The sequence below is a fragment of the Amycolatopsis sp. cmx-11-32 genome, assembly GCF_047608695.1.
Taxonomy (GTDB): Bacteria; Actinomycetota; Actinomycetes; order Mycobacteriales; family Pseudonocardiaceae; genus Amycolatopsis.
In genome coordinates this window covers 734,781-776,057 of the sequence record NZ_JADNQN010000003.1, presented here as the reverse complement: position 1 = coordinate 776,057, position 41,277 = coordinate 734,781, and the positions used below count along the sequence as shown (strand labels likewise).

Genomic DNA, 41,277 nt, shown 5'->3' with positions numbered 1-41,277 from the left:
GCTCGCCGAAGGAACGCCGGGACTGCTTGTCAGAAGGTGTGGACACATGCATAAGGATCTCCAATCCCGCCCTCGGTCAGGAACCCCCACTCACACGGGGTGTCTCACACCAGTCTGACCAAGAGGGATCTGGCGAGGAAGGGGCTCGTTAACACGGCATGCCGTTTTGTCCTCGCGCTCGCCGTGGCTAGAGGGGTTCGTGCCCTGATCGTGTGGCTCGCGGCCACGACGAGCGGGACACCATCTGCACGTCTCCGTGTCCCATTTTCTCGACATCCATCTGGTATGGATCATACTGTCGTTAAGTGGTGAGGTGGCCGGTCGTGCGCCACCCCACCAGCAGCTCTAGCTGATCAATTCCTGAATTCGGTTAGCCACCCAGAGGTGTACCTCGGGTGGCAAACTCCACCAGAACCCGACGATCGCAGCGCACCAGCGGGCCAGCAGCGATAGACGCTGCAAGGCGCTACTGGTACCGTGAGATCGAGTCTTACGTGCTTGAGGGCACTGGACGTGACGAGGAGTCCCCGCCGGGTGGCAGCCCGGCGAAGCGGGGCTCCTTCGTCGTAGTAGGGGCCGGTAGATTCCTGATCTACACGGCTTTCTTCCGCTCCTGCGCCGTGCTTTTGCCACGGCGGTCCTCCTGTCCCCGCACCGCCACGGTGCGGCGGCCGTGATCGTTGCCCGACTGGCGACGATCGTCGTGAGTGGATCCGCCGACCGCGTCCGGCGATGGCGCGTAGCCAGGCACGGTGGTGCCGGTGGCGTTGGCCGAGAGGGTTTCCACCGGGTAGGTGTAGAGGCCCCTGTGTTCGCGGACCAGTTGCCCACGGTCTACCTGGTAGCCAAGGGCATTGCTGACCTTGGCCGAGTCGGCAGTCACGCCCAGCTTTGCGAGGCGGTTGACCACCTCCGTCACAGTGAAGGTCTCCCCTGGAGCGATCACCTGCAGCAGCAGGCGCCTCAGAGGTAACTCCTGTAGCGCCTTGTCCGCGACCGACATTTGCGAGTTGACGCTGGACGGGGGACGCGGACTGCTCGCGGGCGAGCTCTCGACCTCATGCAGAACCTCACGACATACTTGCACCAGCTGCGGCGGAAGCTGCACGACTGCTCCTGCTTGACGCAACGTCTGCGTCAAGCCCAGGAACTTCCGGATGCCCTCGACCAAAACGTCCACGTTCGGCGGGGGTGACCCGTCGTCAGCGTGTTGCGTCCCGACCACGCACACCACCTCCGTCGCGTTCGTGCACGATCTACTCGTTGGCAAACTCTACACACTTGGAATCCAACTTTCGAGTTTGGGTTAGGGCTCGCGTGTCGCCTGTAACGCAATAGGCCCGGTCAAGTCCTTTGTGTCAGTCGAGTGCGACATACGCATCAGCGAGTCCAAGGATGTTGCGAAACAATGATGACAGGGGCCAACGAGCCTCGGCGTTTCCATCGCGCACCGCGCAGCGTGTCGATCGGGGCCCGACTGGCGCGACTCTCCCTCTATCCGCTATAACTTCACGCAAGTTGGAATCACGTGATTGTGCAGTGCGGCCGTTCGAGGGGTCTTGTACGGCCGAATGGGTAGTGCGGCGGCGCGGTGAACCTGCACCGCTCCGCTTCTCGTGCAGGGTTTTCGAGACAGCGGCCCACGGCTGCGTCGTCGAACGCCTGCGGCTATGGCCGCGGAGGAAGGAGCACCCATGGCGCGGGTGCTGCGTGTCCTGAATCTCAAGATCAGGACTACACGCGGGTGGCAGGCCCACGAGTACGACCTGGACGCCCAGGTCGTAGTCATCTATGGCCCGGCGGACACCGGCAAGAGCTCGATCCCCGACGCGATTGGCTTCGCGATGGGCCTTGAGAACGTACATTTCCGTGGCGCTGTGGACCTGCATCTCCTGGAGGTCGTGCTCACCATCAGGCTGGGCAACCGCACCTACACGCTGCGGCGGCTGCGTTCGTCCAGCTCGCGGGTGGAGGTGACCGACGAGGTCGGCGACCTGGTGGGGCGTTTTCCAGTAAAGCAGCGCAGCGGGGAAACGACGATGTCGGACTGGCTGTTCGAGGAGCTCGGCATGGCTGAGGAGTTCGCCGTGCTCGGCTCCAAGCCGACGTTCCATTCTGCAGTGTGGCCCTACCTGCACCGCAGCCAGTTCGACATCGACCGGCACATTGTGCTGCCGTCCTCCTCCGACCGGCTTCGCCTGGACGCGCTGCAGATCATGACCGGTATCACCGACACCGAGTTGGCCAGGCGCCGGGCCGAGCTGGAAAGGATCGACCGCGAAATCAATCAGCGGCACCGCAAGTGTTCCGGCATCGCGGAGTTCCTGGCGTCCTCCCAGGCGACCGACCCGCCGGCGGTGCGCGCGGCTCTGACCGATCTGTCCGCGGACGAAACGGCATCTGCGGCCCGCTTGGCCGTGCTGCGCAAGTCCGCCAACGCTGCCCTGGACAGTGCTGAACAGTGGCACAAACGCCGTCGTGCCGCCTACGACGCAGTCAACGTGGCCGAGCAGAAACTGCTGCTCGCGCGTCGTGATCTCGGCGAGGCCGAGGCTGACCTGGAAGAGGTCGACAAGTCGATGCACGTGCTAGGACAGCTGGAGGCCGCCGACCCCGCCGACCGGGTCACCCTTGAGCTGATCTCGGAGAGGACGTGCCCCGAGTGCGAGGCGAACCTGCTGGAGTACGTGCCACCACCTGGACACTGCAACCTCTGCTGCCGGCCGTTGCGTGGCCAGCAGAACCTTGCGACCCGAATCGCGTTGCAGAAGCAGCGCCAGATGATCGAGCAGAACCTGACCAAACTGCGCGAGACCGACGAGCTGACGCAGAAGGCAGTCGAGGCCGCCCGCGCCGACCTTGCCACGCAACTGGCCGCCCACCACGCACAGACTGAACACGCGGTCGCCCCGCACGTGGACGCCATCGCGGCCGCCACTGCCGAACTGGCCGCGCTGCGGCAACGCCTGACCGATCTGCGGCAGGTCGACGCAGCGCTGCGCCGCCTAGAGGAGGAACGACGCGCGATCGACGAGCTGAAGGCGCAACAGCGACAGCGCCACGAGGAGCTGCGCGTCGCTGAGTCCGACCGCGAACATCGCGAATATGTCGCCGAGACATTGACCGACATCTTCCGGAGCACCATCGCTGACATCGGGTTGCCCAACGCCACTGGCCGGGCACGCATCGACGCGGACACCCTGTTGCCGTTGGTGGACGAACAGCCCTTCGAAGGGCGCGGCGGAGGTGCTCGGGTGGCTGTCTCGGTCGCCTACAGCCTGACTCTGCTCAGTTACACCCTGGAGATGGACAAGTCGAGCCTTCCGGGCCTGCTGATCATCGACTCGCCGCAGAAGAACCTCGGGACCAACACCGCCGACCGGGAACTGGCGCGCCGGGTGTACCAGAAGTTTCTCGACGCCCTGCAGATTCGCGGCACTATCGGGGACGGCCGCTATGAACGCCCCTTCCAGCTGATCATCATCGACAACGACCGACCAAAGGTTAAAGGCGTAAGCAGGACGCACAAGCTTGACTACGGCGACGGATTCATCAAGGACCTGGACTCGCCACACGGCATCCCCGAAGGTGACGGGTCGTTGCCATTCCAGGACGACCCCGGCGAGTAGCAGCGGTTCCGGCGACCGGCGACTTCCCGCCGACGATCGAGTCCTTGCAGCCCCGCGGCCTCGGGGGCGGAGGGCGTGTCGTGGTCGCACGCGATCAGCTCGCCTGCACGACGCAGCGGACGAGTTCATTGAGCTCGACCCGTACTTTCGACGACTTGACGCAGTCAAGAAGATCAACTTCACGCTCAGAGGGCAGCACCGTTCCTCCGGTGCGCGATGGAGGTCAACACCCGCTGGTTCGGTCGCGGGCGCCGGAGAGGTCGTGGACGTCGGACGCGCCGGCAGTTCCACCGACGATGCTGCGGTCGATCGCACCGACCCCGGTAGATGCGGCGCCGCCGACGTGTGACGAGGCGGCGGTGGAGCCGCCCAAGTACGGCAGTCCGCCGGATTGGCCAGGCTAACCGTGGCTAGTGTGCCTTCGCGCGTGGACCGCCAAGGTTGAGCTGTTGCTTGATGCCACTGTCAAGTTTGAGCTGGTCAGGGGTGCCGGTGAAGCCGCGGACGGCATCAAGAAGCCTCAGATCACTGCGGCCGGTGAGCTTCGGCGCGATGAGGTCGATGAGTTCAGCCCACTTGGTGCGCGGCAGATCGTGCTGAAGCCGGCTGGCGATCTTGCTTTCGGCGAAGAGGCGAAGCGCGATCTCGGCCTGGCTTGGATCGAACTTGCCGATCAGCTCCCTGTAGATGGGATCGGCGCTCAAGGCAGTGCCGTGGCCGTTGGTGAGGAAGACGTAGACAAGTTGGCGAACATAGGTCGAGTTGACGCGCGCTGGGACCTGACCGTGTTTGCCGACGAGGTTCAACAGGCGTTGCGCGACGGGTGTCTCCTCGTAGGAGTTGTTCCAGCCTTCATGGGCATTGGTGAGCTCCTCGACGGCCTGGGCGAGCTCGGCCTCTCGATCGGACTCGGGCAGGTAGGCGGTCCCTCCGACGAGGTCGAGTAGGTCCCGGGCGCGTTGGGCCCGGTCAGCGTCGCCGTTGGCGCGGAACCTCGCGAGCTTGAGCCCGCATTCGTTGCGCTGGTCTTCGCCGACGTAAGGCCAAAGTTCCGGCCAGAGGTTGCGGACATTGTCCTGAGTGTCCGGGGTCGCGTCGGGCGGGTTGAAGATGCCGAACAGACCAGCGGCGAGGTTGTCGGCTTGGTCTGGCGGGAGGTTGTCGAAGAACGCCGCGGCATTGGTCAGCTCGGTCTTCGTGAGGCGCTGTTTCCTGACGTTGCTCAGAAGCTGGCTGATCGCGGCGGCGACGTGGGTCCTTGGGAAGGGTGATGACCTCGCGGATGCAGGTTTCCAACCATTCGGCGAGCTTCAGGCCGGTGAGCGCGACCTGATTGGGGTGCGCGGCGCTGGCGTTATTGCGCATATAGCGGATGTGGTCCAGCTGCTTGTAGCCGATGTCGCTGATCAGCTTGATGCGGTTGGCCGCTGCCATCAGCTTGGCGTCGTCGATCTTGGCCAGGTCGTCCGCGGTGCGCAGGTCGTTGCGGCGGGTAGAGTCGGGTTCGGCGATCTCGAAGAAGTAGGCGACGTCGAACGAGGCGACCCGGGCGCGCAGCTCGTTGATTGTCTCGTTCCAGAGGTAGTTCAACGCGGCGTCGAACAGCCCCACTGACGCGGCAAGGATCATCTTCGCGACGTAGGAGGCACGCGCTCGCTGGGTGTCGTCGAGTCCTTCGAGAGCGTCGGGCGTGTTCCGGAGCAGCTTTTCCCGCTCCCGGACGTTGATGATGATGTCCTCGGTGGGCAGGCCCCACTGCTCGATCATGGTGAGCATGAGGTCCTCGAATGCCTGCAGGTCCTTGCCTGCTGCTTCGACTTGAGCCCGTGGGTCTGCTCGGATGACCAGCCCGGTAACGGCCTGGCCGACGTCACTGACAGTGCCCTCGCTCATGGTGGTGTCTCCCTCGTCCGTGCTGCCCACCAGAATCAGTCGCTTCTAACCAGGTAGTTCGTTAACGACTCCCTAGCAGAGGACGAGGATCGTGATCTCACCGTGCCATGCGGATCGAGGCGTCCATCCCATAGCCGCGCCTGCCGCTGAACTGGGGGAAGAAGACCGAACCAGTACCCGGAGTTGCGCTTCTCACCGACTACCCGGAACCCTGCGCGCGGAGGCGATCAGTCACACCGCCAGGAGAATGCCACCGCCCTGCCGCGGGCTGTGTCGGCGGTTCGTGAAGACTGACCCCCAGGCGACCTCTGAAAATTGACCCCCTCCGATGCTAGGAGGGTGCTGAACGTGGAGGACTGGGCTGAGATCCGCCGTCTGCATCGTGCGGAGGGTGTGCCCATCAAGGGGATCGCCAGGCGGCTGGGCGTGGCCCGCAACACCGTGCGGGCGGCGTTGAGTTCGGATCGGCCGCCGAAGTACCAGCGAGCCGCTCGGGGTTCGGTGGCGGATGCGTTCGAGCCGCAGATCCGGGCGTTGCTGGTGGAGTGGCCGAAGATGCCCGCTCCGGTCACCGCGCAGAAGATCGGCTGGCCGCACTCGATGTCGCCGTTGGAGAAACGGCTGGCAGCGATCCGGCCGGAGTATGTCGGCATCGACCCGGTCGACCGGGTGGTCTACGAACCGGGGCAGATCACCCAATGCGACCTGTGGTTCCCGGAACCGAGAATCCCGGTCGCAGCGGGCCAGGATCGGATACTGCCGGTGCTGGTGATGACGCTGGGGTTCTCGCGGTTCCTGTCCGCCACGATGATCCCGTCGCGCCAGGCCGGGGACATCTTGTCGGGCATGTGGGAGCTGATCAACGGGATCGGGCGGGTCAGCGCCCCGGCGGCGGCGTTCGCCGGAACGCTGGCGACGAAGATCCCGCTGGCGCCACCGCGGGATGCGGAGTTCAAAGGCATGGTGGAGCGCAACAATCAGTTCCTGGAAACGTCGTTTCTGCCTGGCCGGATCTTCACCTCGCCGGCCGACTTCAACACCCAGCTCGGCGACTGGCTGGGCCGCGCCAACGCCCGCACGGTCCGCTCCCTCCAGGGGCGGCCGGTGGATCTGCTGGAGACCGGCTACCTCGCGATGCTTCCGTTGCCACCGGTGGCACCGCCGATCGGGCTGAATAACCGGATCCGGCTGGGACGAGACTACTACGTCCGTGCCGACACCGTCGACTATTCGGTCGACCCGCGGGTGATCGGCAAGTTCGTCGACGTCACCGCCTCCGCGCGAGAGGTGACGGTGTTCTGCAACGGCGACGTTGTCGCACAACACGAACGGTCGTGGGCCAAGCACGGCGTGGTCACCGATCCCGCCCACCAGGCCATCGCGGCGAACCTGCGTAAAGCCTTTGCCGCAGAAAGGAAACAACGCACCGAAGCAGACCGCCAGCACGCCGACGGACACGTCGTCGCACTGCGGGCCCTGCCTGACTATGACGCGCTGTTCGGCGTCGATTTCACCGCCCCTGCAACGAAAGCGAGCAACACGTGAGCGCCACCAAGACGAAACCTGCGACTTCCGCGACGTCGCCGAAAGATGGTCTGCCATCGATGATTGCCTATCTGACTCGTGTCCTGAAAACCCCGACGATCGGCACGTTCTGGGAACAACTGGCCGAGCAGGCACGCGACGAGAACTGGTCGCACGAGGAGTATCTGGCCGCGCTGCCGCAACGCCAGGTCGCCGATCGTGAGTCCAAGGGCACAGTGATGCGGATCCGCACCGCGCACTTCCCAGCGGTCAAGACGTTGGAGGACTTCAACCTCGACCACTTACCTTCACTACGCCGGGATCTGTTGGCGCACTTGGCAACGAGCACGTTCGTCGCGAAGGCGGAGAACGTGATCCTGCTCGGCCCGCCTGACCTCGGCAAGACACACCTCGCGATCGCACTGGGGGTCAAAGCGACCCAGGCCGGCCATTCGGTGCTGTTCGACACCGCCAGCAACTGGATCGCCCGCCTCGCCGCCGCACACCAGGCCAACAGGCTGGAGGCGGAGTTGAAGAAGATCCGCCGCTACAAGCTGATCATCATCGACGAGGTCGGCTACATCCCGTTCGACCAGGACGCGGCGAACCTGTTCTTCCAGCTCGTCGCCTCCCGCTACGAACAGGGCTCGATCATGGTCACCTCGAACCTGCCCTTCGGACGCTGGGGAGAGACCTTCTCCGACGACGTCGTCGCCGCGGCCATGATCGACCGGCTCGTCCACCACGCCGAAGTCCTCACCCTCACCGGCGACTCCTACCGGACCCGCCAACGCCGCAACCTGCTGACCAAAGACCAGCAAAACGCCCTCAGCCAGGACTGACCCAACCCCAAGGGGTCAAATTTCGGAGACCCGCTGGGGGTCAAATTTGAAGAAGCGTTGACAAGCGGCGCGGGTTCTCGAGGCGTCACTACGGCCGCTGGCCAGCCGGTGCAGCGTGTCCCCAGGAGCCGCCGACCCGTCGAGGAGCCGTTTGCCCTGCTTCGGTGGCACGGTCGCATCGGGATTGGCGCGGGCCTCCTCGACGTGGACGGCGTGCCCGGCCACCGCCTGGTCGCTCTTGGAGTAGGACATGCCCGGCACGGCGCGGTCGAAGATGCTGCCCTGCTTGTCCCGCAGGTAGAACGCGCTGTCGAACCGCAGCCCGCCCTCGGGGCTGACCGACGTCAGGTCGATGTCGCGTTTCGGGGTGAACTCGTACTCGTGACGGCGCTAAGCGGAACTCCCCCGTGTTGGCACGCATCCTTCGCATGGAGACGATCATCGTCATCGGTTGCGGCGGTTCCACCTGCCTGGCCGGTCGCCGCCATACTTGACCTGCCGCCAACGAGACACCAGGCCCCAGAATGCACCCACTGTCCCGCAAAAGAGACAGCGAGTCGAATTGCAACATCAGCAAGCTGGACACGGCTCGTGCCGATATAAAGTACCGGGCCACGACGCCTGACGCGGTGAAGGGCGAGTGGGATTTCGCGTGAGTGCGGACAATTCTTGTCGAACTCTCACCGCCGGATCGGCGGGTACTGAGCCGCACTCCGGTGGGCGACGGTGCCAGCCACCGGACAAGACGAGGAGACCGAGCACCGCGCGTCTGCTTGCCGCGGAGATCTCACCGGTGATCGGCAACGGTCAGGCCCCGATGACGACCAGTCCGGATTCCAGTCGCGGTTCAACCTGCGTCCAGTTCGCCAGACGACTGTGTGTTCTGCTCACATCCAACCCATCGGAGGTATTCCACATGAGGGTTCGACACCGGCGACTGGTGGCAACACTGGCGACAGCGCTGACAACGGCCGCTGTCGCCGCGCTCACGATGGCCCCGCCTGCGACCGCAGACACCTCGGCGCCCGCTGCCGTGGTATCCGCCGCCCAGGCACGCGCCGCGCTGCCCTACGCCAGCCTGATCAGGTCCGGCAACGACCCGATCGTCTTCACCAAGGCCAACGGCTTGGGCACCATGAACGTGATCACCTGCACCGCAGAAACGGCCTACCCGCACAACTCTATCGGTACCCCGAGCGCTGTCACAGGCAAGTCGCGCAGCTCCTGCACCGCGCCGATCACCCAGATTCGCGCACAAGCCGAACTGTGGCGGTACCTGGAGGGCTACGGCTACACCCAGACCGGTATCGGCTCGCTCGCCGTCAACTTCAACGTCGCGGGCCCCCTGACATCAACCGCCTACGATATCTGCCAGGGTCGTCTCGCGTACTGGAAGGCCGTTGGGCGGCACACCTTCTACGCGCCGCCAGGGTACTCGCCACCCTCGGTCTCGTTGAAGACCGAGACGCCCCCGATCGGCGTGAACTGCTAAACCAGTGACGCACAGGACCCGCGGTCGCGGGTGAACTCCGCGGCGACCAGACCGGGAGAATCAAGAACGTGGTGGCTACGTGGACCGACGTGCTGGAACGCGGGGCGGGGTCCAGCGATCCCGTGGAGGCCAGACGTGCCGCGTGGGTCCTGGATGAATTGACCAGGAACGACGTGCCGCAAGCTCGGTTCGAGGTCCGTGGTCTCGTCCGACCCGAGTCCGGTCGCCTTCCCGCGGGTGGTGGCAAGGATCGGCCTTCGAGGTGGGGCCCTCCCGCTGTTCGGGAGGGCCCCACCTCGACGGTGAGGGGCCTGGCCGCGACAGGCAGATCGTGCGGTCGGCCGAGGCGGTGGTGTGGTCAGCGCCGGAGCCTCTTGGCGGGTCAGTAGGCGGCGGCTTCCAGCCTTGATGTGCCTCCCTGCACGCGGTCGCGGAGTCCTTTGTGGAGGGCATGGTGAGTTGACAGGTGACCTGGTTTGGTTAGCCTGCTCCAGTCCTCGGCCAGACGACCTGCGGCTCGTCGTTCGCTGCAGCGGCCGCCTCGGCGCCAGGCGGCGCAGCCGGTCCCGGTCGGTCTGCGTGCCCGTCGCCGCAGCGCGTGCGAGTTCGGTCGCGTCCAGCAAAATCGTGACCCCGGTCGTGAGCAATTGGCCGGGCCGGTCCATGTCGAGCATCGGGGTCGCCTGTCCCCGCCGGGTGCGGGTGGTCGCGATGTACTCGCGCGGGTGAGCTCGTGCACGCCTGCAGACACCGCAACTGGGGTGGGGACAGGCTGCGCCGCATCACCCGCCCTGGGCAGGCACTTTAGGGGACTTCGGCAGAGAAACTGGCGGTCTTCGTCAAGATCGGCTTGGCGGTTGATTATTCGTGTCAGTCGTTGACGGGTTGTCCGCCGTCGTCGCCCGCGCATCGGATAAGTCGTCCGCCGTCGATGTCGGTGGTGGTGTGGGCGTTTCGCAGGCGTTGGCCTTATCGTTTGACGGCCGCGTATGCGGCGTTAACGTAACAAGGGCAGAGCGAGGCGAGGCAGGCGACCGGCTGCCGCAGTGCAGGCCCGCAACCGCAGCGCGAACGAGCATGGAAGCAGCTTGGCCGCTCCTATAAGCTGAGCAGGGATGCCGTCCATGCCGCACCCCGCCAGGCCAGGCCACAACTGAGGCTGTCAACATCCCGATACTCGAAGTAGCCCCATCAGGCAATGATGAGAATCAGTCCGAGCGCAACACCAAGACCGAGGACAACGTCACCCCACTCGATCACCTTTAGCCCCGCACCAGCAGGAGCTGCGCTCGGAATTCGCCGTATCATCCAGCCGTGACAACAGACCACGGAGCGCCCGCTCATCGCTTTTGAGTTCCGCAAGATCTACTTTGAATTCCTCGAGCGGCTCGCCGCGCCGATCCCGATCCTCCATCTTGATCGAGATCTCCAATCCATAGCGGGAATTCGTCAACTCTCGCAGGTACTCGGAGATCGCACGGCGCACAGCCGTAGCCTCGGCTGGAGTCAGCGTGACGGACGCGTCCATACAAAAGTGGACGGCGAGAGCGGTCTTGCCGACCCCGGCTGTGCCGCACACAGCGATGACGGCCGTCGCGACAGGGTCACGCTCGGCGAGCAACCCGTCGAGGGCGGCCAGTTCCGTGGTACCAACGGCAAAACCGGGTGCGTTCGCGGGAAGCTGAGCCGGCGCGGGGCCAGCGCGGCGGGGTCTGCGGCTGGTCGGCGGCTCCCTGAGCAACGCCGCGTGCACGTCGGCCAGTTCAGCTCCCGGCCCGACCGCCAGTTCGTCCCGAAGCGCCCGCCGGGCGTTCTCGTACACGGCGAACGCGTCAGCCCGTCGACCAACAGCCGCGTACGCCCCAACGAGACGAGCCTGCACCGCCTCGTCCAACGAGTGGCCGGCCGCACTCTCGACGAGCAGCGGCAGCAGGTCCACCGCCCTGCCGGTCCCGATCATGACATCGGCATACGCCAACAGCGCGTTCCGCCGCTCGGCGAGCAGCGCGACGACCTTGGCGTGGACGGTGAGCTCAGGATAGTCGGCGAACGGCCGCCCCTGCCAGAGCCCGAGCGCCTCGCCAAGAAGTCCGGCGGCTTCCTCGTCCGCACTTGTCGCCCTAGCAGCCGACACCAGGGCGCGAAACCGCTCTACGTCGACCTGGCAGTCCGGCATCCGCAACGCGTAACCGTCACCGACGGTGGGGATGTTGGTGCTACGCGCGTAGCGGTCCCGTCCAGGTTCGAACAGCCGCCGCAGGTGCTTGATGTGGGTCTGGATAACGTTGGCCGCGCTCGGCGGCGGCCGCTCGTTCCACAGCGCGTCGACCATGTCCGCCCGCGGCACCGCCCGGCCACCGAACAGGACGAGCAGACCGAGCACCGCGCGTCTGCCTGCCGGACCGAGGTCGAGTTCCTGGCCGTCACGCCACGCCCGGATCGGACCGAGAATCTGGATGCGCAACCACCACCTCCATCTAACGGGTCTGTGGACAGCGTGGGCGCCCGGTTTCGTCCGTTCACACGGCGTTTTGCGAATCGGCTGTTCAGCGACCACCGCCATTAGCCGGCGGCCCGGCTATCGGCCGGTGTGGCACGCGTCTCGTGTGCCGAGTATGTGTGTCGGCTGGTGCCTGGGGTTGGCTGATCTGGATACGTCGCTGGGATCGGCGGCACGGCGGAACCAGGTACGACACGGCCCGGTCGCGGTTGTGGGCGGAGTTGTCCAAGCGAGAAGGGGATACGCGCGGATGGGTGCCGCTGGATGGTCGATGCCGGGACAAGCTGGTCGTAGAGGTGTGGCAGCAGCCTGGGCCGACCTGTTGTGCGTGGCCAGTCGCATACGACGACCTGGTCTACGGCATCAGCCCAACGAGCACCTGATCGATCGCCGCGGGGTGCGGGATGACGACTGCTTTCTTTCGTTCACAAGCGACCGCGGGCGTTGATCCGCAGCGACCGCACGGTCTCCCGGAGGGAGTGAGTGTTGGCGGGAAACGACCGCATCCTGAGAATCGATCGGGTGAGTCGGAGTCGGAAGGCGGTGTGTCCATACGGTCGGTTGACCGTGGGGCGTCGGCGCGATCAGTCCGCTTGTCCGGCGCCTCGCCCGGTTTCGGTCATGCCCGGTGTCCAGATCTAGTCCGGCGCCGGGGTCAGATTGTCGAGTTGTCGTTGTACCCGATCTGCGTCGATATCGCGGCCTTGCTCGCGGTATAGCTCGAGGGCTTCCCGCCAAGCGCTGCGAGCATGGTGGTGTCGACCCAGGGCGGCTTGCGGGTGGCCGACGTTGTCGAGGGTGTCGGCGGCTTCGGTGGTGTTACCGACGGCGCGGTACAGGGTGAGGGCTTGCTGGTAGTGGTCGATAGCTCGTTGGTGGTGCCCGGTGTGATGGTCGATGAAGCCCAGGCTGTCCAGGGCGTCCGCCTCGCCGTCGAGGTCCTCGTAGCGTCGGTGCAACGCAAGGGCGGCCTCGCAGTATTCGCGGGCGGTGTCGTACTTGCCGAGGCGGGCAGCGGACGAGCCCACCGCATTGAGCGCGACGGCTTCCCACACCGGTGAGTCGACGACCCGGAAGAGGCCCAGGGCGTGGCGGGCGTGCTCCAGCGCCCTCCGGTCGTCCCCCCGCTGCTCCCACGCCCACCCGAGGGCGTGGTGGGTGTGGGCCTGCTGGGTGGGCTCGTGGTGCAGTTCGGCCAGCCCGAGGGCTTCGTGCAGGTGGAGAATGGCCTGCTCGTGATGGTCCAGCTCGGCATGTGCGTGGCCGAGGAGCCGGTGAGCGAGGATGCGAGCGGTGGGGTCGGGTAGTTGGTCTGCGGCATCGGTGGCGACCTCCCACACGGCCAGGTCGTCGTGATGGCGGCCCCGCCGGCGGTGGAAGGTATTCAGGGCCCAGGCGATCCGCCACACGGTGCGATGGCGGCGGTGAGCGGCCGCGGTGTGCTGGGCGGCGAGCAGGTGCGGGTGGTGGGTGTCCAGCCACGCCCACGCGGCCGGTTGATCGGCCAGCGGCTGGGGGTGGACGCCGAGGCCGGGTGGGGCGAGCTGGATCGGCGGGCGATAGGGGTCCAGGAGACGTTCACCGGTGTAGGCGGTGTGCAGGTAGCAATCGACCACGCGTTCCAGTGCCGCCTGCCGCACGGGCTTTGGGAGGTGGTCGCGGGCGGCGGTGGTGGCATAGGCGCGGACCAGGTCGTGCATCGAGTAGCGCCCGTGCGGGTGCCGGTCGAGCAGGGAGTAATCCTCCAGTACTCGCAGGGCTTTGCGCGTCCGCGTCTCGGGCAGGGCGGTGAGGGACGTGGCGGCGGGCAGGTCGATGTCCGGGCCGGGGGCGATCCCGAGCAGCGCGAACACCGTGCGTTGCTGTTTGGTGAGGTGGTGCAGGGACCAGGACAGCACCGCGGGCAGGCTGGCGGTGGGATCGGTGTGGTGGTCCAGCATTTCCAGGCCCAGCTCGCGCAGCTCGGCGGCGAACTCCGCCAGCGGGATCGCGGGCCGGGTGGCGGCGTGCCGGGCGATGATCGCCAGTGCTAGCGGGTGGCGTCCGCACAGTTCGATCAGCTCGTCGGTCACCGCGGGTTCGGTATCGACGCGCTGGTCGCCCAGTCGCGCGGCCAGCAGGACACGGGCCTCGGCCCGGGTGAGGACGTCCAAGGGCAGATGACGGGCGCTGTATCGGTCGATCAGGGAAGCCAACCTGGCGCGGCTGGTGACCAGCACGGTGCAGGTCGGGCTGCCCGGCAGTAGCGGCACGACCTGCTCGGCGGTGGCGGCGTTGTCCAGCACGACCAGGATCCGTCGCCCGGCCACCAAGTCACGGTATTGCGCGGCCAGTGCGTCCAGGTCTGGCGGCAGTGTGTCCGGGTCTTCGCCGAGGGCGGTGAGGAACCCGCGCACCGCGTCGGCCGGCTCGGCCGACGGCCCGGTGGGACTGAAGCCGCGCAGGTCGACGAACAGTTGCCCGTCGGGAAACCGGTGCAGGTTGCGGTGCGCCCAGGCCAACGCCAGCCACGTCTTGCCGATCCCGCCCGCCCCACCGATCGCCGAGATCACCACCGTCCCTGCCGCTGGGGAGTTCCCGGGCACCGCGCCCGGCTGGATGCCGCAGACCTCGCCGTCCGGGACGGCGAGCGCTGGCGCGACGGTGGTCAGGGCGCGGTCCAGCTCGGCCAGTTCGGGGACACGGCCGGTGAACACCCCGGGCGCGGCGGGCAGTTGACGGGGCACCACCGGTGGCCTGGCCGCCCCTGCGCCGAGGTCGGCCAGGCCGGGGTCGGCGGTGAGGATCCGCTGGTGGAGCTGTTGCAGGTCCGGGCCGGGGTCGGTGCCCAGCTCGTCGGTCAGCCGGGTACGCACCTGCTGGTAGTGGTCCAAGGCGTCGGCCTGGCGGCCGGCGCGGTAGAGGGCGAGCATGAGCTGGGCGGCCACATGTTCGTCCAGCGGGTGCGCGGTGGCGCGGGCGGTCAGTTCGGGTAGCAGCGCGGCGTGCCTCCCGGCCCGCAACGCCAGGTCGAAGCGGTCGGTGTCGGCGGCGAACCGCTCCCGCTCCAGCCCTTGGCGCACCGTGGTGATCCACGGCGTGTCCAGACCGGCCAACGCCTCGCCCCGCCACAGTCCGCAGGCGTGGTTCAGCAGTTCCAGCGCGCGGGCCTGGTCGGTTTCGGCGCGGGCTTGGCCGACCAAGCAGCGGAACCGGTGCAGGTCCACGTACTCGGGGTCGACCAGCAGGACATAACCCCCGCCGCGACGCTGGATCACCATCTCGTCCACGCCGGCGTCGGCCAGCAGGTGGCGCAGGAGGGAGAGGTAGTTGCTGACCAACTGGCGGGCCCGTCGGGGCGGGTGCTCGCCCCAGATCCGGTCCACCACCTGATCGGTGGCGACCACCTGGTTGGCCTCGGCCACCAGCACCGCCAGTACGCACCGCTGCCGGGCGTGCCCGAGATCCACCCGTGTCCCGTCGGCCCAGACCTCGACATGGCCCAGCACCCGCAGCTCCACCGCCATCGCGCGGCCCCCTCCCGTGCCGTGGAGGAGTCCTGTCTATGCCCGCCGACCGGTGTCCGGCACCACTGAACAGGCGATTCGCAGAATGTCCTGCAGGCCCAAGGCGCCGGGCGCCCAGACTTCTCCGTGCGGCGGGGCAAATCACTGCACCCGTCCGCGGACCCGATGGAAGGAGTTCGTAGATGTCCGGAACGAGGACCAGGCGGCCCGCCGCCCTGCTGCTGGCGGTGGCCGCGGCGCTGACCGCGCTGGTGGCGGGTGGAACGCAGGCGGGGGCCGCGCCCGCGACCGGCGGGACCACGACCTTCACCCTGCACTTCCCGAGCGCGGACGGGGCGTCCGCGGCCGCGACGATCGTGTGCCAGGCCAAGACCACTGCCACGATCATCTACGGGCTCGACGACAGCGTCTACGGGACCGGGACGTCGAAGTGCCCGGTGGCGATGACCAACCTCGTGGCGCAGACGACCCTGTACCAGTGGTCGCCCGACCTGGGCCGGTGGGAGCCGGTGTCGTATGGCAAGTACGACAGCGGACCGGGGCAGAACAAGGAGTCGACGACGGGCGAGTACCTCTGCGCCGCGCCGCGCACCTACGTCGCGTCCACCTACCACTTCGCCCGCCTCGGCAACGCCACCGCCACCGCCGTCACGACCAGCCAGCAGCGGGTCTGCTAGGCCGGTCACGGCCGCCGCGAGGTCCGCTTGGTCGATGTCCCCTGCTTCGGCCAGCCGGTCGAGGTGGTCTGGCGCAAGCGGACCTGGCGGTGCGCGAATCCGGGCTGTGCGCCGGGTCGTTCACCGAGCAGCAGGAGAGCATTGTTGTGTGCGATGACCAGTCGCCGGACGACGGTGAGGCGGAAAGTCCGGCTCGGCGCCGCGTTCACGCTGTCGGAGCAGGACGCCGACGCGACCGAACTGAATATGGTCAACGCCGCCTTATACCTGCGGCGTCCATGTAGGGCGGGATGGTGCCGGCGAGCAGGCCGCGGATGCGGTTGCTGACCCCCGGTGGCTCGTTCCCCGTGGACCACCACAGCCCTCATCGGTGCTGGTCCTGGCCATGGGTTGGTCGGAATGAATACCGATGCTGTCCGGGCGCTGGCGTGCGCGTATGGGCAATAGCGCCGTTCGCTCAATGCACAAAGCGCACGCTCAGCTGGTGGCCTGGCCCTGTCGGAGAGTACCTTCGCTAGCGTTATGGTCTGCGAGTGACAGTGCTGCCGGCAGCCTCGGTCGTTGTCCGCACGTGGTTCGGTGATAACAGTGCGTGGGAGTCACTCGTCGTGGCGATTCAGACGCCCAGCGAAGACGGGTTTCTGGCGAATGTCGCTCTGGTGAACGATCCGATGTTCGAGGGCCTGAGCACCGAGGCGTTGAAGGTGAAGCAGACGGCTGGGCCGACTGTTTCCTTTCTGGTAGACGAGGTAACTCTCACTAATGTCGAGCAGCCCGTCTTGGCCGTCCGGCTTATCCCACTTTCGGACGGCGACGAACGCGATCATCGGCCGTTCCGGGTGCTGCCTGCCGAGCTGTGGAGTGTGGAGAACCTTAACCTGGCAAACATGGACCGGTCGGACTTTACAGACTCAGTATCCGAAGACGAGATCTTCCGCGGCTTCTGACGTACTTTCCGCCAAGGGCGGTGGACTGTCTCGCCGGCTTAGCGATCCGGGTGCTGGCTCCACCGCCGTGGAGCCAGCACCCGGGGGTGTTATGGGGTGGTGCTGATCTGGATGGGGGTCCAGCGTTGGTTGGGGTTGCCGAGGTCGGCTCCCTGGGTTACGAGGGTCGCGTTGGTTGTGCCGTTACCGAGGGTTTCGACGATTTTGGCGGAGTAGACGCTGCGCAGGGCGAGGGTGTTGTTGGCGGCGGTGGTGAATTCCCATTGCTGGTTGAGGTCACCGTGGCAGGGGTACTGGACGATTGATGTTCCGTTGTTGTAGTTGGTGGGCAGGTCGAGGCATTTGCCGGAGTTCTGGCTTTTGAGGGTGTATTTGTTGTTGCCGAGGTGGGTGAGTTTCCAGATCTGTTTGGCGCCGGCGACGCAGTCCCAGAGTTCGGTGGCGGCGCTGTCTCGCAGTGCGTCTTGGCCGACGCCGGCGACCTGGATGCACCGGCCGCCGTTGGCGTTTTTGAGTTCGATGGAGCCGGGTGTCATGGTGACGGTTTTGTAGTCGATGGTGCCGCCGCCGTCGTTGCTCCAGTCGATGCGCCCGTTTTGGAAGTTGCTGCGGCGTCCCTTGGGGAGGGCTTGTTCGTCGGTGGTGGGGTAGCCGAGGTAGGACTTTTCGGAGCCGAGGGCGTCCCATTTGCTGCGGATGTTGCCGTAGACGGGGTGGGCGCCGGTGGTGGGGTGCCAGTAGATCGCGACGCCGGTTTTGAATTTGATGTGTTTGCCGACGCCGTCGGAGGTGGGTGTTTCGTCGCTGATGGGGTAGGTGACGAATCCGGCTTCGTAGCCGAGTTCGGCGTATTTCTTGTGGATGTCGCCGGTGACGGCGCGGACCCCGTGGACGGTGGTGCGGTAGATGGATCCGGTGGAGAACCTCTGGAAGACGCCTCCTTCAACGGCGAAGCTGGTTTCCTGGCCGGTGGGGTAGCCCAAGGGGCCGTTTTCGTAGCCGAGGGCGGCGAACTTGGTGTGGATGTCGCCGGTGATGGTGCGGGCGCCGATGGCAGGCATCCAGTAGATGGATCCGCCGGTGAACCGGTTGTATTGGCCGCCTGCGGTGCCGAAGGCGGTTTCGTCGGTGGTGGGGTAGCCCAAAAGCCCGGTCACGCCACCGGATTTGCTCCAGGTGTCGCCGATGACGCCGTGGATTTCGTGGGCGCCGCTGGCGGGGCTCCAGATGATGGACAGGGGGTAGTAGCTTCCCTGGGCGTTGGTGATCTGGAGGATGTGGCCTTTGCCGTCAGGGGTGGTGGTCTGGTCGGTGAGCATCCCGCCGAGGGTGCCGGGGCCGCCGAGGGCGAGGAACTTGTCGAGGATGGGCCCGTTGTAGATGGGGTGGACCTGGGTGTTGGTGTAGCGGGTGAGGTAGAGGCGGCCTTTCTCGTAGACGCGGTAGCCGAGGTTGTTGGCGTCCAGGACCGGGTCTGCGATGGGTTTGCCGAGGTTGGCCCGGACCTTCTCGTCACGGCTGTAGCGCACGTCGAACGGCGTGGGCGGGGCCGGGGTGTCGATCTGCCAGGCCGCTCCGAGCGCGTTTTCCGGATACAGGGCGAGACCCGGGTTGCCCCTCGGCCTGAACGTGATGGTGGTGCCCTGGACGCACCAGGTGGCCTCGTCCCTGAACGCGGGCGTGCCGTCTGTGGGGGAGACGGTCACGTACGCCTCTGTGGGACCGCCTCCTCCTCTCCTGTCCTTGTCCCAGCGGAGGTAGTTGTTGGGGCGGGTGACCGACTGGAGGGAGAAGCAGGCGGGGTCGGCGAGCCCGGGTTCGATCTTCCAGGACTGCTCCGGGTGATTGCCCGGTTGCCACAGCGTGAGGGTCGCCTGCCCGCCGGAGTCGGTGAGGTAGCCCTCGTCCGCCTGGCGGGTGAGGGTCCGCAGCGACTGGGTCAGGTTCTCGTCCTGGCCGGTGCGCAGAAACCGTTCCCGGTCGGTCGGCGATCCGGCCAGCGCCGCGTCGGCGGCGGTGACCAATGCCGGGTGGACCCTGGTCTTGACGGCGCGGGTGCGGATTTCGGTGATTTGGCGGACGTATTCCTCGTCGCGTTTGCGGAGTTCGTTGTCGATGTCGCGCAGGTGGGCGTCTTTGGCGCCGCGGTCGATGAAGGCTTTCCAGTCGGCGGGGTTGCGGCTGCGGACGGCGGCTTCGGCGGCGCCGTGGACCTCGGTGTCACGCGGGGCGCGGCTCCAGATCTCGATGACGAAGTCCTGGTCGCTGAGGTTGATCAGGGCCTCGTCGCCGCGGATGCCGAGGGCGTGCCAGGCGGCGTTGGCTTTGGCCTCGCGGGCGAGCGCGGCAGCCTTCTCGGCTTCGGATTTGGCTTCGTCTTCGCGGATCAGCCGTTCGGTGTCTTTGCGGTGCTCGTCGTAGATCCCAACGGTGAGGAAGGTCCACTGTGCGTCGGCGGTGCCGCGCAGCGCGGTCCTGGCGGCGTCTTTGACCGCGGTGTCTTTGTGGTTGTCGGCGTTAAGGTCGAGGTGGACGATGAAGTCGTAGACCGATTTCGCCAGGTCGGTGTTGTCGGCCGGGACGCCGAGCAGCCCGGCGGCCTTGGCTTTGGCGGTGCGGTCTTCTTCCTGGCGGGCGCGGCGGTCGGCCACGATCGCCTGGTCCTGGGAATGGGCCGCGGCCATGCCGGTCTTGATGAACGTGGTGCAGGCGTCGTCGCTGTCGCCGAGCGCGGCGACGGCGGCGTCCTTGACCTTCCGGTGTTCGGGCTCGAGCGGGTGCTGCTTGTCCAGGTCGTCGGCCGCGTAGTACATGGCGGCGGTGAAGTTGCGGTCGGTGAGAATCATCAGCTCTGGCCCGGCGACGATGCCGAGAATGGCAGCGGCTTTGCCCTTTTCGGCATCGGTAGACTGCGCCAGCGTGGCCTTCGGCGCAGCCGGTGCCGGCTCCTCGGGAAGCTCCGGCGGCGTGCCGACGATCAGGGGAACCGGGGTCGGCAGTTGTACTGGCGCAGGCGTGGGGGAGTCGGGTACAGGCGCGCTGGGGGTCGGGCTGGGACTGGGGGACGGCGTGGCGGTGGCCGGTGCGGCGGCGAGCGCGCTGAACGCCATGACGGCCGCGGTGAACACCGCCGCCGTTCTTCTTGTGTGCGGTCGCGGCGGGCGGGATACCGCCGTCGATCTACCGGAAAGTCTCACAACTATTCCCCCTCTTGACGGAATGGCGATGGATCAAATGGCGTATTACCGCTCAGCGAGAACCGCCGTTGTGAAAGGCGGAGAAAACGGCGAGCCTGACGAGAACTAGCGCCATTGGCGAATTGCGGTCAACAGGTCTGGACAACCGAGACTCAGCTGTGATCAAGTACCGGAAATTACTGTGATCGGAGTCACCTTTCAGTGTGGGTCGTTCTCGATCATGTGCCATAGTTCGTCGGCTGCGTGATCACGCGGCTACTTGGGGGAGTGAGACCATGTCGAAAATCTCCGCTGTCTGCAGAGCGCTCGCAATCGGCCTAATCGTTACAATTTCCTTGGCCGGTAACGCATCCGCCAGCTCAGCCTCCTTGGTGGGGGAGCGGGTGGCGGGGATCGAGCAGTCGCCGTGGTATCCGATGGTGCGCCAGGTCGCTCTCTATCACGGGGAAACGCTGGTGCGTGCCGCGGCATGGCAGGCTATCTGGTCGGATGAAGGGGAATTCGCACTGCAGCGGTTCGCGTTATCCGGATATCGGGAAGCGCGAGAAAGGGCGCAGCAGAATTCCGCCCGCAACCGGGATTTCGTGCAACGCGTGCTGGGCGCCTATACTGCCGCGTATTCACCGCGTGTTCATGACGCCGCGAAGAAAGCTTCCCAAGGTAGTGACGCAGACCGCGACCGTTTCGTGCGTACCGGGTTTGCCGAAGCCAAAGCACTCGATACCGCGGCCAGGGAAGCCGACGAGCAGGAACGGCAGGTGATCGCCGAGACCGAGCGTGACTTTGTTCGGCTGCTGGCGGAGTCCGATCCTGGTGAACAGGTGCGGTTGGCCGCGCAGCACGCGCTGCGACCGGGCAGCACTGACACTGATGTGCGGGAGTTCTATGCCACCGCGTGGATGGCGGCGGCGGCCCTGGACGTGGAGATCTTCCGGCTCCGCACCCAGGACGCGGGGATCCGGTACCACGCACTGATCCCGCGGCTGGTGGCCGATGCCGAAGCGGCCGAGCTCGAAGCCCGCAACGCCGGTGAGGCCGCGGCGGAGCAAGCCCGTGCGGTCGCAGCCCGCGCCTGGACCACCACCCGGGAGAAGGCCGAGGAAGCACGCCAGGCGTGGGAGGCCGAGCGGCAACTCTGCCTCGAGCAGGCCCGCTACTGGCAGACGGTGAAAGACCGCGCGGCCGCCGAGACCGACCCGGTCTGGGCGGCGATCACGACGGGCGCGGAGAAACAGCGCGGCGGCTGGACGACGGAAACGACGTTCGCCGGCGACGAGGCCGGGCTGTGGGCAGGAGCCCGCGACCAGGCTCAGCTCGGCTACGACCGGATGACCACCCGCCCCTGACCCGGCGGACGCGCTTCGCCTGGCCGCGACCCGACCGTGACCAGGTGTTCTGACGGACTTTCTTCGATGGTGGGGGTGGATTGTGCGAATGCCGAGACGGATGCGCCGCGCGAGACAAGGGATCCTGGCCAGCCGGTGGTGCCGGCGAACCGTGGTGGTGGCCCTGGCCGCCGCCTTGGTGGCCGGGGGAGCAGGACCGGGCAGCTCTGTCGCCGCCCTCTCCGCGCCAGGCGCCCCCCATGCCCAGTGGCAGCCACCGACCAGCCCCGCCGCGACCACTGAACCGCCACCGCCCTCGGACGTTCCGGAGGATGATCCGGAGCGGGACGCCATCTTGCGGCAGATGCAGCTGGACCTGATGGCCGACATCGCCGCGTTCGACGAGGACGAAGAAGTCCGTGCCGCCGCGCGCGACGCGCTGCGGAAGACCGAAGCGGGTGACGAGAACGCCATCCCGGCGTTTTTCGACCATGGTCATCAGGCCGCGAAGGCGGCAGCGAAGAAACGTAAAGCCGAGGCTGACGCCCATAACCGTGCCTTGATCGAGCCGCTTGCGGGGACCGGCGGCCCGGTTTTCAACGCGGCCGTCGCCCGTGCGCTGGCAGGCAATGCCTACGACCGGGAGGACTTCCTGGCGTTCGGCCGTGACATCGCCGCGGAACAGGACCGCCGCGAGGGGGCCTATGACAAGGAACTGAAGAACCGGCGGCGTATGCACGTCCAGATCGCCGCCGACCGTGGCACCCCCGAGGTGTCCGCGGCGGCGAAGGCGGCGCTCGCCGCTGGGGACGCGGCGATCGCGGAGTTCCTCAAGACCGGGTATCTCGCCGCGGCCCAGCGCGACGCCGACGCCCGTGAACTTCATTTGGCCGAGCTTGAACGCAAACGCAAGGAAGCCGCCGCAGCATCGGATCTGGCGCAGCGGACCGCACGCGCGATGCGCGCCCGGACCAACCTGCTCGCCGCGCACGCCGACGGTGCCAGGGCTCTCGAACGTACCGCGAACGACATGACCTCCGCGGCGAACATCTCCCGCGAGACCGCCCGTCTGCTGGCCTCTGATCAGGCCGGGCACACCTATCACCCGGAGCTGTATCAGCGCGCGAAGGACGACGTCGCGCGTGAGGTCTCCCGTGCCGTGACCGATGCCCAAGCCGCGCAGAACGCCGCCGCTGGGGCGGGGGTGCAGGTCGACATCCTGCTGCAGAACGGGATGCCGCACGGCGCGCAGTGGGCGAAGGTCGTGCAAGGCATGGCCGCCGCGGCGGTCGCGGCGAAACGCGCCGCGCAGACCGCCGCGCACGCCATCGACGCGATCCACGCTGACGCGGCCGCCACCGACGCCGCCGAGAAGGCTGAAGCCCGTGAGGCGAACGCCCGCCAGTGGCGGCTCAACGCCGAATCCCACGCCGCCGCGGCCGCGCAGCTCGCCCAGGCCGCCCGCGATCAGGCCACCGCCGCCGCCGAGGCCGCCGAGCTGGCCCGCCGCGCCCGTGTCGACGCGGAAGCCGCGCTCAGCAACGCCCGGGTCCATGCCGCGAACGTCAAACAAGCCCGGGTGGACGCCGAACGCGAACGTGATGTCGCCGCCGCGAAACGGGAGGAAGCCGAGCAGTGGCGTCAGCAGGCCGCCGCGAAACGGCAGGAAGCCGAAGCCAAACAACGCGAAGCCGCCCAGCACCGCGACGCCGCGCAACGCGAAGCCGCCGTCGCCCACCAGAAACGCCTGGACGCCGAAGCCCAGCAACGGGTCGCCGCGGGGAAACGTGGTGACGCCCAAGCCCAGGAACAAATCGCCGCCGACGCCTCCCGCGACGCCCGCGCTCAGGAGAAGATCGCCCAAGAAGCCAACACCAGCGCACGCAACGAGGAAGCGAAAGCGTTCCAGGTTCGGGACGAGGCCGCGGCGATCGCCCAGTCCGCGGACACCGCGGACAAGAAAGCCATCGCTCTCGAAGGCCTGGCGCAGCGGATGCAGCAGTCCACCGAGGTCGCCCAGCAGGACAAGGACCAGGCGTGGGCCGCGGCCCGTGCAGCGCGAGCGGACGCCAACCGGGCCAGGGATGCGGCGCAGCTCGCCCGTGGCCACGCGGACGACGCTCAAGCAGCGGCGGGCCGGGCCCGTGGTGCCGCGATCGAGGCCGACGCCGCCGCCGGACGAGCCCGCGCCCATGCCGACGCCGCCCAAGCAGCCGCCGCGCAGGCCCGCGCCGCCGCACGCGAAGCCGAGGTCGCGGCCGAGAACGCCCGCACCGCCGCGAATGAGGCCCAGGCCGCCGCGGCACGCGCGAACGAAGCCGCGTCCCGCGCCGAACGAGAAGCCGCCGCGGTCCACGCCGAAGCTCTCCGCGCACGGGCCTCCGCCGAAGAGGCCACCGCTGCCGAGGCCCGTGCCGCGGAGCACGCGCGCAACGCCGCCAACCTCGCTCAGCAGGCAGCCGTGGAAGCAGCGATCACCCTGGACGCGGCGCATCGCACCCGGGACGAGGCCAACGCCGCCGGCGTCGAGGCAGCGACCGCGGCCATGCAGGCCGGGATCGCCGCCCGCGCCGCGACCGCGTCGGTGCAGTCGGCGTCCGGAATCGCCGCCCCGGCGGACCAGGCCATCGCGATCGTCAGCCCCTTCACCGGCGCGGACATCGACGCCGACTTCATCATCATGGTCGCCAACCGCGCCAAAGACGTCGGGGACACCCAAGTCAAGACCGCCCAGGCCGCCGCCGTGGACGCCGCTGCCCAAGCCCAGCGGGCCGCCGACGCCGCCCGCAACGCCGCCGCCGACGTCGCTCCCGCCTACCAGGCAGCAGCCCAGGCAGCCAGTTCCGCCGCGGCCGCCGCCCGCTCCGCCGCGGCGGCACAGCAGTCAGCGGCCGACGCCGCCATCCACGGAGCCGCCGCTCGCAAGGCCGCGGCGGACGCCGCGGTCGTCGACGCCGGCGCCCAAGCCGACGCCCAAGCGGCCCGCGCGGCAGCGAACCAGGCGGCTGCAGATGCCGCGCTCGCCGGACGCCTCGCTGACCAGGCTGAAGCCGATGCCCGCGCCGCACGCCAAGCCGCCGACAGTGCCACCCGGGCGGCGAACGAAGCCAGCGCCGCCGCCACCCGGGCCGAACAGGACGCTGCTGCCGCCCAGCAAGCAGCAGAACAAGCCCAGCGTGACGCCGACGCCGCCCGTACAGCCGCAAACCGGGCCGCGGAACACGCCCGCGACGCCGATCAAGCGGCGAGCAGAGCCGAGGACTACGCCAAAGACACAGAATCCCGAGCCAATAACGTCGCAGCCGTCTCGGCCGACATCCAGAAGCAGCTGGCCGAGCTCCAGGAGAAATTGCGCCTGGAGCATGAGGCACGGCAGCGAGCCGAAGTCGAACAGGCCATCACAGACGACAGCGAGATCCCTGAGTTGACGCAGGCAGAAGCCGATGCGCTGCGAACCGAGAAGGGGCAAGCCGCTGTCGACGACTACAACCGCGCTCGCGCCGAGGCCAACAAGCCGCTGCTCGACTTCATCGTCGCCGAGGGCGGACAGATCATCCTCGACATCGTCGGCTTCACCGACGCCAAACGGTGCTTCACCGAAGGCGACTTCATCGCCTGCGTCATGACCGTCATCAATGCCTTGCCCATCCTCAAGATCGCTTCAGTCCTCAGCAAGATCCCCGACGCGGTATCCGCTGTCGTCCGCATTGTCAAAGGCATCGGATCATTCAAGGACGCCGTGGTCACGGGGCGGCGGGTGGCCAAGGAACTGAAAGAGCTGGCCCAGCGCCTGATTAAGTGCCGGACCGTCGCGGCGAACAGTCTCGCCGGGCCTGCTTGTGAGGTGGCGACCAAACCCCCACGCGATCCCCACCGGCCGCCGGTGAACGATCCGCGGCGCGATCCCTACCCGTTCCCTGGCCCCCTGCCCCTTCCGAGCCCCGGGGAAGAAGACAAGAACAGGACTTGCCCCGACGGGACGGCGGGCTGGGTGATCAACGACCGCATGCAGAACTTCACCTATGGCAATGTTCCCGCGAGCCGTGCGACCGGCGGGACCGCGTGCATCATCCGCACGATGCCGCGAGAGGATGGAGAGCCGGACACGCCTGTCGGCCATGACCCGGAAACGATGCACAAGGGGCATCTCATCGCGTCGATGTTCGGTGGGCTGCACAACGTGCAGAACATCGTCCCGCTGTTCAAGAAGGCGAACAACCCCGTAATGCTATATGACATCGAAGAGCCGGTTGCGCGTGCCGTACGCGGCGGAGAAACGGTGTATTATCGAGTCAGTGCTTACTATGCAAATCCTGGCGATGCCGTGCCGAGCAGGTTGTACATCAAGGCATGGGGCATGAAGGGGACATTCCGTTGTCTCGCGATCCTGGAGAATGTTCCCAACCCGCCGCGTGCCGTATGTCAATGATCGAGACTGACGAGTGAAGTCGGGGTGTCACGCTGTCTCGATCTCATCGAGGCAGCGTGATATCGTCCAGTTAAGTGCCGTACCGTGTCGAAAGGTCTCATGTGCCGATGGCTGATTCTCGCGCCGTAGTGGACAGTATTGCGGCCGCTGTGGGGTGGACTGACACTGTTTCTGTGGCGCTTGACTGGAGCGTGGTCGAGCGCACTCTGGGTTTTTCGCTTCCTGGAGACTACAAGGAATTCATGGAACGGTTTCCGTCGGCCGCGTTTCGTGATGTTGTAACCTTCTGGAATCCGATCCAGGGCGTCGAGTCCCTTGCTCGGTTTAGGGAAGAGATCGACCGAATTCTCATCGGTGTAAGGATAGGTTGGGAACGGGAATATCACACCTTTCCGCCGTTTCCTGAACCCAAGGGAGCGATCCCCTTCGCATCCGATTCCGGCGGAGGGTCGCTGTTGTGGCTACCTTGGACAGACGACCCTGATGAGTGGCATGTCGTGTATCAAAGCCGACACAGCCCTGACGACTGGACCAGGACGAAACGGTCGATGACAGAAGTCATGCTCGAACTCGCGACCAGTCGAAGCAAGAGAAATATTCTCGGATGGGACATGGCCGCCAAAGAGCGATCACTGGAGCCTTTCGAAGTCGTTTCCTGAACCGAGAACCCAGTCGGACCAAACCCCGGGCACGAGCCAGCCATGCGACCTGCGATCAATCCATGACCGAGTTGTTGCAGGAAACAGTTCGGGGATTCTGCGGAGGACAGGCCTGGACGTTAGCGTGCAGAGGCTTGCCTCCTGCGTCAGCGCCAGGCGATCTCGCTGGCGCTGATGGCGGGATGCCGTTCGTGATAGGGAATTCACGGTCCTGGACGAGGTGCTGAGGAGCTCGGTCACGCTTGGCCTATGTAGACCGGTAGATCCCTTCACTGACGTGTCACTCCATGACGCACCAGGATGGGGTTGGACTTGTGCGGGATCTTCACAGGCAAACCGAGGCAGATTGGGCTGCGGGCGCGCTATCACCGCAGGTCAGCAGGGTGTGCTCCCCGCAGGTGCGGGGATGATCCGGGGTTGCGCGACGGCAGAGCGGACATGACCGCGTGCTCCCCACAGGTGCGGGATGATCCGGCGATGAGCCCGGAGGTATCGGCCGAGGTCATGTGCTCTCTGCAGGCGCGGGGATGATCTGGAGTACTGCACCGACTTGTCGTCGGCAACCGGGTGCTCCCGCAAACGCGGGAAGCACGGGTTCCCTGTTGCGGAGCGGGGGTGTCAGGGCCGGTTCTGAGCGTCGTGGAGACGCTTGCGGACATAGGCGGCATTGTGCGGGAGACCGTAGTCGTCGTGGATTGCAGCGGATTCCTTCCAACAGGCAATGGCCTCGCTGATGTGGCCGAGCTGGCGCAAGGAGGCTGCGAGGACATCCAGTGGCGTCGCGATGCTTTCGTCCCGGCTGACGCCGACACGGCGACCAATGGCTATCGCCTCCCGACACAGGGCGATGGCAGTCTCGTGGTGCCCCAGTCCCTACTGCGCTCGGGCTACGTCAGTTATCGCACCTGATTCACCGGCGCGGTCTCCTGCTTTCCGACGCAGACTCAGCCCGCGTTGACCGTGATCGAGGGCTTCCCGGTAGCGGCCGAGGCCAACGTACGCGGCGCTGAGATTGCCTTCGATTACGACTTCCCAGCGTCCCGTGTCAATGCCACGGCTGAGTGACAACGCTTCGTCGAGATACCGCAGAGCATTCTCGAATCGCCGCTGCTTCAGAAGAAGCAGCCCGCGATCATTGAGCACCCAAACTCTCAATTCGTCGTCGCCCAGATCTCGTGCCATCGCTTCCACCCGATCAAGATCGACGGCCGCTTGCTCCCACCTATGCAGATACGTCGCCGCGCTCCCACGATGCGCCAGCAGCTGCGCCTCCTGGATGTGGCCGCCGACCCTGCACGCAGCCATGAGCCCGACTGTCACAATGTCGATCCACGTTTGCCAGCTGACCGTTGTCGCGGTGAAGGCGCACGCGATGGTCAGCGAGACGGTGCGGCGATCCAGCCGATGCTCGGCGGCATAATGCAGCGCGGCAATCAGGTTGTCGCGTTCAGTGCTGAGCCAGGCCAGCGCGTGGTCGAAGTCGCCGATCGGGTACGGGCGGGCTGGCTCGGCCACGACGTCCCAAGGCCTCGTCTGTGCGGGGTAGAGCTTTCGGTCGGCTGCGTGGGCGGTGTGGATGTACCAGGTCAGCACAGCATCCAGCGCCTGGTCCCGGTCGTCGCCGGTGTCGTGGTGCAGGGCTTGGTCTGCGGCGTAGGTGCGTAGCAGGTCGTGGAACCGGTACCGGCCACCGGCGACGGGTTCAATCAGATGCGCGTCAGCCAGGGCGGCGAGTAGAGGACGAGCGTCGGCGGGGGACAGTCCGGCTAGCGCGGCCGCGGCCGGGAGCGACAGGTCAGGGCCGGGGTGCAGGCCGAGGCGGCGGAACAGCTGCGCCTGCTCGGGTGGGAGTCGCCGGTAGGACCAGTCGAACACCGCACGGACGGCGGCCCGCTCATCAGCGAACTCACTGAGAACGTCGAGCCGGGTGCGGTCGTCGGCCAACTCGGAGACGACCTCGGCGACCGTCAGATGAGAATGGACGGCGGCACGGCTTGCCGCGACCCGCAGCGCCAGCGGCAACCGCGTGCACAACCGGACCAGTTCATTGACCGCATCGCGTTCGGCGGCGGCCCGCTCGGCGCCGAGGATGCCGGTGATCAGATCGAGTGCTTCGGGCGGGGTGAGCAGGTCGAGGGTGAGGCGGTAGGCGGCGTCGGTGACGACAAGGCCAGTGAGGCTGTCGCGGCTGGTGATCACCACCATGCAGCCGGCGGTGCCAGGTAGGAGGGGCCGGACCTGCTCGACGCTGTAGGCGTTGTCCAATACCATCAGCACCCGCTTGTCCGCCAGCATCGACCGCAGTAGCCCCGCCTGCATTTCGACGTCGGCGGGGACCGCGCGGGCCGCGACCCCCAAGGCTCGCAGGAAACCACCGAGGGCTTCGGCGGCGGTAGCGGGTTCGCCGGGACCATAGCCGCGCAGGTTGACGTGCAGGGTGCCGTCGGGGAATCGGCGCTGGATCCGGTGGGCCCAGTGCAGCGCGAGGGCGGTCTTGCCCATCCCTCCCGCCCCGTCGACAGCGGTGATCACCACCGACTGCGGTCGCTCGTCGTCCTGGCCGGGGTCGGGCGGGATCAGCGCGTCGAGCGCGGCCAAGTGTTCCGCCCGGCCGGTGAAATCCCGCACCGACCCGGGAAGCTGCCGGGGTACCCCCCGTCCGCCCCCGTGGTGGATCTCCATCGGCCCGCTGGGGTCACGGCGCTTCATCCGTGTGCGGTTCACCGTCAGGTGGGTGATCGGTGCGCTACTGTCGGCGACAGGGCTTTCCTGCGGCCAGGATGGCGAGGGCGATGGACACGAGATGTCGGATGTCGGGCGCGTGGTTGAAGAAGGCGCGTGGGCGGAAGGGCTTGTCGCAGCTGGAGTTCGCCGAATTGATTGGCCGGTCGGAGAGCTGGGTGTCGAAGATCGAGACCAACTCGATCCGGTTGAAGGACCTGGACCTGGCGGAGCGGATCGCGGACGTGCTCGGCGTGCCTTTGGCGGGCGTGCTCGGTCTCGACACCTCGGTATCCGGTGGGGCGGCAGCGTCGGTGTCGGGTGGGCATACTCGCGTGCAGAGCGCAGTGCCGCAGGTGACCGACGCACGTGAGTGGGAGATGTGGGACAGCATGAAACGCCGATGGTTCCTGACGCAGGCAGCGCTGGCCGCACTCGCCGTGACGGAGGCGCTGCGGCCCGGCCCGAGTGATGCTGTTCTGGCAACGGTCTTCGAGCGGGATGGCGTCGATGAGCAGACCGTTGCCAGTCTGGAGCAGGTGGTTCTGGGGTGGCGCCAGGCGTATCGCACGGCCAGCGCGCAGACGTTGCTGGGGCCTGCCCACAGCACCCTGAATCTGCTGGTTGAGATGGCTCCGGACGCCGGTCCTCGTCAGGACCGTGTGGTGTCCCTGATTGGGCAGATGTCGGCGTTGGTGGGGACGATGCTGATGCTGGACATGGCGGATTTCGAGGGCGCCCGGCATTTTCTGACCGTCTCCGCCCGCGCGGGTCACCAATCCCGCGACGCTGAACTGACGGCTTTGGCGCTGGGCTGCAGGGCCTTCCACGCAGCTTACGGTCAGGAACCAGATCCGCGGGAAAGTTTGCGGTTCGCTGAGGGGGCGCTCGTGGCGGCGGAGACGGGTATTCATCCGCGCACGCATGCGTGGCTTCAGGCGGTGACCTCGGAAATGCGTGCCACTGCGGGCGAAGACTCCAGTTGCCGGCGTGCGCTCGACATCTCGGCCGCTTTGCTGGGGCAGCCGGAACGGGACAGGCCGTGGCTGGGGATCGGCGCGTTCGGCACGGCGAAGCTCACCGCGTACCGGGGTGGTGACCTGTCCCGCCTGGGTCAGCACAGCCAGGCGCAGGCCACCCTGATGGAGGCGCTGCACGCGCTCGACCCGAGCATGCGGAAGCATCGCTGTACGGCGTTCATCGATCTGGCAGAGTCCTTCGCCCGTTCCGGTGACATCGACGCGGCTTGTGAGCATGCCGGCAGCGCTCTGACCATCATCCAGAAGACGCGGCACGCCGACAGCTTGAAGCGGGTCGATGTGTTGCACCGCAAGGTCACGATGACCCGCGCGCCCGCGGCGCGCCGCTTGGGTGAGAAGCTGATCGGGTGCAAAGCCGTCGTCACGTGACCCACACTGGCCTGTTGCTGGACTTCGGCGGTGTCGTGACCACCGACTTCTACGGGGCTTTGCGAGCGTTTTGCCTGCGGGAACGGCTTCCGGAGAACGCGATCGAGACGGCCTTGGCCACTCCTGCCGGGCACGAGGCTCTCGCTGCGGTGGAGTCCGGTGTCCTGCCGCAGCGCGACTACGAGCAGACGTTGGCGCGCATGCTGGGCCTGGACGCGGACGGCCTGCTCGCGCGTGCGTTGGCGGATCTGCGACCGCGGACTGAGGTTTATACGCTGGTCGACCGGGCTCGTGCCGCGGGGATCACCGTGGGGGTGCTGTCGAATTCCTGGGGGACAGGGGCGTTCGATCCCTACGCCGGGTACGGCCTCGAGGAGCGGTTCGACGCGGTGGTGATCTCGGATCAGGTCGGGATGCGCAAACCTGACCCGGCCATCTACCGGCTGGCCGCTGACCAGATCGGTGTCCAGACCGGCGACTGTGTGTTCGTCGATGACACTCCCCGGAACCTGCCGCCGGCCAGTGAACTCGGCATGGTCACGGTGCTGTTTCCCGACACCCGCAGCGGTGTCGACGAGATCGAGCGCCTGCTGGGCCTGCATGACCAGTAACCGGGTTCCTACCCCGTAACCCGGTTACTGATCCAGCCCCGCCGATTCTCGTAGCGTTCGGGACGGGCCCGGTGCCACATCAGGTGGGGTCGGGCCGACGAGAGCCGCGGCGGGATGAGCCGGGCGGATGGCGCGGACACACGTACCGCAGCCCAGCCCGTCGCGGTCTCCCTCACTCATGGAGGCCGCCGGCATGGCAGGGGTACAGCGTTTCTCCGACCCGGCGGCCGATGTTGTACCGGGGACCGCAGCTGTCCGGCACCGGGTTGTCGTGCGGGTCTACAGCGGCGACGGACGCCGCCACGCCTACCTCGCCGTCGACCTGGTGCAGGAGGGCTACTACCAAGTCCACCCAGTGTGCAATCAGGTGTTCGGCTACCGCCTCGCCCACCTGGCGGAGCTAATCGGGCCCACCAGCTTCCGCAACCTCGAGAACCGATTCGAGGGCTGCGAATCGTGCGCGAACTCAACCACACGAAGTCCTCGTCGACAACGAAATCGTGGCGGTGCGCGGCACGCTGGACGTTCCTGGGAACGCACGACGACATCCGCGTCCCGCGTCGAAAGCGACTGTGGCCCTGGCCGCATGATCATGCCCCGCCCCTCAGCGTAGGAGGACTACCCAACATGTCCGATGCCGCCAGCGCGCTGCCGATCCCCGGCGCGTGGACGATCGAGACCCCTCGCCATGAGGACGGACGGGGGAGTTTCCACGAGTGGTACAGAGACGACACCGTGCGCGCCGCGACCGGCGAGAGCTGGCAGCCGCGGCAGGCCCACTGGTCGGTGTCCCGTAGGGGAGTGCTCGGCGGGATCAGCGTGGTCACCGGGGCGCCCGGGCAGGCGAAGTACGTGACGTGCGTGCGAGGGGCGGTGTTGGACATCGTGGTCGACGTGCGAGCGGGGTCCCCGACGTTCGGCCGCTGGCACCTGGAGCGCCTCGACGAGGACCACGACCTGTCGCTGTACCTCGCCGACGGTCTCGGGCACGCGTTCCTGTCTCTCGCCGAGAACTTGACTGTGATGTACCTGCTGTCCCAGCCGCACGATCCCGCCCGCGAACTCCGTGTCCAGGCACTCGACCCCGACCTCGGTATCACCTGGCCGCCCGAGGTCACCGTGAGCCAGTCGGCGAAGGATCTCGCGGCCCCCTCACTCGCCGAAGCCGAACGAGCCGGGCTGCTCCCCGCGTACACGCGTTGACGAACCAGAAATCAGTTGAGCACAGGTGTTTGCCCCCTCGATGGTGTCGAGACAGATTGGACTGATCATGCACAGAGTGCTCGTGACGGGCGGGGCCGGATTCATCGGCTCGCACCTGGTCGACCGTCTCATCCAGACAGACCAGGTCGACCAGGTGACCGTTCTGGACAGTCTCACCTACGCTGGCGACCGGCGGAATCTCGCGGCCGCCATGGATTCTCCGAAACTGACGTTCGTCGAAGGCGACATCCGCGACGCCGGCCTGGTCGGCGATCTCCTGCCCGGCCACTCCGCGGTCGTGCATCTGGCCGCCGAGTCCCATGTGGACCGTTCCCTGCGCGATGTCGGCAACTCGGTCAGCACCAACGTGACGGGCACACAGACACTGCTCGACGCCGCGATGCGCTGCGGTGTCCAGAAATTCGTGCACGTCTCCACCGACGAGGTCTACGGACCGATGCCGACCGGCTCGGCCCGCGAAGATGCTCCGTTGCGTCCCACGGTCTCGTACGCGGCGAGCAAGGCGGCGAGTGACCTGATGGTCAGCTCCTACTTCGTCAGTTTCGGCGTCCCGGTCTGCATCACCCGCAGCTCCAACAACTACGGTCCCCGCCAGCATCCGGAGAAGCTGATCCCGCTGTTCCTGCGCCGGCTCCTCACCGGCGAACCGGTCACTCTGCACGGGCACGGGCAGCATCTGCGGAACTGGCTGCACGTCGAGGACCACTGCCGGGCGATTGACCTGGTCCTGCGCCGCGGCGTCCCCGGCGAAATCTACAACGTCGGCGGCGGCACGGACCTCACCACCCTGGAGCTGACCGGCCGCCTCCTGCAACTGGTCGGGGCGGGCTGGGACGCGGTCACCACCGTCGCGGACCGCACGGCCAATGACATCCGCTACTCGATGGACTGGTCCAAGATCGCAGAACTCGGATTCCAGCCCCGCCGCGATCTGGCGTTCGGACTGGCCGAGACCGTCCACTGGTATCGCGGCAACGTCGATCGCTGGTCCGCAGCCGAGGCTGCGGGGATGTTGGTCGAGGCCGCGGAGCTGACGGCGGTGGGCGGATGACGGTCGTGACAGCGCCGAGCGGGCCTCGCGCCAACGCGCGGCCGTTCCTCTACGGCGACGAGATCACCGCCGTCGCCCGCGCGCTCGAGGGCGGCCAGTACGGGCACGGCGCCGAAACCGAGGCGTTCGAACGCGAGCTGGCCGTCTATCTGGGCACTCCGGACGTGGTCGCGGTCTCCACTGGCACCGCCGCGTTGCACCTGGCGCTCCTGGCCGCCGGTGTGGGGCCTGGTGATGAGGTGGTGGTGCCGTCGCTGACGTTCTGCGCGAGTGTCCAGGCCATCGTCGCGACCGGTGCCCGGCCCCGGTTTGTCGACGTCGACCCGGCCACCTTGTGCACCACCGTCGACCACGTCCGCGCCGCACTGACCCCGGCCACCCGCGCGGTCATGCCGGTCCTCTACGGCGGCCGCGCGGTCGACCTCACCGCCTTGCGCGAGTACCTCGCCGCTCAGGACATCGCGGTCGTCGAGGACGCCGCGCACGCGTTCGGCTCCTTCACCGGCCCGCGCCGTGTCGGCGCCACCGGCGACCTGACCTGTTTCAGCTTCGACGCGATCAAAGCACTCACCTGCGGAGACGGCGGAGCGATCGTCCCGCGCACTGCTGGTGAGGCCACGGCGCTGCGCCGGGCGCGTGCGCTGGGCATCACCAGCGGCCGGGCCCAGCGCGGCCATGCCGTCTCCTACTCCGTGGACGGCGTCGGGTTTCGCTACCACCTCTCCACCCTCCACGCCGCGATCGGCCGAGTCCAGCTCACCCATTTCCCGGAGATGGAAACGCGCCGACGCGGCCTCTGGAACGCCTACGCGGCCGCGCTGCAGGACATCACCGATGTCACCGTGGTCGACCTCGACGTCGCCAACACCGTGCCCTTCAACTGCACGATCCTCATCCCCGCCCCACTGCGGAACGAGGTCCACACGCGGCTGCGCGCCGGCGAGATCGCCGTGGGCGTGCACTATCCGCTCAACCACTACCAGCCCGCGTTCAGCCCGTGTGCCACTCCGCTACCGAGCTCGGAGTCGCTGTGGCAGCGGATCCTCAACCTGCCCTTCCACCCCGACATGACCGACAACGACGTGCACACCGTCGCCGCGGCCCTGCGCAGAGCACTCCGCCTCGCTAGCGGTCGGTCCCACGTCCGCGGGCCCGCGCCCGATCACGACCGGAACCAGGGGCCGCGACCCACGGAGGCAACCCGATGACCGTGCGCCGCGCTGCCGTGCTCGGGAAAGGCAGCCTCGCCGCTCACGCCTGCGAGGTGATCGCGGCGCTACCAGGCACGGTGTTGGACACCGTGATTCCCACCGCACCCGAACCCGACTGGGACATGCGGCTCTCCCGGTTCGTCGAACAGAACTGGCCGGAGACACGCGTGCTGCACGCCGGCGACTGGCGCGACCTCGAACCAGGACGGTGCGACCTCGTCTTCAGCGTGCTCTACGACAAGATCATCGGCCGCGGCCTGATCGAGGGCACCCGGCACATCATCAACTGCCACCCCGGACGCCTGCCCGCCTATCGCGGCGCCCGGCCGGTCAACTGGGCACTGCACAACCGCGACACACTGGCCGGTATCACCATCCACGTCATCGACGACGGCATCGACTCCGGCCCCGTCCTCGCCGAGGCGCTGTTCTCCATCTGGCCGGACGTCGACGAGGTCGCCGACGTCTGGGACCGGGCCATGGACCACGGGCGGCGGCTCATCTCCGACACCCTGCCCCGGCTCGACGCCATCACCCCACAACCCCAGGACGAGACCACGGCGACCATCCACTACCGACGAGACAGCCACCTGCTGGGCGATCGCGATGGCTGGACCAGAAACAGTGCTGGCACCGGCAACTGAGAGCACCGCACGCCCAGCGGAAGCGCCTATCGCTCGCCAGCCCCGTCAAGGACGACATCGACGAGCCGATCAGCGGCGTCCGGCCGCCCCAAGTCGCGCGCACGGGCAGCCATCGCGTGGCGCCGCTGCGGATCGTTCAGCAGCGGCGCCACCGCGTCCTGCAAGCCCGTCGCGGTGACGCTGTTGGCGAGCAGCGCGGCCGCGGCTCCCTGGTCGGCGAGGTGCCGCGCGTTGTGGGCTTGCTCGCCACCGGCGGAGGACGCCAGAGGAATGAGCACTGCCGCTTTCCCCAGCGCGGTCAACTCGGCGATCGTCCCGGCCCCGCTGCGGGAAATCACCACGTCGGCGAGTGCGAACAGATCAGGCAGCTCAGAGCCGACGAACCCGACAGGCAGATAGCGTGCTGAGAGTTCCGGTGGCAACGCGGCCGCGCGTTCCTGCTGCGTCTCCACGGAGGCAGGTCCGCATTGGTGTACGACGTTCGCCTGCTCGAGCAGCCACGGCAGGATCGCTGCGACCAGCTCGTTGATCTGGGTGGCACCTTGCGCGCCGCCGGTGACGTACAACGTCGGCAGCGCACGATCGAATCCCTGAACGCCGAGCGCCTCCACCGCCCGGTCAGCGTCGCCCGCGAGCAGTTCCGAGCGCACAGGGTTTCCCGTGGCGACGGCGCGCTTTTGCGTTGCGGGCGGCAGGTGCGACAGCGTCGATTCCGACGACACCGCCACCCTGGCCGCGAACCGGGCCAGCACGCGGTTCGCGAGGCCCAGCCGCAGTGTCTGCTCGTGGATGACCAACGGACGGTTACACACCCGGGCCGCCACGCCCACTGGCACGGCGACATACCCACCGGTCGCCAGCACCACATCGGGCTGGAACCGCGCGACAACCGACCGCGCCTGGAACACACCGAGCGGAACCCGGGCCATGTCGGCCAGATTGGCCCGCGACAGCATCTTCAACGGGTTGCGCGCACGTCGGATCTTGCCCGTGGCGACCGCCTGGAACGGAATCCCCTCCGCTGCGGTGACGCGAGCCTCCAAACCGGCCGCGGTACCAACCCAGAGGACTTCAACGGCCCGGCCCTCATCGGTCAACCTGGCCCGCAACGTACGAATGGCCGCCAGCGCCGGATAGGTATGCCCACCAGTCCCACCACCTGTGACGATCAACCGAAACGGCCGTTGGACCGACATCGTGCGGTGCCGAGCGTCGGCGTGAGCCGCGGCGTGCTTGTGCATTGTCAAAACCCGCAGTTTCTCAACCTGTCAAAGAGGACTCGACTGTGACCCGGCCTGGCGCCAGCTTTCGACGCTGATTGTTCCATAGTCGGCGATTCCGTTTCGGAGCCACTCACCGTATGCGGTGCAGTACCGCGCTAGGCGTCCAATATGGACACGACCGCGCCCTGGCGGGGTGTCCACTGACGTCGTCAGGGTTCCGGTCGCCTGACAGCTGCTACGGTGCTAATCACCTCGTCCACCCTGTGCAAGGAGGTCTGCCGGCGATGCCTGACTACCCCATCTCCGTCAAAGGCGTCGTCGTGCGCGCAGGCCGCGTACTGCTCCTGCACAACGAACGCGACGAATGGGAACTACCCGGCGGCCGCCTCGAACTCGGCGAAACCCCCGAAGAATGCGTCGCCCGCGAAATCCGTGAGGAGACACGGATCAGCGTCGACGTCGTGGAGATCCTCGATTCGTGGATGTACCAGATCACCGTGGCGAAGAAGAACGTGTTCATCGTGACCTACGGCTGCCGTGCCATCACCGACGCCGCACCTGTCCTGAGCCATGAACACAAACGCGTCGGCGAATTCACCGCCGACGAGATCCCGGACCTGGTCATGCCCGCGGGGCCTGGCCACTAGCGCCCCGGGTCTTGGTGGCCAGGCCCGTCGCGACCTTACCGTTCGGATTAGCGAAGCAGACGGGTTGAACTACTGCACCCACGCGACCGGAGTCGTGCTGGTCCGGGGCGATGCCAGCTGGCGTGGCGCGTGGATGGTCCAAGCACATGGGACCGCGGACGTCATCTTCCGCGACGACGCGGCCTGTGTCTTGCTCCTCGAAACCACCTACGGCGCCGAAACCCGGGAGATCCCCGGCGGCGGGAACGAAGCGAACGAGTCACCCTGGCAATGCGCACGCCAAGAGATACCGATGAGCTCGGGATCGAGGGTCTGCCCGGTCGGAGCCGGGCCGGGGCGTCGATCAACGGGATACATCACCCCGATCGGCGCCATTCTTCTCGCCGGCGCTCGGAGGCCGGGGGAGCAGTGCTCGGAGGGAGGCAGCCCAACGTCTGTCCTCGCGCAGCAGACCAGGCAATGCCTTGAGAATTGGGAGAGCAAGTTTCAAGACCCGCTCGTTCTCGGCGCCGGTCTTAATCAACCAGCGGAGGAACCAGATCGCCAGGGCCATCGTGGTCAGTCGCACTACGGCAGCGAGGGAGCCCAATCCCAGCGCGCCTGCGATGTACGCGTTAACCGGACTTGATCATGAGAGAACCTTTCGGTTTGCGCACCCGCAATCTGCGGGTGGCCCGCCACCGGGTCCACGCCATCGACGCGCGGCCAGCATTTCACCAGGCGGCAAACGACATTCTACCGCCTGGGACAGGCATCCGTTGCCGCACACACTGACTCTGCCCAGGCTCCCCCGAGAAGACACGAGAGGATTGCCGCCATCCGTCCGTTCTCAGGGAAGACTGCGAAAGCCCCGCGGCGCACCGCCACTCGGCGGGTAGGCCCTAGTACTCCAGTCGTAGTTCGTGAGGGTCATGGTTTGTGGGCTGATTGTCGTTGGTAGTGGCTTTGCTGGGCGCGGTATTGGTGGCGTCTGCGCCATGTCGAGCAGCGGATCCGGTGTGTGACATCGAGGATCGGTCGGCTGATGAGCGTGGTGAACAGGTGGTGGATTTCGTTGCAGGTCAATGAGATCCATCCGGCAGTTGCCGGTTCGGGGTTTCGTTCGGTGGACGCGACGACGGCGAGGAAGGCGTGGGCGAGCATCGCCAGGACCGTCCAGCGGTGCCAGGAGGTCCAGCGTCGGACCTGGTGCTGGTCAAGCCCGGTGAGGCCTTTGCCGGTCTGGAACGACTCCTCGACTGTCCATCTGCGGCCCGCGACCTGAACCAGGATCCGCAACGGCACCGGTTCGGGCGAGGCGGCGTCCTTAGGGGCGTCGCCCTCACTCGTTCTCGTGGCCAGCCCGCTAACGGTGCCGCTTGCGAACTGGCAACAACCGGGAGCGTACCCGACTAGCGCACTAGCGCTGTAGTGCGCTAGTCGGAGCCGCTGGACGTTTTGACGCGTCCCTTGGCCTTGGGGGCGGTGGTGGCCTTCTAGCGGGCGGCGCCTCGCTTCTTGGCTGCGGCGGCGGTCTGTCGCTTGCGTGGAGGCATTCAGTTCACCCCTTTCCGCTTCGTCGGGGTCGGGCATGGTGATGCCGAGGAGTTCCGCGGTGGCGTAGCCGTCGAGGTACTTGTCCCCGATGACGACGAGACCGGCGGCGGCGAGGAAGGCGTCTTTGTCGTCCTGGCTTTTGAAGCAGACGCAGAACCAGTACTCGCTTTCGGTCGCGAGCTGTATCCGTTCCAGCTCGCGGGCGGTGCGTTCGCGGAAGCCGCGGTGCAGCGCGTCGAGCTCGGCGGGTGCGTCGTCCTCTTCGTCGCCCGTGTGCTCGATGCCGGCGAGCGGGTCGGGTCCGGCTCGGCCGTGAGCAGGGGCAGCATGTCGTCGTTGGACTTCATTCCGGACGTGGACGGCGACATTTTGAGCAGCGTGGCATTGGGGTCGTCAGCGGGTGAGGTCATGGCGAAGCAACTCCAGTTCGGCGAGAGAGCCGGCCCAGGACTGGGGTGTAGTCCTCGGGTTCGTGGCGGCTCAGTGGTTCGATGAACAGGTGGTCCGAACCGCCGAAGGAGCGGCCGTATTACTCATAATCGACCGACAGCGGATAGCCGCGCTGGGTGAGTGCGGCCCGGATGGTCGACGCCGTGTGCATGCACCGCGAGCACTGCCGCATCGATGATCCGTAGCAGCACGGCCTGGCAAGACGGGAGCAAAGAGGAGGAAGGTGTGCTGACACCGGTTTGGCGTGGTTGTCGAGCGAAACGTGGCGGATGACGAAAGCAGCCTTTCCTCTGAGGCGTTCGAATGTGTTTGGACGCTGGTTGCGGTGACCGTCAGGTTTCGGCAAGCTAGGTAGTATTGGTCGTGCCCTCCCAGGCGAAGGATCTGGGATGTGTGATGACTGCATTTCGTTCGTGTGATTCCGGTGTTCGGCGGGATGACGGCGTGGCCGGTGGGCTTCCGTCGATTCAGCTCGGGCGACTGTCTGAGGCTGTTCCGGTGGGTGACAGGATCGTGGCGTCATTGCTGATGCCTGTCAGAGATTCTGGCCGTCGGGACGCGGTTCCTCCGCCGATGGCTGAGCTCGGTGCGTTGGTCGAGAGTGGCTCGGTCGGGTTCAGTCTTGTCCGGATCGATGACACGGGCACTGTGGCCGCGAAGGTTGCTCTGTCTCAGGTGGCTTGGTCCGCTGGTCAGTTGATCCGGTTCGAGGTGTCCGCTGGTCTTCTGGTGGTGGCACGCGCGGGCGAGCACGCGACCGCGCGCATTCCGTCGAAGATGGGTGTGGTGCTGCCCGCGCGTTTGCGGTCGCGGTGCCGGATGAGGACGGGGGAGCAGGTGTTGCTGGCGTCGTTGATCGAGCACGATCTGCTAGTGGTGTATCCCCAGCACGTCCTGCACACGATGGTCACGGGTTTTCACCAGTCGCTGCTCCGTAGCCGTGATCCGCAGGGCGAATGACAGCCGCTGGAGGTGGTGTTGACAGGCATGATCCGTGTCCGTCAGCACCACCTCTAGCACCGGTGGCCGCTCGGGTGAGCCTGGGTTAGACGGCGAGTGGGTGTGGTTCGCCGGTGAGTGCGGCGAGCGCGGCGGCGACTTCGGTGATGTCGGCTTTGACGTAGCTGGTGGTGGTGAGGTCGCTGCCGGTGTCGGCGTGTCCGGCGTAGGCGCGGGCTACCCCGATACCGAAGTTGCGTTCGACCCAGGTCAGGGTGGTGTGCCGGAGCCAGTGGGCGCTGACCTGCAGGGCCCGGGCCCAGTCGAGTTCGGCGCAGACGCGGCGGAAGATGTAGTCGTAGCGGCGTTTGGTGATGGGATTGCGGTTGGCGTAGCGCAGGAGCTGTTCGTCCGGGTCGCCGCTGCCACGCTCGTCGCTGTTGGCGAGGAGGTGGCGCATCAGGGTGGGGGAGACGGGTTGCCAGCGTTCAGTCCCGCCTTTTTCCCGGAGCAGGATGACACATTGCCGAGGGTCGAGGTCACGGCGGCGCAGCGCGAGCGCCCCGCCGCGGCGGCAGGCGGTTTCCTCGTGCAGACGGCAGAGGAGTGCGTCGAGTTCGGGGTCGTCGCCGGTGCTGGCGACGACGTCGTTAAGTTCCGACAGTTGCGCGTTGGGCAGGGCGCGGCGGGTGGAGGCGTTGCGCCGTGGTTTGGTGACCCTGCGGGCGGGGTTGAGGTGCTGATCGATCCGGCCGTCGTTCTCCAGGTGCTTGTAGAGGCAGCGGATCGCGGCGATGAAGTTCTCGGCGGCGTTGCGGCCGCCGCGGGAGTTGCGGCGGACCACGGCGGTGGTGCGGGCGATCTCGGATTGGGCTTTGATCTCGCTGGCGGTGATCGTGTCCATGGGCCGGTCGCCCCACACCGCGTCGGCTTTCGCCCAGTACGAGCCGTAGGAGGCGGCGGTGCTGGGCGAGAGGAGCGCGGCGACGAC

At 67.0% G+C, this 41,277-nt stretch carries 31 protein-coding genes (1 of these 31 cut by a window edge); 18 read left to right on the top strand and 13 right to left on the bottom strand.

The features are described from left to right. Positions 1–592: 592 nt before the first annotated feature. Entirely contained in the window at positions 593–1,180 is a 588-nt protein-coding gene (locus tag ACM6LR_RS12445) for a hypothetical protein (protein WP_414943791.1), read from the bottom strand. Positions 1,181–1,694: 514 nt separating this feature from the next. Here ACM6LR_RS12445 and ACM6LR_RS12440 point away from each other — a divergent pair. Beyond that, positions 1,695–3,629 (top strand): hypothetical protein, encoded by a 1,935-nt coding sequence (locus tag ACM6LR_RS12440; RefSeq protein ID WP_414942648.1) that lies wholly within the window; start codon positions 1,695–1,697, stop codon positions 3,627–3,629. Between the two features lie 410 nt (positions 3,630–4,039). Here ACM6LR_RS12440 and ACM6LR_RS12435 read toward each other — a convergent pair whose 3' ends face one another. Together ACM6LR_RS12435 and ACM6LR_RS12430 are read right to left on the bottom strand one after the other, a co-directional pair. Then, entirely contained in the window at positions 4,040–4,435 is a 396-nt protein-coding gene (locus ACM6LR_RS12435) for a hypothetical protein (protein WP_414943790.1), read from the bottom strand. Between the two features lie 163 nt (positions 4,436–4,598). After that, on the bottom strand, positions 4,599–5,522 hold the full coding sequence (locus ACM6LR_RS12430) for a hypothetical protein (RefSeq protein ID WP_414942650.1): 924 nt from the start codon (positions 5,520–5,522) through the stop codon (positions 4,599–4,601). A gap of 339 nt (positions 5,523–5,861) precedes the next feature. Between ACM6LR_RS12430 and ACM6LR_RS12425 the strand changes: the two genes are divergently transcribed. Together ACM6LR_RS12425 and istB are read left to right on the top strand one after the other, a co-directional pair. Next, on the top strand, positions 5,862–7,067 hold the full coding sequence (locus ACM6LR_RS12425) for an IS21/IS408/IS1162 family transposase (RefSeq protein WP_414943789.1): 1,206 nt from the start codon (positions 5,862–5,864) through the stop codon (positions 7,065–7,067). After that, entirely contained in the window at positions 7,064–7,888 is an 825-nt protein-coding gene (gene istB / locus ACM6LR_RS12420) for an IS21-like element helper ATPase IstB (RefSeq protein WP_414943788.1), read from the top strand. Before ACM6LR_RS12425 ends, istB begins: the two co-directional genes overlap by 4 nt. 15 nt (positions 7,889–7,903) lie before the next feature. Here the strand turns inward: istB and ACM6LR_RS12415 are convergent, their stop codons facing one another. Then, complete coding sequence (locus ACM6LR_RS12415; RefSeq protein ID WP_414942652.1) at positions 7,904–8,140, bottom strand: hypothetical protein; 237 nt, start codon at positions 8,138–8,140, stop codon at positions 7,904–7,906. A 688-nt stretch (positions 8,141–8,828) separates the two neighbouring features. Between ACM6LR_RS12415 and ACM6LR_RS12410 the strand changes: the two genes are divergently transcribed. Continuing rightward, positions 8,829–9,380 carry a hypothetical protein gene (locus tag ACM6LR_RS12410; RefSeq protein WP_414942653.1) on the top strand — a complete coding sequence of 184 codons (552 nt, stop codon included), beginning with the start codon at positions 8,829–8,831 and terminating at the stop codon, positions 9,378–9,380. Between the two features lie 1,243 nt (positions 9,381–10,623). On the opposite strand, the gene ACM6LR_RS12405 is transcribed toward ACM6LR_RS12410, so the two are convergent. Continuing rightward, positions 10,624–11,844 (bottom strand): AfsR/SARP family transcriptional regulator, encoded by a 1,221-nt coding sequence (locus ACM6LR_RS12405; RefSeq protein ID WP_414942654.1) that lies wholly within the window; start codon positions 11,842–11,844, stop codon positions 10,624–10,626. A 674-nt stretch (positions 11,845–12,518) separates the two neighbouring features. Further along, positions 12,519–15,386, bottom strand: a complete 2,868-nt coding sequence (locus ACM6LR_RS12400) for a BTAD domain-containing putative transcriptional regulator (RefSeq protein ID WP_414942655.1) — start codon at positions 15,384–15,386, stop codon at positions 12,519–12,521. A gap of 182 nt (positions 15,387–15,568) precedes the next feature. On the opposite strand from ACM6LR_RS12400, the gene ACM6LR_RS12395 reads away from it, so the two are divergent. After that, complete coding sequence (locus ACM6LR_RS12395; RefSeq protein ID WP_414942656.1) at positions 15,569–16,063, top strand: hypothetical protein; 495 nt, start codon at positions 15,569–15,571, stop codon at positions 16,061–16,063. A gap of 5 nt (positions 16,064–16,068) precedes the next feature. Here the strand turns inward: ACM6LR_RS12395 and ACM6LR_RS12390 are convergent, their stop codons facing one another. Further along, positions 16,069–16,317 carry a hypothetical protein gene (locus tag ACM6LR_RS12390; protein WP_414942657.1) on the bottom strand — a complete coding sequence of 83 codons (249 nt, stop codon included), beginning with the start codon at positions 16,315–16,317 and terminating at the stop codon, positions 16,069–16,071. A gap of 279 nt (positions 16,318–16,596) precedes the next feature. Here ACM6LR_RS12390 and ACM6LR_RS12385 point away from each other — a divergent pair, with 279 nt between their 5' ends. Next, a complete protein-coding gene (locus ACM6LR_RS12385) occupies positions 16,597–17,010 on the top strand; it encodes a DUF6924 domain-containing protein (protein WP_414942658.1) in 414 nt (137 codons plus the stop codon). An 89-nt stretch (positions 17,011–17,099) separates the two neighbouring features. Here ACM6LR_RS12385 and ACM6LR_RS12380 read toward each other — a convergent pair whose 3' ends face one another. Then, complete coding sequence (locus ACM6LR_RS12380) at positions 17,100–20,138, bottom strand: RICIN domain-containing protein (protein ID WP_414942659.1); 3,039 nt, start codon at positions 20,136–20,138, stop codon at positions 17,100–17,102. 452 nt (positions 20,139–20,590) lie between these two features. Here ACM6LR_RS12380 and ACM6LR_RS12375 point away from each other — a divergent pair, with 452 nt between their 5' ends. The 3 genes from ACM6LR_RS12375 to ACM6LR_RS12365 all read left to right on the top strand — a co-directional run bounded on the left by ACM6LR_RS12375 (position 20,591) and on the right by ACM6LR_RS12365 (position 26,620). After that, entirely contained in the window at positions 20,591–21,553 is a 963-nt protein-coding gene (locus tag ACM6LR_RS12375) for a hypothetical protein (RefSeq protein WP_414943787.1), read from the top strand. A gap of 343 nt (positions 21,554–21,896) precedes the next feature. Continuing rightward, on the top strand, positions 21,897–25,961 hold the full coding sequence (locus tag ACM6LR_RS12370) for a DNA/RNA non-specific endonuclease (RefSeq protein ID WP_414943786.1): 4,065 nt from the start codon (positions 21,897–21,899) through the stop codon (positions 25,959–25,961). A gap of 107 nt (positions 25,962–26,068) precedes the next feature. Beyond that, positions 26,069–26,620 (top strand): SMI1/KNR4 family protein, encoded by a 552-nt coding sequence (locus tag ACM6LR_RS12365; protein ID WP_414942662.1) that lies wholly within the window; start codon positions 26,069–26,071, stop codon positions 26,618–26,620. A gap of 873 nt (positions 26,621–27,493) precedes the next feature. Here the strand turns inward: ACM6LR_RS12365 and ACM6LR_RS12360 are convergent. After that, a complete protein-coding gene (locus tag ACM6LR_RS12360) occupies positions 27,494–29,218 on the bottom strand; it encodes a tetratricopeptide repeat protein (RefSeq protein WP_414943785.1) in 1,725 nt (574 codons plus the stop codon). A 194-nt stretch (positions 29,219–29,412) separates the two neighbouring features. Here ACM6LR_RS12360 and ACM6LR_RS12355 point away from each other — a divergent pair, with 194 nt between their 5' ends. Continuing rightward, positions 29,413–30,750, top strand: a complete 1,338-nt coding sequence (locus ACM6LR_RS12355; protein WP_414943784.1) for a helix-turn-helix domain-containing protein — start codon at positions 29,413–29,415, stop codon at positions 30,748–30,750. Next, the gene (locus ACM6LR_RS12350; RefSeq protein ID WP_414942665.1) at positions 30,747–31,361 is read left to right on the top strand and encodes an HAD family hydrolase; all 615 of its coding nucleotides are present in this window, start codon (positions 30,747–30,749) and stop codon (positions 31,359–31,361) included. Before ACM6LR_RS12355 ends, ACM6LR_RS12350 begins: the two co-directional genes overlap by 4 nt. A gap of 172 nt (positions 31,362–31,533) precedes the next feature. On the opposite strand, the gene ACM6LR_RS12345 is transcribed toward ACM6LR_RS12350, so the two are convergent. Further along, complete coding sequence (locus ACM6LR_RS12345) at positions 31,534–31,752, bottom strand: hypothetical protein (RefSeq protein WP_414943783.1); 219 nt, start codon at positions 31,750–31,752, stop codon at positions 31,534–31,536. 236 nt (positions 31,753–31,988) lie between these two features. On the opposite strand from ACM6LR_RS12345, the gene ACM6LR_RS12340 reads away from it, so the two are divergent. The 4 genes from ACM6LR_RS12340 to ACM6LR_RS12325 all read left to right on the top strand — a co-directional run bounded on the left by ACM6LR_RS12340 (position 31,989) and on the right by ACM6LR_RS12325 (position 35,491). Continuing rightward, positions 31,989–32,564, top strand: coding sequence for a dTDP-4-dehydrorhamnose 3,5-epimerase family protein (locus ACM6LR_RS12340; protein ID WP_414943782.1), 576 nt, complete (start codon positions 31,989–31,991; stop codon positions 32,562–32,564). Positions 32,565–32,631: 67 nt separating this feature from the next. Further along, positions 32,632–33,636 (top strand): dTDP-glucose 4,6-dehydratase, encoded by a 1,005-nt coding sequence (locus tag ACM6LR_RS12335; RefSeq protein WP_414943781.1) that lies wholly within the window; start codon positions 32,632–32,634, stop codon positions 33,634–33,636. Then, positions 33,633–34,844, top strand: coding sequence for a DegT/DnrJ/EryC1/StrS family aminotransferase (locus ACM6LR_RS12330; protein WP_414942669.1), 1,212 nt, complete (start codon positions 33,633–33,635; stop codon positions 34,842–34,844). Before ACM6LR_RS12335 ends, ACM6LR_RS12330 begins: the two co-directional genes overlap by 4 nt. Next, on the top strand, positions 34,841–35,491 hold the full coding sequence (locus ACM6LR_RS12325; RefSeq protein ID WP_414942670.1) for a formyltransferase family protein: 651 nt from the start codon (positions 34,841–34,843) through the stop codon (positions 35,489–35,491). The genes ACM6LR_RS12330 and ACM6LR_RS12325 overlap by 4 nt, the downstream gene beginning before the upstream one ends. Before the next feature lie 26 nt (positions 35,492–35,517). On the opposite strand, the gene murG is transcribed toward ACM6LR_RS12325, so the two are convergent. Next, complete coding sequence (gene murG / locus ACM6LR_RS12320) at positions 35,518–36,732, bottom strand: undecaprenyldiphospho-muramoylpentapeptide beta-N-acetylglucosaminyltransferase (RefSeq protein WP_414942671.1); 1,215 nt, start codon at positions 36,730–36,732, stop codon at positions 35,518–35,520. A gap of 266 nt (positions 36,733–36,998) precedes the next feature. On the opposite strand from murG, the gene ACM6LR_RS12315 reads away from it, so the two are divergent. Next, positions 36,999–37,361 (top strand): NUDIX hydrolase, encoded by a 363-nt coding sequence (locus ACM6LR_RS12315; RefSeq protein WP_414942672.1) that lies wholly within the window; start codon positions 36,999–37,001, stop codon positions 37,359–37,361. A 909-nt stretch (positions 37,362–38,270) separates the two neighbouring features. Here ACM6LR_RS12315 and ACM6LR_RS12310 read toward each other — a convergent pair. Then, the gene (locus tag ACM6LR_RS12310) at positions 38,271–38,645 is read right to left on the bottom strand and encodes a hypothetical protein (RefSeq protein ID WP_414943780.1); all 375 of its coding nucleotides are present in this window, start codon (positions 38,643–38,645) and stop codon (positions 38,271–38,273) included. A 213-nt stretch (positions 38,646–38,858) separates the two neighbouring features. Between ACM6LR_RS12310 and ACM6LR_RS12305 the strand changes: the two genes are divergently transcribed. Further along, on the top strand, positions 38,859–39,392 hold the full coding sequence (locus tag ACM6LR_RS12305; RefSeq protein WP_414943779.1) for a hypothetical protein: 534 nt from the start codon (positions 38,859–38,861) through the stop codon (positions 39,390–39,392). Between the two features lie 453 nt (positions 39,393–39,845). Then, positions 39,846–40,307 (top strand): hypothetical protein, encoded by a 462-nt coding sequence (locus ACM6LR_RS12300; protein WP_414942674.1) that lies wholly within the window; start codon positions 39,846–39,848, stop codon positions 40,305–40,307. Positions 40,308–40,392: 85 nt separating this feature from the next. On the opposite strand, the gene ACM6LR_RS12295 is transcribed toward ACM6LR_RS12300, so the two are convergent. After that, positions 40,393–41,277, bottom strand: the 3' portion of a protein-coding gene (locus ACM6LR_RS12295) for a tyrosine-type recombinase/integrase (protein WP_414942675.1). Its footprint extends 156 nt past the window's final position; 885 of the gene's 1,041 nt are visible here — the last part of the coding sequence; its start codon lies off the right edge, out of view; it ends in the stop codon at positions 40,393–40,395.

Excerpts from the sequence above, each read along its gene's own strand:
- ACM6LR_RS12340 (WP_414943782.1), top strand. The coding sequence starts at position 31,989 with ATGTCCGATGCCGCCAGCGCGCTGCCGATCCCCGGCGCGTGGACGATC.
- ACM6LR_RS12365 (WP_414942662.1), top strand. The coding sequence starts at position 26,069 with ATGGCTGATTCTCGCGCCGTAGTGGACAGTATTGCGGCCGCTGTGGGG.
- ACM6LR_RS12355 (WP_414943784.1), top strand. The coding sequence starts at position 29,413 with ATGGACACGAGATGTCGGATGTCGGGCGCGTGGTTGAAGAAGGCGCGT.
- ACM6LR_RS12330 (WP_414942669.1), top strand. The coding sequence starts at position 33,633 with ATGACGGTCGTGACAGCGCCGAGCGGGCCTCGCGCCAACGCGCGGCCG.
- ACM6LR_RS12430 (WP_414942650.1), bottom strand. The coding sequence starts at position 5,522 with ATGAGCGAGGGCACTGTCAGTGACGTCGGCCAGGCCGTTACCGGGCTG.
- ACM6LR_RS12395 (WP_414942656.1), top strand. The coding sequence starts at position 15,569 with ATGTCCGGAACGAGGACCAGGCGGCCCGCCGCCCTGCTGCTGGCGGTG.
- ACM6LR_RS12325 (WP_414942670.1), top strand. The coding sequence starts at position 34,841 with ATGACCGTGCGCCGCGCTGCCGTGCTCGGGAAAGGCAGCCTCGCCGCT.
- murG (WP_414942671.1), bottom strand. The coding sequence starts at position 36,732 with ATGCACAAGCACGCCGCGGCTCACGCCGACGCTCGGCACCGCACGATG.
- ACM6LR_RS12335 (WP_414943781.1), top strand. The coding sequence starts at position 32,632 with ATGCACAGAGTGCTCGTGACGGGCGGGGCCGGATTCATCGGCTCGCAC.
- ACM6LR_RS12415 (WP_414942652.1), bottom strand. The coding sequence starts at position 8,140 with ATGTCCTACTCCAAGAGCGACCAGGCGGTGGCCGGGCACGCCGTCCAC.
- ACM6LR_RS12440 (WP_414942648.1), top strand. The coding sequence starts at position 1,695 with ATGGCGCGGGTGCTGCGTGTCCTGAATCTCAAGATCAGGACTACACGC.
- ACM6LR_RS12370 (WP_414943786.1), top strand. The coding sequence starts at position 21,897 with ATGCAGCTGGACCTGATGGCCGACATCGCCGCGTTCGACGAGGACGAA.
- ACM6LR_RS12400 (WP_414942655.1), bottom strand. The coding sequence starts at position 15,386 with ATGGCGGTGGAGCTGCGGGTGCTGGGCCATGTCGAGGTCTGGGCCGAC.
- ACM6LR_RS12315 (WP_414942672.1), top strand. The coding sequence starts at position 36,999 with ATGCCTGACTACCCCATCTCCGTCAAAGGCGTCGTCGTGCGCGCAGGC.